We start from the raw sequence: 57,671 nt of genomic DNA on the forward strand, positions 1-57,671 counted from the left end.
ACCTTTATTTAACCTGCAAAAATCAATTTTATTGCAGGCTTGTTTGTCATGCAATAAAATATTCAAACTTATATAATTTTCAAAGAGCGAGCAATTCTATGAAAAATCAAGCTATTTTTTCATATCAACTTAACAGATTCTTTTTTTCTATATAAGGTAAATAGTCATTAAAAAAAGAAATTGAGAAAATAATTTTAAAAAACCTATATCCAAAATAATACAATTATTTTTGTATATTTATTAATGAGTATGGATATAAATAAAATATAATAAAAAAATAGTAATATATTGGGATGATTAGAATAAAATTCTACAATGCTATATGAAATGAATTAAATATTGCATATTTATATTAATTTTTTGTATATTCTTGTAAAACAAAAGTTGTGGTAAAAATATGGAAAAAAAACTATAATCTTAAGTGGGGATAGGACTAAAGTCATATTTTGTATTATTATGTAGTTATAGAGGGGGTATTTAGTTATGATAGCAAATTTAATATTAAAGGATTTAGTTATGAAAAATAATTTTAACATAGCTAGTTTATTAGAAAAGATTGAAGATGCAGAAAAATGTAATATCAGAAGATTAGTTATAGCTCCAGCCTACTATGATGAGGAGAGTGGAACTAATATAAATGAAGTAGAAGATATCGTAGAAGAACTAAATGCCTATTTAAGTGAAAAAAAATCTTATATTGAGCTATATTCAGCAAATCTTATAAGAGATAATTATGCTTCAGTTAAAGATTTTTTAGATAAAAGAATCGGAAGTATAAATAAAGGGAAGTATGTTCTTTTAAATTCCGAAGAAAGTAATACAGTAGATGAAATTATGGAATTAGTTTTTGAACTAAATTTAGTCCAAGTTACTCCTATAATAGTTGCTCCAGAGAAAATAGAAGAAATTAATAAAGATTATAAGAAAATAGATAAATTAAAAAAAGAAGGTTGTTTATTTCAACTAGATGTAGAAAGTTTAACAGGAGCTTATGGTAAAAGTGTGGAGAAAGCTGCTAAGAAATTAATTAAGAAGAATGTATATGACTTTATTGGTTTTGAAGAAGAGATAAAAAAGAATTTAATAGATAAAGAAATTGAGAAAATTGGAAAAAGAGGTCTTGGTATTTTCAAAACTGATGGAATTATGAGAAAAAATAGGCGTGAGAAGAATAAAAAAAGAAATTATTTTTGGGTAAAATAAGAATTTAAATATTTTCTATTAAGGGTGAAATAATGAATTGTTATATATTTTTTATAATTTTCAACAATTTGAAACAGAGAAATATTTGTAATATAGAGTTTTTTATTAAAAAAATATTATAAGGGATATTTTACATTTTAATATAAATATATTATCATTAAAATTGAATTTATAAATAAAAATAACCTAGAGAGAACTTATTGGGAAAATACCGAAAAAACGTTGAATTAGATTAAAATGTAAGAAGGGGTAGATATTTTCTTATTCAAAAATATTCACATTGTGTTATAATTTAAAATGCTTAGAAAACAGGCAAATAAAAAATGAAAAAGTTATAGAAATATAAAATATTTTAATGGAAATTAACTTTAATTTAAAAGGTTAATAGAAAATTAATTTATATGACAACTAGGTTATTTATAGTTAGGAGGAAGTTAATTGGAAGAGCAAGTGATAAGGTTAGATGAGTTATTTGAAGCCTTAAAGAAAAGATGGCTAATGATAGTTGTAATTACTTTACTAGCAACAGTAGCTTCAGCTACTTTAAGCTTTTTTGTTATTAAGCCGCAATATGAAGCAAGTACAAAAGTTTTTATAGGTAAGGATGATGGAGAAAATCAAAGTTATAGTCAAAATGATGTAACGATGTACCAAAAACTTATGAAGACATATTCCGAAGCAATTAAAACTAAGGATTTAGTTTCTAGAAGTTTAAAAGGTACTAGCCTTACATTAGAACCAGAAGAAGTATTGAACAATTTAACAGTAGTTTCTGTTGCGGATACTCAAATATTACAAATAAAATATAAGAGTAAAAATCCAAGAGAAGCTGAAGTAGTAATAGAGGAAATATCAGAGGAGTTTATTAAAACTTCTAAGGAACTAGTGCCAAATGGAAATATTAAGATAATTGAAGCTGTAGAATTGCCAGAAAAGCCAGTTAGTCCAAATAAGAAGATGAATATAGCAATTGCTTTTTTACTTGGGTTAATGGTTGGAGTTGGACTAGCGTTTTTACTAGAATTCTTAGATAATACTTTCAAGAATAAAGATCAATTAGAAAGGGAGTTAGACCTTCCTGTACTTGGATCTATACCTAATATGAAAGATAAATAGGAGGAAGAAATGTTTATAGTTGAAAAAGAACCTAAATCTATAGCAGCAGAAAGTTATAGAACTTTAAGAACAAATATTCAATATTCGTCCTTTGATAAGGAATATAGAGCTATAGTAATTACAAGCTCTGATCCAGGAGAGGGTAAATCAACAACTGCAGGTAACTTAGCTTTATGTTTAGCACAAGGTGATAAAAAAGTAATATTAGTAGATTGCGACTTAAGAAAGCCATCTATACATAAAAAGTTTAAGATATCTAATATAGTAGGATTGTCAGATGTAATAATAGGTAAAGAAGATTTAGAAACAGCCGTTCATAGATATAATAAGAATATGTCAGTTTTAACTTCAGGTAAGATACCACCTAATCCATCAGAAATGTTATCTTCTAAGGCTATGAGTAAGCTTATAGAATATTTAAAGGAAGAATATGATTATGTTATATTAGATACGCCACCTGTACTGGCAGTTACAGACTCACAGATTCTTTCAACTAAGGTAGATGGGACAATATTAGTAGTAAGAGCAGAAAGAACTAAAAGAGAAGGAGTGCAAAATGCAATAAATCTTCTAAAGAAAGTTAATGCCCATATAATTGGAACAGTATTAAATGGGGTGGATACTAATAGAAATAAATACTACTACTATTATGGGGAAAAATAATAGATAGTAAAAATAAATATTAATAAGCAAAATGAGAGTTTAATTAAATATAAAGTATTAGATCAATAAGACGTTTTTTATAATGTGACAATCTAGGTATTTCCTTAGATTGCCACATTATAAATAATATATATTTTTTAAATTTAGATGGAGGTGCGAAATGGTAGATTTACATTCTCATTTAATTTGGAGCATAGATGATGGTTCAAAATCTAAAGAAATGACTGCAAATATGTTAAGACAAGCTGAGGAGGGAGGAACTACTAAATTAGTGTTAACACCTCATTACTTGCAAGGACATTATGAAGCCCAGATAACTGAAGTAAAGGAAAGAGCTAAGGAAGTTAGATCCCTTGCTAAAGAACTTGGACTAAATTTAGAAATTTACTGCGGACAAGAAGTTTATTATTCAGAGCGTATATTAGAAAGTTATTTAAATAAAGAAATAGGAACTATAAATGATTCTAGATATATGTTAATTGAGTTTAATATGAGAAATTTTTCTATCAAAGAAGTTGTGGAAATACTATATGAACTACAACTAAGAGGAATAGTACCAGTAATTGCCCATCCTGAAAGATATTATAGGTTTATTAACAAGCCTTCTTTGATAAATGAGTTTATAAAGGAAGGTTATTTATTTCAGCTAAATCTAGGAAGTATTACTGGAGACTTTGGTAAGGATGTACGAAAAACTGCAGAAATATTTCTTGAAAATAAAATATATAGCTTTATAGGCTCTGATGCTCATAGAGATTTAAAGAGAAATCCTGATATGAGCAGGGGGGCAGATGCTTTAAAAGCTATGGATAGAAACTATTTTAGCTATTTAAAAGATTCAGGAGAAAGACTTCTTAAAAATGAAGAAATATTGTTTATAGGAAGTTCATTAAAAGAAAAAAAGGGACTATTAGGATTGTTTAAATAATAATACTACTTAGATTGAATTAATAAATAAGGGGGTAAACAATATGGAGAGATTACAGTCAGATGAAGAAAACAGTCTAGAAGTTCAAGTTATAACTGAAGGAAATAGACTGTTTTATAATGTAACTAAGAGACTTCTAGACATTGTTTTATCTTTAATAGGGTTAATAATAGCAAGCCCAGTTATGTTAATTGTGGCTATTTTAATAAAGCTAGAATCAAAGGGGCCGATTATCTTTTCACAGAAAAGAGTAGGCTTAAATGGCAGAGAATTTAATATGCTTAAGTTTAGGTCAATGGTTCAAAATGCAGAAGAACTTAAAGAAAAACTTCAAAAGCAAAATGAAATGTCAGGACCTATGTTTAAGATGAAAGAAGATCCTAGAGTTACTAAAGTAGGAAGGTTTATTAGAAAAACAAGTATAGATGAACTTCCACAATTAATAAATATACTTAAAGGTGAAATGAGCTTAGTTGGACCTAGACCTAGTCTTCCAAAAGAAGTAGCTAAGTTTGAACCTTGGATGCTAGAGAGATTAAATGTTAAACCAGGACTTACATGTTATTGGCAAGTTTCCGGAAGAAATAATATAGACTTTGAGGATTGGATGAATCTTGATATTAAATATGTTAGAGATAGAAATTTAGCATTAGATATAAAACTTATATTTAAGACAATTTTTGTGTTGTTTGGAGATAAGAATGCTTGTTAAAAGGGGGGAACAAGAATGTTATGCGCTTTAATTATGGCTGGTGGAAAGGGAACTAGATTCTGGCCATTATCAACAGAAGAAAAGCCTAAACAGTTTTTAAACTTAATTGGTGATAAAACTATGATACAAATGACGGTAGATAGAATAAAGCCGATTATTCCAATAGAAAGAATTTTTATTTGTACTGGAGAAATGTATGTAGATTTAGTTAAGGAACAGCTTCCTGAGCTTCCAGAAAGAAATATAATAGTTGAACCAGAGGGAAGAAACACTGCTCCGTGTATTGCTTTATCAGCCCTTGTAATTAATAGGTATTATAAAGATTCAACTATGGTAGTATTACCATCAGATCATTTAATTAATAATGAAGATGAATTTAGAAAAGTTGTATTAGAGTCAGAAAAATTTATTGTGAAAAATAGAGATGCAATTTTAACTTTAGGTATGGAGCCAAATAGGGCAGAAACTGGGTATGGATATATTAAGTGCAGTAAAATAAAAGATAAAAATAATGACTGTGAAGTTGTTAAGGTAGAAAGGTTTGTAGAAAAACCAAATAAAGAGTTAGCAGAGGAGTATGTAGCTAATGGGAGTTACTTGTGGAATGGGGGAATGTTCATTTGGAAATCTGATAATATACTAAATGAAATAAGTAAATATTCACCTGATACTTTCGAAGCACTTCATAAGATTCAATATGTAAAAGAAGATGATTTGCAAGAATTAATTAATGATAGCTATAAGAATACTGAAGCTATATCAATAGATTATGCAGTATTAGAAAAATCTAAGGAGATATATGTTATACCAAGTGATTTTGGATGGGATGATATTGGAAGTTGGGAAGCAGTAGAAAGATATACAGAAAGAGATGAGCTTGGAAACATAGTAATAGGTGAGGCTAGAGCTATAGAAGGAGAGAATAATTTATTAGTTTCTTCTAATCATAAGGTGATAGTTGAAGGGCTTAGTGATATATATGTTATAGAAAATGATGGGAAAATAATTATTGGACAAAAGTCTAATGTAGTAAATGTTAAAAAATTAAAAAATATAGTTTAATATACGAGCTGGAGGAATTATAATGAGAAAAAATGCATTAATTACTGGAATAACAGGACAAGATGGTTCATACTTAGCTGAGCTATTATTAGAAAAGGGATATAAAGTTTATGGAATAATGAGAAGAAAAAGCAAGGTTGATTATGGAAATATAGAACATTTAAAAAATGATGTTACTCTTATAGATGCAGATATGACTGATTTAGTTTCTTTAGTAAATGCCATGATAATCTCTCAAGCTGACGAGGTATATAATTTAGCAGCACAATCTTTTGTTGGTACATCATGGGATCAACCACATGCTACAGCAGATATTGATGGAATAGGAGTTTTAAACATATTAGAAGCAATAAGGATTGTTAAACCAGAAGCAAGATTTTATCAAGCGTCAACTAGTGAAATGTTTGGGAAAGTACAAGCGATTCCTCAAACTGAAGAAACGCCATTTTATCCAAGGAGTCCATACGGAGTTGCAAAGCTTTATGGACATTGGATAACAAAAAATTATAGAGAAAGCTATAATATGTATGCATGTTCAGGAATACTTTTTAATCATGAATCTGAAAGAAGAGGAAAAGAATTTGTAACTAGAAAAATTACTGATGCAGTAGCAAGAATTAAACTTGGTTTACAAGACTGTTTAGAGTTAGGAAATTTAGATGCTAAAAGAGATTGGGGTCATGCTAAAGATTATGTAAAAGCTATGTGGTTAATGCTTCAACAAGATAATGCAGATGATTATGTAATAGCAACAGGAGAAACACATAAAGTTAGAGAATTTGTTGAATTAGCCTTCAAATATGTTGGAATTCAAATAGAATGGCAAGGAAAAGCTGAAAATGAAATAGGAAAAGACAAAGAAAATGGAAAAGTTGTTGTAAGAATAAATCCTAAGTTCTATAGACCTGCAGAAGTAGAATTACTATTAGGAAGTCCAGAAAAAGCAAAAAATAAATTAGATTGGAATTTAGAAGTTAGTTTTAAAGAATTAGTTGAAAGAATGATGAAGTCTGATTTAGAAAAAGTAAGTAATGAAATTGCGTTTATGGAAGTAAGTAAAGAAGTTGCTTCTACTTTAGATAAGTAAGAGGTTATATGAAAAAGGTATTAATAATAGGAATAAATGGGTTTGTAGGAACCCATTTATCTAATGAATTTAAAAATAATGGCTATAGATGTTATGGAGCAGATTTAAATCCAATCAATATTTGTGAAAATATTGATATGTTTAGTTTAGATATTTTAGATAAAAAAAATGTTTTAGATGTATTTAAAGTGATAAGACCTGATTATATAGTTAATTTAGCAGCAATAAGCTCTGTGAAGTTATCTTGGGAAATTCCACAAAAAACATTTGATGTAAATGTAAATGGGACAATTAATATTTTAGAGACAATAAAAGAATTAGATTTAAAGACTAAACTTTTACTAATAGGTTCAAGTGAGCAATATGGAGATATTGATTATACGAAAGCAGTATCAGAAGAAGATGAGTTAAATGCTCTAAACCCTTATGGGATTTCAAAAGCAACTCAAGAAAAAGTAGCTAAGTTATATTCTAGAGTTTATGGAATTGATGTAATGATGGTAAGAGCTTTTAATCATATAGGGCCAGGACAAGGAAAAGGATTCGTAGTACCTGATTTTGTTTCGCAGATAGTAGAAATAGAAAAAGGGATTTTAGAACCAATTATTAAAGTAGGTAATTTATCAGCTGAAAGAGATTTTACTGATGTAAGAGATATAGTAAGTGCATACAGATTGATTTTAGAAAATGGTAATAATGGAGAGGTTTACAATGTTGGGTCTGGTAAGGCTATAAGTATAAGAGAAATTTTAGATATAATAGTTGATAAGTCTAGAACTAAAGTAAAGATAGAAATAGATAAAAATAAATTTAGACCAATAGATACACCTAAGATTGAGTGTAATAATAGAAAATTAAAAAGTGAAACGGGATGGAATATAAAATATTCAATAGATGAATCTATTGAAGATATTATTGAATACTGGAGGAAATATTCAGTGAATGGAGGAAGAAATGAGTAAATTAGCAATAGTCCATGATTGGCTACCATTTATGGGGGGGGCTGAGAGAATATTAACTAATTTTTGTGAGATGTATCCAGATTCACCAATTTACACAACAATATGTAATAGAAGTGAATTAGAAGGGATATTAAAAGAAGCTAATATTATTACTTCATATTTGCAAAGAAATAATAAAGAAATAAAAAATCATAGAAAGTTATTTCCATTTATGATGACAGCTATTGAAAGTTTTAATTTAAATGAATATGATATTGTATTAAGTCAGAGCACAAGTATAGCCAAAGGTGTGATTACGCCACCTAGTACTTTACACATATGTTACTGTAATTCACCAATGAGATATGCATGGGAATTTTCACATGAATATGCAGGTAAGATGGCTGGAAAGGGAGGCTTAAAATCAAAGTTATTAAGTTACTTTTTAACAGGTGTTAGATTATGGGATAATGCTTCAGCTGATAGAGTAGATTATTTTATAGCTAATTCAGAAAATGTTGCGAAAAGAATATGGAAACATTATAGAAGAGAATCAGTAGTTATACATCCGCCTGTTAGATGTAGTCTATTTAATATTTCAGATATAGATGAAGATTATTTTTTAGTTGTATCGAGATTGCAGGAGTATAAAAGAATAGATTTAGCAATAGAAGCATTTAATGAATTAGGGTTACCACTAGTTGTGATAGGTGATGGGCCTGAAAGAAAAAAATTAGAATCAATGGCGAAAAGCAACATTAAATTCTTAGGGAGACAATCAGATGAAATAATTAAAGAACATTACTCTAAATGTAGAGCATTTATTTTCCCTGGAGAAGAGGATTTTGGAATAACACCATTAGAAGCTCAAGCAAGTGGAAGACCTGTGATTGCTTATAGAAAAGGTGGAGCTTTAGAAACTGTAGTAGAGGTTAAGACTGGTGTGTTCTTTGAAAAACAGAATAAGAATTCATTAATTGATGCTATTAAAAGATTTGAAACTTTAGAGTTTGATAAGTATAAAATAAGAGAACACTCTTTACAGTTTGATGAAATAGTATTTAAACAAAAGATACAAAACTTTATAGATAGTAAATATAAGGATTTTAAAGAAGAGAAGCACTGGAATATTATATAATATTAAAGCTAAGCAAATATAAGGAGAAGTAAAATGAAAATACTAGCTGTTTCCCCAACAGATTTAAACAATTTAAATGCAGGGAATAAGATTGCAATTTATAGAACTTTAAGAGAGTTTCAAACAGCAGGACATGAAATAAATTATTTGTGTTATACAGACGAAGAAATATTAAATAATAATAATTTTAATAATCCAAAAGGTTTGAATAAGCCTAAAAAGGTTAACTTGCTAAGTATATATAAAATGATTACTGGAGAATCATATTTATTTACTAGGTTCTATAGTACAAAAATGGTTAATGAAATTATTAATAAATTAGAAAATGATAATATAGAAATATTATTATTTGAGCATACTTATATGGCTATTCATTTAATAAATAAAAAAATAAAAAATTTAGTTAAAGAAAAGAATATTAAAGTAATTGTTGACAGTCATGTCTTAGAATATGAAGCATATGAAAAACTTTTTGAAAAGAATAATAAAAAATCAATATTGCATAGAAAATTTTTAAGGTCTATTGAGAAAAGTGAAAAAAAATATATATCTAAAGCTGATATGGCAATAACATATGGTAAAGAAGATTATCAAGAAATAATAAAATACACCAATAAAGATAAAGTTCTGTTAAAACCAGTAAGTATGGATATTGATCCAGTAAAAAATGTTAATAAAGAAAAGGCTGTAATATTTTATGGTACTTTTTCGTGGTTTCCAAATGAAGATGGACTTAGATATTTTATTAACGAGATAATTGAGCATGTAGATAAAGATATAAAAGTATATATAGCAGGGAGAAATATTCCCAAATGGGCATATAAGGTTAAAAAAGATAACTTAATAATACTTGGAGAAGTTGAAAGTATGAAAGATACTGTAGCTAATAAGGCATTAACTATAGTTCCTTTAAGGATAGGTGGAGGAACTAGGATAAAGATATTAGAAGCAATGTCCTGGGGAAAAGCTGTATTATCTACGAGAATTGGTGCAGAGGGGATTTGCAAAGAAGGTGAAGATGGATTTATTATAATAGAAGATAATCCTATAAAATTTGCAGAAAAAATAAATTATTACTTAAATAATGATGAAAAATTAAGCGAATTTGAAAGCAAGTCATTAGAGTTTATTGAGAAAAATTATTCTGAATCTATAATTTCTAAACAAATAAATATTAAAATATACGATATATTTAAATTAAAATAAATTGTGTATTTAGGTTATGAGGTGAAAAGATGGAAATTACAATGACTGCATATTTATTAATACCATACTTTGTAATTATTTTGTTTAAAAAGATAGACTTCATATTTTATAATTTGGTGTTTTTTTCTGCTTTTACTAGTGTCTCTATATTTAATTTAGGAAGAGCTAGTAGTATAACTGCATACCAGATTATATCATTAATACTTTTTTTAAAATTCTCATTTCTAGTATTAACTAAAAGGATTAATTTTAAGGTAAAAATAAGAAAATCGTTATTAGTATTTGTTATTATTTGTGGATTATCTATCTTATTAATACCATATAAAAGTAAATTTATTGTATTATCACCTAATGATATTTATGAAAATGTTAGATTTTCTATTCAAAATATTACGCAATATTGTTATTTAATTATATCATATATTGTTTATTTTATTACTTATATATTATTTAGTAATAACATCATTAATATAAAAAAAACTTTTAAAATTTTAGGAATATCATTTGTTTGTGTATTAACTTTAGGGATATTTCAATTAATAATTCCTACAAACGAATTTAATTTAATTTTTAGAAATGCAGTATATGTAAATGATCAATATTTTCTTGGAAGACCTAGATTAGCATCAGTTAATGCAGAGGCATCTATCTTAGCATTGTTTATTACACCAATAATTGCAATGTATTTAACAATTTTCAGAGCTAATATTAAAATAAAATATTTAATATTAGCTTTGCTTGGAATTATAATAGGGATAGTATCTAATTCATCAGGATTTTACTTAGGGATTTTTATTTATCTTTTAGCAGATATAGTACTATTAAAAAGAAAAAAGAACGGGAAAATAGCAATCAAAAAGATAATAGTATACTATATTACAGTGGTAATATTTATAATTGGTGTGTTTTTATTTAGAGATTTAATAACAGAGGGAATAGTAAGTTTATTTGATAAAATAACTGGGAAACATGTATCAGGAGTAGGAAGAGGTAATGCATTTATTAATCAGATGCAAGTATTCTCTCAAAATTTAATTTTTGGAATAGGTTTTGGTACAACTAAAAGTTATGATTTATTTAGTACATGGTTAGTTCAAGTTGGGATATTAGGATTTAGTATGTATTTTGCATATATACTAAAAAGTATAATAATATTAAAGAAAAAAAATCCATCATTAATGATGTTAATATTAATAACAAATGTTGTTTTATTAGTTTCGGTAAGTAATTTTACATATAATTATATATGGATTTATTATGGATTAGCTGATTACATTATTTTTAGTAAAGATATTATTAAACAACAAAATTAAAATATAGATTAATTATAAATTGTGTTAGTGAGGATAAAAATGAAGAGTAATAATGAAGTTTTAAAAGGAGATAAATTTAATTGGTTAACTTCTTTACGAGGATTAGCAGCAATTATGGTAGTTATTTTGCATTTATGGGAATTAATTAAATCAAATTATGGATATAGTGAAAATTTTATAGAAAGTATATTAGATTTTATTACAATAGGAGTTATAGATATAGGGAAAGTAGGGGTAGTAGTATTCTTTCTAATTAGTGGATTTTTGGTACCATATACACTAAAGCGAAGAACAAAAAAAAGTTTTATTATAAACAGAATATTGAGACTATATCCTGTTTATTGGTTATCTATAATTCTAATGGTGATAATATTTGGCGTAAATTCAAAGTATCAGTTGATTTCTAATATTACTATGCTACAACAATTTTTAGGCGCAGAGAATATTATATCAGTCTATTGGACTTTACCAATAGAGCTAATTTTCTATTTTTTATGTATTCTATTGTTATATAGAAAGTTTTTATTTAATAATAAAGTTATAGTTAATATTGTTTATGTTATGTTAGGATTATCTTTGTTTTTCGGAGCAATTAGATATATTACCGATAAAAGACTTCCTATTGCTGTTTTTTTAGGAATCATAGTAATGTTTATAGGATACATATTTAGGTTATCTATAGATGGGGAAATTGGGAAAGGCATTTTATATAAGGTTGTTATTATATTTTTTATTATGCTACTTCCAATAACGATACTATCTTATAGCAGTGATATGGGTTTCTCGGAAACATGGTATAGATATTATATTACTTATTCTATGGGAATGATATTATTTTATATTTTTTATAAATTTAATGTAGGAAATAAAATATTAATATTTTTAGGTAATATAAGTTACTCGATATATTTAATGCATGCTATTGTAATGAAAGCGGCCTTTAAATATATCAACTTTAGTAATATTAATAGTTTGATTTTTGCAATTATAATATTTTTTATGATATTATTAACTTCAACTATTGTGTATTATTTAGTAGAAGTACCATTTATTAATATTTCTAAAAAAATAGATTTTAAAAATAAAAAGATAAAAGGAAATAATTAAAATGAATAAATCAAGATGTAAGCAAATAGATATAATTAAAGCAATCTTATGTATACTAGTTGTATTAGGTCATGCAATAACTCAGGATATAAGACAGAATGTTATAGCTAATGATTTGTTTAATTTTATTTATACTTTCCATATGCCAGTATTTTTCATTTTATCAGGAATAATTTATTCAAATTATGAGATAAAATATAATTTTAAAGATATTATAAGGAAGAAAACACCAAGACTGATACTTCCATATATAACAATGTCGTTACTAGCATATTTAATAGTAAATACAGCTATTGTTGCTCGTAATTTTATAATTAATGAAACATATCTAATAAAGGGTATTTATAATTTATCAGATATGTTTAAAGGAATAGTATTCTCTAATACTAATATTGATAAGCATTTATGGTTTATATATGTATTGTTTATTATTATAATTGCTAATTCTATTATAAGAAAGTATATAGAAAAGGAAAAAATAGAATTATTGGTAATTTCATTAATTTTGGCAGTATTATCTTATAGATATATATATACAGAGTATATGTTATTAGCAAGAATACTTTATTATAATTTTTATTTCCAATTGGGAGCTATTATATTTAAGAATTATTTTAATAGTAAAACAAAAGTAATACCATTTAAATCAACTTCTGTGTTATTTAATATCATAATATTTATTATTTGTAATTTTATTCTATTAATTATAAGAAAAAAAGGTGTATATTTAGCTATAAATCCTATCCTATCGATGGGATCATCAATTTCTGCTTTTTATTTATTATATTATATTAGTAATATAATTAAGAGTCAATTAATAATCAAGATATTAGATGTGATTTCTAAGTATAATTATGAAATATATTTGATACACAATCCATTTATTACCATAGGAATAATTACAGTATTACTTAAATTAGAATTTATTAATATAGTTTTTGTTATATTGATTGGTGTTATTACAAGTATATCAATATCTATACTGATTGCTAAATTTATAATAAATAAAAGTAAAGTACTTAGATATATAATATGTGGGAAGAATAAATAAAATAGAAGGTGAAAAATGAAAATTAGCATAATATTATTGAATTATAATAATGAAGAAGATACCTTAGAATGTGTAAATAGTATTAAAAAAAACTCTAAATTAATAAATGAAATAATAGTTGTTGATAATAATTCTTCAGAGGAATCAAAAAAGGTGTTAAAAGAAAATAAAAATAATTACAAACTTATATTAAATAAAGAAAACAATGGTTTTGCAGCGGGAAATAATATAGGAATTAAGTATGCAATTGATAGATTAGATGAATATATATTATTACTTAATAATGATACAATTATTGAAGATGATTGCATAGAAAAATTAGTAGATTGCATGGAGTCAGATTCTAGTATAGGAATAGTTAGCTCTAGAATTATGTATTATGATAATCCAGATAAAATTTGGTATTGTGGTGGAACTATTGATTGGAAAAAGTATATAGCTATACATAGCAATATGGGGAAAAAGTATAAACAGGAAGGGTCTATTATAGATACAGAGTTTATTTCAGGTTGTTGTATGTTAGTAAGACGAGAAGTATTTGAAAAAGTAGGATTACTGCCAGAAGAGTATTTTATGTATTATGAAGACGTAGATTTCTGTAAAATGGTTTTAGATGCTAACTATAAGCTTAAAGTTTGTACTGATTCGGTTATTTATCATAAAGTAAGCTCTTCATCAGGGGGAGAAGATTCACCATTTTCAATAAAATGGTGCACTAGAAATAGATTAATATTTATGAATAAATATAAATGTGATAATTACCAATTTAAAAGTAAAACATTCTTTTATAGTACAAGAATTATTAGAGCAATACAATATTTATTAAAAGGTGAAATAAATAAATATAAATCATTACTGGAAGGCATTAAATTAGGAAGAGAATTTAATAAACAAATCCATAAAAAATAATGTTATTAATCAATATAATAATATAGGAGAGTAATATAATATGAAGAAAATAATTTTAGCAGGTGCATCGCTAAATTCAGGAAATAAAGGAGTAAACGCATTAACAAGGGGGCAAGTTATGCTTATTCTTGACAAATTTGGTATAAATACAGAGATTATTATTTTATCATATACCGTAAGTGAAATTGTCACTAATACTGTTAAATATAATGATGCAAGTGTATTAGTAAAAGAAATTCCTTGTGGTAAAAAGAATTTAATAGAAGCTTATATAAAAAGTAAAACTTTTGGAGAAAATTATATAATAAAAGAAATAAAAGAGTGTGATGAAATTTGGGATATTAGTGAAGGGGATAGTTTTAGTGATATTTACGGAATTAAAAGATTTATTCAACATTCATTAATAAAATTAATGGCAATTAAGCTAAATAAGAAATTAATAATAATGCCACAGACGTTAGGACCTTTTAATAGTAGTATAGTTAAAAATACAGCAAAAAAAATACTTAATAAGGCAGAATATGTTTTTGTTAGAGATGAAATAAGTAAGAAAGTTGCAGTAGAAGAATTAGGAATAAAAAGAGAAGTGAAGTTTATTCCTGACATGGCATTTTACATGCAGCCAGATAATGAGTTAAATATAGAAAAGTTTATTGATAATCCCAATAATATAAAAGTAGGTATAAATGTAAGTGCTTTATTATACAATGGTGGATATAATGGTAAAAACATGTTTAACTTAAAAGCTGATTATAAGAAATTAATAGATTTATTAATTCAAAGATTCAGTAAAATGTCTAATACAGAAATAATATTAATACCTCATGTTATGACAAAAGAATTTGAAGTTGAAGATGATTTTAGAATATGCAAAAAAATTGCCTCTGATTTAAACTCTAAATTGAAAATTAATATAAAAACAATAGATAAATATTATAGAGAAGATGAGATAAAAGCTATTATAAGTGGATGTGATTATTTTATAGGGAGTAGAATGCACGCATGTATAGGTGCTATTTCTACATGTGTTCCAACAAGCCCTATTGCATATAGTAGGAAGTTTATTGGAATATGGGATAAGATTGGATTAGGTTATTGTGTAACAGATCCTAGAGAGCAAAGTGAAGATGAAATAATAAATTCTATAATAGATAATTTCAATGATAGAATGAAAATAAAAGATAAGCTAAGCAAAGAAATTCCATTATTAAAAGAAAAAATAGAAACAATAATTGACATAATAGAAGAAAAGTAATTTATGGGGGAAGAAATGTGTTAAAAGATTCATTAATCCTTACATTTAGTAAAGGCATAAGAGGAGTTCTTATGCTTATATTTAATATGATTATAGCTAGATTATTTACAGAAAGTTTATATGGTACATATAAACAAGTAAATTTAATTATAAATTTAGCCACTTCTATATGCGTTGTAGGTATTCCGACAACTATTAGTTACTTTTATGTATCTTCGAGTAGAAAAGATAAAGAAAGATTAATAGGAAACACAATAGTTGTATTATCGGCAATAGCTGTTATAAGTAGTTTATCTATAGTAATATTTAAAGAAAAATTAGCAGTATTATTAAATAATCCAGATATTTTAAACTATATAAGTTTATTAGCTATACAAATATTTATAATGATAATATCAAGTTTCTTAGAGAATTTATATATATCAAGTAATAATACAGTAATGCTGGGGAGAGTATATATTGTTTATACTATAGTAAATTTTCTGACATTAGCATTTGTTACTATAAAGATAAGAAATTTATACTATATACTTTTTTGTATGATAGTTATAGAATTTTTAAGAACGATAATTATGTATTTTTCAATTAAGAAAAAGGAAGCTTTAAAGTTTAAAATAGAATATAAACTATTATATAAACAAATTAGATTTGCTATACCTTTAGGGGTAGTTGCGTTAGTACAAAATTTAAATATATATATAGATAATTTGTTTATATCTAATAGATATACACCAGAGCAATATGCAGCATATGCAAATGCTGCAACTGATATACCTTTAGTTGGAATAATAACTATCTCAATTGCATCAGTTGTTTTGCCAAGAATGTCCAAGAGTTATTCTGAAAATAAAAACTCAAATGAAGTACTATCAATTTGGGGAGAGTCTAGTGAAAAGACTGCTTTAATAATGTTTCCAATATTTTGGATAGCACTTTTATTTTCTAGAGAATATATAGAATTAATATTTTCATATAAATATGTAGAAAGTAGCACTCCTATTTTTATTATTTATCTTATGAAATTTCCTTTATACTTTACTGTGTTTGGAAATATATTAATAGTTATAAAACAGCAAAAATATGTAATGTATAATTCAATGATAGGAATACTATTAAATATTGTTTTGAATATAGTCTTTTTAAGAATTTTTGGAATAATAGGTCCTGCTATATCTACAGCTATTGTTCATTATTCTATGGTATATCTGCAATTACTTAAAATAAGCAAAGGACTTAATGTAAAAATTCAAAGAGTATTACCTTATAAAAAACTAATTAAAATATTTTTACTTCCATCTATTATAGCTATCCCTATATATTTTATAAGTAGTATAATTAAAATTTCACCAATATTAAAATTTATAATATTTGGAGGAATTATATATTTAATTTCAATATTAGTTTTTATAAAAGTGGGATATATAAAGAAGGAAGATTTAAATTTTATTAAGAAAAGTTAAATTTGATGGAGGAAAAATGAAGTTAGTAAAGATTAATGAAGTTGTAAATAAAAATTTATGTATAGGTTGTGGAATTTGTACTAATTTCTCAAAAGATTCAAAGATTGATTATAACAATGAAGGGTTTTTAACTATAAATGATTATAAACATGTAAGTGATGAAATTAGTGAGGAAACTTTAGTAAATGATGTATGTCCTGGAATTAAAACTTATGCTAATGAAAATAGAAATGATTATATATGGGGAGATTATAATGATATATATCTAGGGTACTCCTCTAATGAAGAAATTAGATTTAAAGGCTCTTCTGGAGGAACTATAACTCAAACTTTAGTTTATCTAATAGAAAATAATCTTGTTGATTATGTAATACATATACAGGAAGATAAGGAAAATGTATTAGGAAATAAAGTGGTAGTAACGAATGATATAAATAAAATAATTAATAATACAGGTTCTAAATATTGTCCAGCATCACCATTAAATGAAGTTTTAATGAATCTTGATAAAAATTTAAAATATGCTTTTGTTGGGCGTCCATGTGATATAGTTGCATTAAGAAATTATGAAAAAATAAATCCAGATATAAAGGATATAATAGTTTATAAAATTTCATTTTTCTGTGCAGGTACACCGAGTATTGAGGGTACAATGAAAATATTAGAAAAGTTTTCTTTGAAAATGGATGATGTTGTAGAATTTGGATATAGAGGAAATGGATGGCCTGGATTTACTACAGCTGTAAATAAAGAAGGAAAAGAATTTAAAATGCCATATGATGATAGTTGGGGAAAAGTATTAAATAGATATCTTCATCCAAGGTGCAAAGTTTGTCCAGATGGAGTTGGTATGGCGGCAGATTTAGTTTTTGGTGACGGATGGGACTGTGATGAAAAAGGGTATCCTATATTTACTGAAGGTAGTGGGAAAAGTTTAGTAGTAGTAAGAAACAACTTAGGACAAAGCCTAATCAATAGATTAATAAGTGATAAAAAAATAAAGGTAGAAATTTTTAATAAGGAAAATTTAAAGTTTGTTCAACCTTATCAGTATGAGCGAAGAACTACATTAACTTCTAGAGTAAATGCTATGAAGCTTTTTAATAAAGCTGTACCTAAGTATGAAAATGGTATAAAAAAATCTTCTCAATATCAAAGTAATAAAAAAAAGATAAGAACATTTTTAGGGACTATAAAAAGAATAATAAATAAAAGAATATAAGTTTTATAATTTGTAGGAGGACATATGTTTCGATCAATGTTATATAAAATTAGGTCAAATAGAATGAGAAGATTTATTATATATATTTATAGTAAATTAGAAAAAGGAGAAATGTGGTCAAAAACTATAAGAGATTTATACAATAATTGGTATGATATTGAGATAGGAATAGGTAGTTATGGTGGGTGCTTTAACTGTGAAAAAATTGCAAGTGGTACAAAGATTGGGAAGTACTGTTCATTTGCAAAAGATGTTTACATTTTTAATGCAAATCATCCACTAGATTTTATTACAACACATCCACTTGCTTATAATCCTGCTATTAAATATGTTTCAGATGAAAAGATTGAACGAAGTAAATTAGTAATTGGTAATGATGTTTGGATAGGACAAAATGCTATAGTATTATCAAAATGCACGAGTATAGGGGATGGTGCAGTGATAGGTGCTGGGACTGTTGTAACTAAAAATGTACCAGATTATGCTATAGTTGTTGGAATACCTGGAAAAGTGGTCGGATATAGGTTTAGTGAAGATGAAATTAAAAGTATTAAGAAGTCTAGATGGTGGGATAATGACATAGGTAAAATTAAAAAAGAAGTAGAGTTATTTACTAATAAAGATTTATTCTTAGAAAGCAAAAAGGAATAAGGAGAGAAGTATATTGAAGGGGATAGTATTAGCAGGAGGATCAGGAACAAGACTGTATCCAGTAACCAAGTCAATGTCAAAACAAATGGTGCCAATATATGATAAGCCTATGATTTATTATCCAATGTCAGTATTAATGCTTGCAGGAATTAGGGAGATATTAATAATATCTACATCAAGAGATATAGTTAATTTTAAAGAACTTTTTCAAGATGGTTCTGAGCTTGGATTAAAGATTGAATATGCAATACAAGAACAACCTAATGGATTAGCTGAGGCCTTTATTATAGGTGAAGATTTTATAGGCGATGATAATGTTGCTATGATTTTAGGGGATAATATATTCTATGGTCAAAGTTTTTCTAACCATTTAGTAGAGGCGGCAAAGCTAGAAAAAGGAGCAATGGTATTTGGATACTATGTTCAAGATCCAAGAGCTTTTGGTGTAGTTGAGTTTGATGATAATAATAAGGTTATATCATTAGAAGAAAAACCAGAACAGCCAAAATCAAAATATGCAGTTCCAGGTCTTTACTTCTATGATAATTCTGTAGTTAAAAAATCTAAGGCTTTATCTCCTTCAGCTAGAGGGGAGTTAGAAATAACAGATTTAAATAGAGTTTATATGGAAGAAGGAACTCTAAAAGTAAACCTGCTAGGTAGAGGAATGGCTTGGCTTGATACGGGAACTCATGGGTCAATGCTTCAAGCATCTAACTTCGTAGAAGCAGTGCAAAATACTCAAGGAACATACATAGCATGTCTTGAAGAAATATCTTATAGAAAAGGCTGGATAACAGCTGAAGAGGTAAAAGAACTCGCTAAACCTTTAATGAAGACAGGATATGGAAAATACTTGGTGGATATAGTGGACGAGCTAGAAGCTAAAAAGAGATAAGGGAGAGAATTAAATGAAAACTTACTTAGTAACTGGTGGAGCAGGATTTATAGGCTCAAACTTTGTATTATATATGCTTAAAAAATATGAAGATATAAGAATTATAAATTTAGATAAATTAACTTATGCAGGAAATTTAGAAAACTTAAAAAGCATAGAAAATGATTCAAGACATATATTTGTTCAAGGAGATATATGTGATGCAGAATTAGTATCTTCATTATTTGAAAAATATGAAATAGATTATGTTGCTCACTTTGCAGCTGAATCTCACGTTGATAGAAGTATAAGAGAACCAGAAGTATTTGCTAAAACAAATGTTTTAGGAACAGTTAACTTATTAAACTGTGCAAAAAATGCTTGGGAAACAGAAGATGGATGGAAAGAAGGAGTTAAGTTCTTACATGTTTCAACAGATGAAGTATATGGATCATTAGGTGAAACAGGATACTTTATGGAAACTACTCCATTAGATCCTCATAGCCCATATTCTGCAAGTAAAGCTGGATCAGATATGATGGTTAAGGCATATGGAGATACTTATAAGATGCCAGTTAATATAACAAGATGTTCAAATAACTATGGACCATTCCAATTCCCAGAGAAGTTAATACCACTTCTTATAAATAATTGTCTTCAATTAAAGGATCTACCTATATATGGAGATGGATTAAATATAAGAGACTGGTTATATGTTGAAGACCATGCTAAAGCTATAGATATGGTTATTAATGGTGGAAGACTTGGAGAAGTTTACAACGTTGGTGGACATAATGAAAGAACTAACATTCAAATAGTTGATACAGTTATTAAATATATTAATGAAAATGTAGACAGTAAAGTAACTGAAAACTTAAAGAAGTTTGTTGAAGATAGAAAAGGTCATGATAGAAGATATGGAATAGATCCAACTAAGATCAAAGATGAGCTTGGATGGTATCCAGAAACTACTTTTGAGGTAGGAATAGTAAAGACAATAAAATGGTACTTAGATAATAAAGAATGGATGGAAAATGTTACATCAGGTGATTATAAGAAGTACTACGAGAATATGTATAAATAATTAAAATTATAAAATATGTCTATCTATAAATTATAGATAGACATATTTTATATATGGTAGAGAGGTATCCTATGGCTTTATTTAATAAACTAGACAAACCAATTTTTCTTAAAGAAGAAAGTGAACTAAAAGTCTATATTTCAAAACTACAAGAGCTATATAATAAAGCTCAAGGTAGTTTTAAATATAAGATAGAAAAAAACTAAAGATAGCCACTATGGGAGAACTTGGAGAGAAAAATATAGCTTATGAACTTAAGAATAGTAATATGCCTATGTATGTATTACATGATGTTACTTTAGAGATAGATGATTTATCAGCTCAAATTGATTATATTGTAGTTACTAGAAAAAGAACCTTTATAATAGAGTGTAAAAACTTAATTGGGAACATAGAAATTGATTCTCAAGGAAATTTTGTACGTAGATATAACTTTAAAGGAAGATATATCAAAGAAGGCATTTATTCTCCTATAACTCAAAATCAAAGGCATTTAGATGTTATAAAGAGAATTAAAAAAGATAGCAAGAGTAACATAATAACGAAGATGTTAGTGGAAAAATTCTTTGATGAAAATTATAAGTCTATAGTTGTACTAGCTAATCCTAAAACATATTTAAATTATAAATTTGCTAAGAAAGAAGTGAAGAATAAGGTACTTAGGGCAGATCAATTAATAGACTTCATTAAGAAGTCCAATGCAGATTCAGATCTTCAAGCTTCAAATGATGAAGATTTAAAAAGAAGAGCAGAAAGCTTTCTTAATCTTCATAGAGGAAATAAACCAAGTTTTTTAAAGAAGTATAGGGAACTATTAGAAGAATTTAATTCTTGCAAAAGTGAAAGTATGGATTTAAATAATTCTATGGATGTTAATAATGCTAGTATTGACATCAAGAATGTTGATAATGAAGATAATACTAATATTAATATTAATATTCAAAAAAGTAACAAGTCTAATATTAATGAAGGTACTAATAGGGCTTATAAAGATGCAAGTATCAATGTATCTAAAAATAAAGAAATAAATTTTGAGACTAATAATGTAGATAATGAAGAGCTTATAAAAAAGCTAAAATTATTTAGATTGCAAATTAGTAGAGCTGAAAATGCAAAACCATATTTTATATTTAGTGATAAGCAAATGATGGGACTGATTAATAGGATGCCTAAAAATAAAGTTGAGCTAAAAGAAGTTTCAGGATTCGGTGATATAAAGATTGAAAAATATGGAGATGCTTTATTAAAGATAATAAATGAATAAATAATATTAAATACCTTAGGATATTAAAAGTCAGAGATACTAATTTTAATTTCCTAGGGTATTTTTATTACATAAGAATTTATATATAAATATGATAATAAGATGAATAAAATATCTATCTGAGTGACTTACCTGGATATAGAATTGGTAGAGATGTTTTCTTTATCTTATTTATTTTTTTCTCAATTTCCATAAAAACTGGATACTTAATTAATGACAATGTATTTTAAATAATGTTTAGGAGGATGTAATATGCAATTTTCATTTTTAGGTTTTTCAGTTAAAAAGGTTATGGAGCTTCAGTTAGATGTTAAGGATTTAGCTATACTTAGGTATTTTCAAGATTTTATGAAAAGTGGGAAGATGAATTATGAAGAGGTAGGTGGAGTTAAATACTATTGGGTAAGTTATAAAAATATTTCTGACGAAATGCCTTTCTTAGGTCTAGGTAAAAGAACTATTATGATGAGGATGCTAAGATTAAGAGATTTAGGACTTCTTGCTCATTATACAAAAAAGGAAGGGGGAACTTTTTCTTATTATACCTTAGGTGATAAGTTTAATGATCTTTTATATACTTCAGAAAATAGATCATTAAGTAAAATAGAAGATGAAAATAAGAATAGTAGAAAGAAATTAAACGGACAATTTATTGATAAGATAAATTTAAATAGTAGAGGGGAAATAAGAGGACAAGGTACTAGTTATATGAGTTCAATAGACGGACAAACTGATAGTGGTAGAAATTCAAATGTTAGAGGAGAGAGGATTGAACAAGTAACTAGTAACATAGATTCAATGAGCGGGCAAGCGGTTGGTAATATAAATTTAAATAATAAAGAAAACAGTATTTTAAACAACTCAAATAGTAAAGATAATATTATTTCAGGTAATCCAAACAGCAAAAAAACTATAAGAGAAGAAACTTTAGATTATGGACAGAACTCCGATGAGCAATCCGAAAAAAGTATTCAAGTGAATTTCGAGTACTTAATTAAAAATAGAGAAGATAATACTGATAGAAATGAAAGTAAGACTAGAGAGGAAATGAATTATGGAGAAGCTACCTTCAATAAAGAAGCTAAAGGAGAAATGCTAATAGTAGAAAATGATAATTCAATAATTGGAGGATCATCAGGCAAAGAAGATAGCGATTCAAGCATAGGACAATCAGCATTAAGTGAAAAGAACATTTCTAAAATAGGACAAGCTATATTGGATAAAAGTATAAAGCAAACTCCAGGACAAGCAATATCAGATAAAAGTATTGAGAAAACTCAAACTTTAGCACAAGATAAGTTAACTGAAATTAATAAGAATAGTATTAATAATAAAGAAGAGGATAGAAGTATTTCAGAATACCCTAATCAAAATAATAAAGACCTTTTATCTAAAGAGATGAATAGGGGCTGTTCATCAAATGATACAACAAAGACTAATCTACTAAATAACTTAACTACTCTAAATACTAATGATTTAAAAAGTATAAAAGATAAGTTAGAGTTTATATTAAATTATTTAAATATTAGAGCTAATGTAAATTATAGAATTACTAATAGAAAAACAGTTGGATTAATTACAGCAAGGCTTAGGGAAGGCTTTACTGCTGAGGATTTTAAAATTGTTATTGATAAAAAGGTTAGTGAATGGAGTGGTACTAACTTTGAACAATACCTAAATCCTTTTACTTTATTTGGGGAGAAGTTTGAACTTTATTTAAATCAAAAGGTTATTTCTAAAAATAATAATGGCAATGGGGGAGTAGGCAATTCTAAAGAGGAAAAGTTTTATAAATCAGATACTAGAAAGTTAAGATTTCATAACTTTACAGGCAGAGAAGTTGACTACGAATCTATAGAAAAACAGCTGCTAGGATGGGAGTAGTAATTGGTATGAACTAAGTAGATATTAAGATTTAGATTTAAATAGATTTAACTATTTCTAATTGGTAAATATTTATAAATAAGATTATCTGAACCCAAGCTGAAACAGCGCTTTTATAGATATTAAATTCATTACCTATTTCAGATAAACTTTTTACAACACTTAAATACTATTTTCCTTTATATTTTAAAAATGCTTATCTTATATGTCTTTGAAGATTTTTTCTGATTCAATTATAATTTAATTAATTTAGATCAGTAAGTTAACTTGAGATAGTTTAATTATTCTTCAAGTTAGTTAAATAATATATAAATAGGGAGCAAAAACTGCACCCCACTACCTTCTTGAAAATGTTATCATAAGATTAAAGATGGTAGTAAAAATACTTTATAAGGATGAGGTAATTTTTATGAATATTAATAGGTTAAGTTTATTGAATTCATTGTTTTCAATAATAAATGAGAATCATCAAGAAAGTTCAAATTATGTGATTGCTCATTATTTTTTGAAGCACTATCATCAACTATCAGAACTAAATATATATGATGTTGCTGCAGAATGTTTTGTTTCAAGATCTAGTATAAGAAGGTTTTGTAAATCTATAGGGTTTGATAATTTTTTAGATTTGAAAACTGCTTTTAAAGAATATGATGATAAATATTCTTATTATATTAAGCACTCTAATAGGGAGAATTATAGAGAGACTTTAACTAGGGAAATAAATGAAATGATAGTTGAGCTTGATAAAAGAATGAATGTAGATGAAGTTGATAAAATTGCAGATAGGATATATAAAAGTAAAACTGTAGTTTTTCTTACCGCGGGAGCAGCTATGTCTATAATTCAAGAATTTCAACAATCTATGATTTTTCATGGCAAAATCATTAATATAGTTTCTGATTTGTATACTGACAAGCCTTTAATAAGTACTTTAGATAAAGGAGATATGATAGTAACTATATCTGCTATGGGAACTTTTGCAATGGCATCTCGTGAATATGTTTCACAAAGTAATGCATTTAAAATTTTAGTAACTGTAAATAGAAATGAAGAGTTTAAAAAATGGTATGATAAAGTCTATCATTTAAGTGCTATTGATAGATCAAATGATGGCAGAAGTGTTTATGAAAAGTATGGTATAAGTTATATGTTCGATATTATCTATAGTGCATATGTAAGAAAGTATGGAAATATAAAGAATTAATATTGAAAGGAATGAAGAATTTATGTACTACAAAACTAATCCTATTTTTCCGAAAGATTTTATGTGGGGGGCATCTAGTGCAGCATGGCAAGTTGAAGGAGCTGTAGCAGAAGGTGGAAGGACACCAGCAATTATAGATTTAAATAGTAAGAAAAAGAAGCCTTTTGCAGATAATTCAATTGCAGCAGATCACTATCATCATTATAAAGAAGATGTACAATTAATGGCTGAATGTGGATTTTCATCTTATAGATTTTCTATTTCATGGTCAAGAATTATTCCTCATGAAGATGGAGAAGTTAATCCAGAAGGAATTAAGTTTTATAATGATTTAATAAATGAGCTATTAAAAAATAATATAACTCCAATTGTGACTCTATACCATTATGATATGCCAGTTTGGGTAGATGAAATGTGCGGAGGATGGAGAAATAGAACTGTTATTGATGCTTTTGATCATTATGTTAGAGTTTGTTTCAAAGCTTTTGGAGATAGAGTTAAGTATTGGCTATCAATCAATGAACAAAACATGCAAATATGCTATGGTAATTGGCTAGGAATAGATAAAGGCTGTGATGATTGGGAAAAGGAGAAGTGGAAGATTAATCATATTATGAATCTTTGTCATGCTAAAGCTGTAATAGCCTGCCATGAATTAGTTGATGGAGGAAAGATTGGACCAGTTCCAGGATATGTTCCAATTTATCCTGAAAGTTGTAAACCAGAAGATCAAATAGCAGCAATGAATGCTGAAGAGCTTACTGAAAAAGTTTGGAATGACTTATATGTTCATAGGGAATATAACGGATTTATAAAAAAATATTGGGAGGACAATAATATAGATCCAGATATTAGACCAGGGGATATGGAGCTAATCAAAGAAGCTAAAATTGACTTTTTTGCTTTAAATTGCTACAGAAGTAATGTGGCAAAGGATTGTAAGCCAGAAGAAGAGTATTTAGAACTGCAACTTAATAAAAATGGAGTAAAGGGACAGTTTATCTATCCTAAATACCCAGGTGTATATCAATTAGCGGCTAATCCAAATGTTGAAACTACAGATTGGGATTGGGAAATTGATCCTATTGCTATGAGATATATGTTACGTTATATGTGGGATCACTATCAACTGCCAATGATGATTACTGAAAATGGCTATGGAGCTCATGAATCTCTTGGTGAAGATGGATGTGTACATGATGAAGAGCGTATTAACTTCTTAAGAGATCAAATATATCAAGTTGGACTAGCTATAATGGATGGTTGTGAAGTTATTTCATATAATCTATGGTCCTTTACAGATTTATTAAGTACTGGTAATGGTATGGCAAAGAGATATGGATTAGTTTATGTAAATACAACTGATGAAGATGTTCTTGATTTAAGAAGAATCAAAAAGGATTCATTCTATTGGTATTCAAAGTTAATTAAGTCTAATGGTAAAGAGTGGTAGATCGATAAGGGGGAAATTTTATGAATTACAAAAATATGGCAACGAATATTCTTAAGGAATGTGGTGGAATTGATAATGTTGCTGTGGTAAATCATTGTGCAACTCGATTAAGACTGACTTTAAATGATGAAACAAAAATTAGTGAAGAAAATATTAAAAGCATATCAGGTGTAATGGGGATAGTTTCCAGAGGGAAAGAGATTCAGATAGTTATTGGAACTGATGTTGGAAATGTTTATAATGAGTTTATTAAACTAGGTAACTTTAAAAAGGGTGGAAAAGTTAATGAAGATGGAAAAAAGAATATTTTAGGTACTATTGTTGACTTTATAAGTGGAACTTTTGTTCCAGTACTCCCAATATTAGTTGCAGCTGGGCTAGTATCAGCAGTATTGAATATATGTGTAACTTTCTTTGGACTTGCTACAGACACAGGAACATATGTTGTTTTAAATACAATAAATAATGCTGGATTTTTCTTTTTACCAATTTATGTTGGATATAGTGCAGCTAGAAAATTAGGCGTAAACCCTATGATGGGAGCTTTTTTAGCAGCTATACTTGTTCATACTAATATAGATGGTGTTGCAGGGTTAGATTTTTTAGGAATTCCTATAACTCAAGCGACTTATAATACATCAGTTATCCCAATAATTCTTGGTGTATTATTTATGAGTTTAGTTGATAGAATTGTAGATAAATTTACTCCAAAAGAAATAAAATTCTTTGCAAAGCCTTTAATAACAATATTAATAGTAACTCCTGTTACTTTAATTGCTCTTGGGCCTTTAGGAGTAATAATAGGTAATTATGTAGCAGAAGGATTAACATTTATTAATACTAAGCTTGGATGGTTATCAGTAGGATTAATTGGAGCTTTAACTCCAATTCTTGTAATGACAGGAATGAACCAAGCATTATTTCCATTAGTATTTGCAGCTATGGCTGAGCATGGATATGATGCATTTGTTATGCCTGGAATGCTAGCTTCCAATGTAGCAATTGGAGCAGCAGCTTTAGCAGTTTATTTTAAATCAAAAAATCAAGATGTTAGGGGTCTAGCATTATCTTCAGGATTAACTGGGGTATTAGGAATAACAGAACCTTCAATATTTGGAGTATTACTAAGATTTAAGAAACCATTTATTGGAGCGATGATAGGTGGTGGAATTGGAGGATTATTTGCAGGTATAATGCAAGTTAAACAATATGCTGTAGTTTCTCCAGGTATAGCAGCATTACCTACATTTATTCCTACAGATGGCTCAGGAGTAATGACTAATTTTTATTTAGCAGCAGTTACAATAGTAATATCTGTTGTATGTGCATTTATAGCTACATGGATATTAGGGTTTGAAGATGAATCTAAATAAGTGTTTTATAAGGAATGGAAATTTTATTTCCATTCCTTATTTTTTTAGACATTTGAAAAAGTATTAGAATTAAAAAAATAATGCCCTAGGGATCAGAAAGCTTGGAAATTGCAAAAATATAGAGAACATTGTAATTTTAATTAATGTTAATCTTCGTTAATTATCTTTAAATTAGTTTTAATAATATAGGCTATCTTTCTAAATTGATTTCAATAATTTACGATAATAATAACTTACAAGGAGGAAATAAATAAGTTTATATAATACTTACTGATAACGTTATACATTAATTATTGACAACGTTATATATGTATGATAATATTTAATCAAGTTAATAATGTTAATAATTAGGATTGTTACTGGTAAGCAGGCAAGACCTAATAGGTATATAAATGTAAATTTATTTTGAATAAGTTATATTTATATGCCTATTAGGTCTTTTTAAAATTCATATATGCTAGGAGTGTTATATATGAGAATTACACGCATAATAAATAATAATGTAATATGTGCAGTTAATGAAAGAAATCAAGAGAGAATTCTTTTGGGGGCAGGAATTGGATTTCAAAAGAAAAAAGGTGAAAAAGTAGATAAAAGTAAAGTAGAAAAGGAATTTTTCTTAAAATCTAAATCTGTATCAGGAAAGCTTTTCTCAATATTAACTCAAATTCCTATGGAGTATATGAGGGTTACAGAGAGTATTATAAAATATGCTAAAGAGACACTTAATGAGGAACTAAGTGAAAATATTTATTTAACTTTAACAGATCATATAAGTTTTTCTATAGCAAGACAAGAAAAAGGATTACCCTTTAGTAATGCTTTATTGTGGGAAATAAAAAGGTTCTATCCAAAAGAATTTAGTATAGGTTTAAAGGCTATAGAGCTTTTAAATCAAGAATTTAATATAACTTTACCAGAGGATGAAGCAGCTTCAATTGCAATGCATATTGTAAATGCTGAACTTGGTGGTGAAGCTATAAGGGATACTATACAAGTTACTGAATTTATTCAAAATGTATTAAATGTAATAAGATATCATTTTAAAATTGATATAGATGAAGATTCATTGTACTATAGTAGATTCTTAACTCATTTAAAGTTTTTTGCTTATAGAATACTAAATAGTACTTTAAGTGAAGAGGGAGATGAAGATTTCGAGGAAGTCGTTAAGTTAAGATATCCAGAAGCATATGAATGTACATTAAAAATTGCTAAGTTGATTATGGATAAGTACAATAAGGAATTAAATTCAGATGAATTAGTATATTTAACTGTTCATATTAAGAGAATTATTACAAGTTAGTAAAAATTGAATGAGACCTATTTAATAGGATTGTTACTGGTAGTGCAGGCAAGACCTAGAGTATTAAGAGTAGTTTATTTATAAATTAAATTTTTTATAGATTTAGTTTGTATTATAAATTTTATTTCTAATACTCTAGGTTTTTTTATAAAATTTTATAAGTTTTTTGTAAGGAGAGATAAATTATGGATTTTAAGAAGATGGCCAATGAAATATTAAAATTAGTTGGCGGAGAAAAAAATGTGGCTAGTGTTACAAATTGTATGACTAGATTAAGATTTAATTTAAATGATGTTAGCAAGGCTAATACAGAGGCTATAAAGAAACTTGAAGGAGTTCAAGGAGTAGTAAATAAAAATGGACAATTCCAAATAATTATTGGAACAAATGTAAGTAAGGTTTGCGATGAAATACATAAGCTTGGTAACTTTGGAGAAAATTCAGCTTCAGATTCTGCAGATGAAGAAACAGGAGTTATAAATAAAGTTTTAGGTACTATTACAGCAATATTTACTCCAGTTATTCCAGCCCTTGCAGGATCAGGTATGATAAAGGCTTTATTAGCAGTATTAAAGCTTTTTGGATTAGTAGATGCAGGTACTCAAACATATGCTTATTTAAGCTTTTTAAGTGATACAGTATTCTATTTTTTACCAGTTATATTAGCTTATTCAGCTGCTAAGAGATTTAAGTGTAGTCCTTATTTAGCTGCTGTACTTGGAGCTGCACTTCTGCACCCAAGTTTTACAGCTTTAAATACTGGTGATCCAGTTGCTTTCTTTGGAATACCTGTAAGAATGATTTCTTATGGTTCAAGTGTTGTTCCTATACTTTTAATAGTATTTGCGCAATCATATGTTGAAAAATTTGCAAAGAAGATATCACCTGCTTCAGTAAAAGTATTCTTAGTACCACTTATTACTTTAATAATAACTTCTTTAATAGGATTTACTGCTTTAGGACCTTTAGGTAATTATGTTGGTGAAATTCTTGCTATTGGAATGAACTTTATAAATGATAGAGCTGGATGGCTTATCCCTGTAATTATGGGTGCATTTACTCCATTATTTATCATGACTGGTATGCATTATTGTTTTGCACCTATCCAACAAATTCAATATGCGACTTTAGGATATGGTACAATTTTAGGACCTGGTATGTTATCATCTAATATTGCTCAAGCAACATCAGCTTTAGTAGTTGGATTAAAAACTAAGAATAAATCATTAAAGCAATTAAGTATATCAAGTAGTACAACTGCATTTATGGGTATTACAGAACCAGCTTTATATGGTGTAAACTTTAAACTTAAAAAACCTTTATATGCATCTATGATAGGTGGAGGTATAGCTGGTCTTTATGCTGGTATTACTGGAATTAGAACATATGCATCAGCTACAGCAGGACTTGCTGCAATTCCAGTTTATATTAGTGATGATATGTCAAATGTTATAAATGCATGTATTACAATAGTTATTTCAATAGTTGCTACAACAATAGTTACTTTAATAATGGGATTTGATGATATTGAAGAAGAAAATAAAGAAGTTTCTGAAGAAAAAAGTGATACTAAAGCTAAATCAATAGTAGGAGAAATAGCTTTATCTACTCCAGTTGAAGGTGAAGTTATTCCGCTATCAGAAATGAATGATGATGTATTCGCAGAAGAGCTTATGGGTAAAGGGATGGCTGTTATACCAACAGTAGGAAAAGTTTTTGCACCATTTGATTGTACAGTTGAATCTTTATTTAAAACTAATCATGCTATTGGATTAAAGGATGAAAATGGTGTAGAATTATTAATTCATATAGGAATAGATACTGTAAAATTAGAAGGTAAATATTTTAAAGCTCACATTAAACAAGGTGATGTAGTTAAAGCAGGAGATTTATTAATAGAATTTGATAAAGAAGCTATTAAAAATGCTGGATATGATATAACTACAGCAGTTATTGTTACTAATACTGCAAATTATATGGATGTATTAGGAACTGAAAAAACTTATATTAAGAATGAAGATACATTAATAAGAGTTCTTAATTAAGAAAGGAGAGTTTTGATGGCGACAAGATTTAATGAAGGTTTCTTATGGGGAGGTGCTATAGCAGCTAACCAATGTGAAGGAGCTTATAATGAAGATGGAAAAGGATTATCTATTCAAGATATAATGCCAAATGGAATAGTAGGTCCAATTTCAGATGGACCAGTAGAAGAAAATTTGAAGCTTGTAGGAATAGATTTTTATCATAGATATAAGGAAGATATTAGATTATTTGCAGAAATGGGCTTTAAGACATTAAGATTTTCAATTGCTTGGTCTAGAATATTTCCTAAGGGAGATGAAGAAACTCCAAATGAATTAGGATTGAAGTTTTATGATAATGTTATAGATGAATGTTTAAAATATGGTATTGAACCATTAGTGACATTATCTCATTATGAAACACCACTTCATTTGGCTAAAACTTATGATGGGTGGAGAAATAGAAAGTTAATAAAGTTCTTTGAGAATTATTGTAGAGTAGTTTTTGAACGTTATAAGGGTAAGGTAAAATATTGGCTTACATTTAATGAGATAAATTCTGTAATACACTTTCCATTAATGGGAGCTGGGATATTAACTCCAAAAGAAGAGTTAACTAAGCAAGATGTCTATCAAGCAGCTCATCATGAATTAGTTGCAAGTGCATTAGCAGTTAAACTAGCTCATGAAATTATGCCAGATGCAAAGGTTGGATGTATGGTACTTGGAATAGTAAATTATCCTATGACTCCACATCCAGATGATATGATAGCTTCAATGGAACGTGATCAGGATCTTATGTTCTTTACAGATATTCATGTAAGAGGCAAGTATCCAAGATATACAAAGAAGTTATTTAAGGAATTAGGTGTCAATATTCAAATGGAACCAGAAGATGAAGAAATACTAAAAAATACAGTAGACTTTATATCTTTTAGTTACTATATGAGTAAATGTACGGCTAAAGACTTATCAAAGTATGAAAAAGGAAGAGGAAATTTAACTTCAGGAGTTAAAAATCCATATTTAGAAGAATCTGAATGGGGATGGCAAATAGATCCTCAAGGCTTAAGATATATATGTAACTATTTTTATAATCGTTATGAAAAACCATTATTTATTGTTGAAAATGGCTTAGGTGCAGTAGATGAATTAGTAGAAGTAAATGGTGAAAAAACAGTAATAGATGATTACCGTATTAAATATTTAAATGACCATTTAGTTGAATTAGGAAAAGCCATAGAAGATGGTGTTGAAATAATGGGATACACAAGCTGGGGATGTATTGATTTAGTTAGTGCATCTACAGCAGAATTAAAGAAAAGATACGGATTTATATACGTTGATCGTCAAAATGATGGTTCAGGAACTCTAGAACGTTATAAGAAAAAGAGCTTTAATTGGTATAAAGAAGTTATAAGAACTAATGGTGGAAGCTTAGTTGATTAGTAATTAATAAAACAGAATATACACAAGTTATGTAGAAGGATACTATTATAATTTTGATATAGTATCCTTTTTGTATCAATGAAAAAGGGAAAAAGTATAATTTTATAGCAAATTGAAATGCAATATCTAGATGAAGTAAAGTGTACTAGGATAATAAAAAATTATGTTAAAAACGTTATAAATAAACAAATTAGTGAAGATGAAATTTTATATTTATCTATGCATATAATAAGAGTTTCAAGTGATTAAATTTGTTATTGCAATTTATAAAATTAATTTCTTTTTTATCTGATGTTTTTCTACATTGACAATGAATAAGTTTTCATTTATAATTTAATTAAATTAAGTTTGCTATGATAAAAGAAATGGTTTTTAAAAGAATTTAATATGGATCGTTACTGACGTATTTATTGATCAGGCGTGACCGAAAATAATGGTATGGGATTATAATACACATATCACTATTTTGGGTCATTTTTTATTATTTCGGAGGTATATATGCGTGTTAAGAAAGTATTTAATAATAATGTTGTACTTGTTGTAAATGATCTTAAAGAAGAATTAATAGTTATGGGTAAAGGAGTTGGGTATCAAAAGTTTCCTAGGGATTTAATAGATACTAATAAAATAGAAAAAAGATTTATATTTAATAATGAAGAGTCATTAAATGAGCTTAATACACTATTATCTAGAATACCTTTGAAAGATGTAGAGCTTGCAAGTGAAATTATTAAAATGGGAGAAGACTCTTTAGGATATAAAGTAAGTGACACTATTTTAATTACTTTATCAGATCATATAAGTTATATGCTTAAAAGAATAGATGATGGTTTAGTATTTAAAAATCCACTTCAATGGGAAATTAAGCAGATATATCCTGAAGAATATAAATTCTCTAAAAGAGCTGTTGAATATTTAAGAGAAAAAACAAATAAGAATATTCCAGATTCAGAGGCAGCATTTATTACACTCCATTTTGCAAATGCTCATCTTGAGATAGATAATATGGAAGAAACAGTATTATTAACAAAAATCATAGATAGTGTATTAGATATTGTTAAATACAATTATGGAATAGATATGAATGAATATTCCTTTGATTATACAAGGTTTATCTCACATTTACGTTGCTTTATTCAAAGACAATTAAAAAATGAAAGTGTAAATGTTGATACATCCTTATTAGAGATAGTAAAGCTTAAGTATCCTGAGGATTACAAATGTGCTAAGAAAATTAAAGTGTTCCTTGAAGTAACTTATAAATGGAACGTAAGTGAAAATGAACTACTTTACTTAACATTACATCTAAATAGATTATCAAGTATTAATAAAAAATAAATATTGTAGGATCGTTACTGTTTGGCAGGCGTGACCTAAGTTTAAGAGATTAGTCATTTAACTATGAAATATAAGGCTGTGGAACTATATAAAATTATAATTCTATAGATGATTATATTTGTATGCAGAGATTATATTTTCATGTAGAGATTATATTTGCGTACATAGTTTATACTCGGACTATCTTAATAAGCTTAGGTCTTTTTGTTTTTAATTTTTTGCTTTTAATAAAGTATGAAAAATAGTTCTAAAATTTTAAATCTTGGCCGAGTTTTTAGAGTTATTACATTCATAACTTTTTATATAAATATTTATCTTTCAATTACTGATTTACAGCTATAGTTTTATGGAATTATAAAAAAATATTCTTAAATAAAATATCATAATTGAAAGTATTTATTATTTAATTTTTATATAAGTATTTAAGATAACTTTATATCTTAAATATTTCTAATAGGAAATAGAACTTAACAATATTTAAAGCTTTTAAAGGCTTATATATCTAAGTATTTTGGGAGGAGTTTTATAATGAAGTTTGAAAGAGAATCTGAAGAAATTATAAAATTAGTTGGTGGAAAAGAAAATGTAGTTAGTTTAGTACATTGTGCTACAAGATTACGTTTTAAATTAAAGAAAACTTCAGTTGCAAATAAAGCTGAATTAGAAAAAATGAAGGATGTATTATCCGTTGTTAATAGCGGTGGACAATACCAAGTAGTAATTGGTAACAAGGTTAGTGATTATTATGATACTATTACTAATAAGTTAGGATTGAAAGAATCTTCATCTGAAGAAAAAGGTGAGAAGGTTTCTATAATATCTATGCTTTTTGAAGTTATATCAGGTGCTTTTTCACCATTAATACCAGCTTTAGCAGGTGCAGGAATGGTAAAGGCTTTATTAACTGTACTAACATCATTTGGATGGATGTCTGATTCAACTACTACTTATGCTATATTATCAGCTGCAGGAAATGGAGTGTTTTATTTATTACCTGTATTCTTAGGTATAACTTTATCTAAGAAATTAGGTGGAAATATGTTTGTTGGTGGTGCTATTGGTGCTGCACTTTTAGATCCAAGTTATACTGCTTTAATAGGATCAGAAGGAGTTGTAGACTTCTTAGGTATGACAGTAACACCTATTGATTATGCATCTACTGTATTCCCTATATTTGTTGCAATGTTTATTTACTACTGGGTTGATAAATTATTAAAGAAGATAATTTTAAAAGACTTACAATTATTCTTAGTACCAATGTTTTCATTATTAATTATGGTTCCTTTAACAGTTATACTATTTGGACCATTTGGAACTACTGTTGGTGATGTTATTTCTAATTCTGTAATGTGGTTAATTGATAAGAGTCATGTATTAGCTGGTATAGTTTTAGGTGCAGGAATGCCTTTCTTAGCTGTATTTGGATTACATTGGGGCTTTACACCTATTACACTGCAAAATCTTGCAACAACTGGAGGAGATCCAATTGAAGGAGCAGCAGTTGCAGCAGTATTTGCACAAGTTGGTATAGCTATTGGTTTATTCTTAAGATCAAAGAAACATTCTCAGCTTAAAGCTTTATCAGGATCAACAGCTATAACTGGTATATTAGCAGGTGTAACTGAACCAATTATATATGGAATTATTTTAAGATATAAGAGAACTATTCCAATACTAGCTATAGCTGGTGGTGTTGGTGGTGCAATAGCTGGTATTTTTGGAGTGACTTGTAATGCATATGTATTCCATAATATTTTCTCAGCACCAGTTTACACTCCATTCTTTGGATATGTACTTTCAGTTGGAACTGCATTAGTTCTTGGAGCAGCTTTATCATACTTCTTTGGTTTAAAGGAAGAAGAAATTAAAGAAATGGAATCTGAAACAGTTAAAATAGAAAGTGAAGATGACAATAAGCTTGAAGAATTAGTGGCACCAATTAAAGGAAAACAAGTTGATTTATCTGAAGTTCCAGATGAAGTTTTCTCATCAGGAGCTGTAGGAGTTGGAATTGCAATAGTGCCAGAAAAAGGAGAAGTTACTTCACCAGTTAATGGAGTTGTATCAACTATATTTCCAACAAAACATGCTATAGGAATCGTGTCTGAAAATGGAACAGAAATTTTAATTCATATAGGAATAGATACTGTTGCTTTAGATGGTAAATACTATGATGTACATATAAATGCTGGTGATAAAGTTCAGGTAGGACAAAAATTAGTATCTTTTGATATTGAAGGAATTAAAAATGAAGGATATAGCATAGTTACTCCAGTTTTAATTACTAATGCAAGTGATTTAACTGATGTAATTGTTGTTGAAAATAAAGAAGTTAAAGAAAATGATGTAATTATAAAAGTTATTCACTAAACTATGGAGGTATTTAATATGGGATTATCAAAAGACTTTTTATGGGGCGGAGCAGTAGCAGCTCATCAAGTAGAAGGTGGTTATAATAAAGGTGGAAAGGGTATAAGTATTGCAGATGTAATGACAGCAGGGACTCATACTATTCCTAGAAAAATAACTGATGGAATTATTGAAGGTAATTATTATCCAAACCATGAAGGTATTAATTTTTATGAGAAATATAAAGAGGATGTAAAGCTATTTGCTGAAATGGGCTTTAAATGTCTTAGAACTAGCATAGCTTGGGCTAGAATATTTCCTAATGGTGATGATTTAGAACCAAATGAAGAAGGACTTAAGTTTTATGATGATTTATTCGATGAGTTATTAAAGTATAATATTAAGCCTGTAATAACATTAAGTCATTTTGAAATGCCATATAATTTAGTGAAAAACTATGGTGGATGGCGTAATCGTAAGCTAATTGATTTCTTTGTAAGATTCTGTGAAGTAGTTATGAAGAGATATAAGGATAAAGTTAAGTATTGGATGACTTTTAATGAAATAAATAATCAAACAATAACTACTAATCCAATTTATGCTTTTACTAACTCAGGTATTATTTATAAAGAGGATGAAAATAAGGAAGAAGTAATGTTCCAAGCAGCTCACTACGAATTTGTAGCTAGTGCAAAGGTTGTAAAGATAGGACATGAAATTAATCCTGACTTTATGATAGGATGTATGGTTGCAGCAATGCCAAGTTATCCTTATTCATGTAATCCAGAAGATATCATAAGAGCAGAAGAGGCTAATAGGGAACAACTTATGTTTACAGATGTTCATGTTAGAGGAAGATATCCAAAGCATACTTTAAAGTTATGGGAAAGAAATAATTATAAATTAGATATAACTAAAGAGGATGAGGAAATCTTAAAAGAAGGAACTGTAGACTATATTGGATGTAGCTATTATTTAACTACGGTAGTTACAGCTAATAAAGATATAAAGAGAACTGGAAATGATTCAGCTGGTAAGGCAGATGTTGTAGAAAACCCATACTTAAAAACATCTGATTGGGGCTGGACAATTGATCCAGTAGGACTTAGATTTTATTTAAATCAATTATATGATAAATATGAAATTCCAATATTCATAGTAGAAAATGGATTTGGAGCTGTAGATGTTCTTAAAGAAGATTTAACTATTGAAGATGATAATAGAATTGAATACTTAGCTAATCATATAGCTGAAATGAAAAAAGCTATAGAAATAGATGGTGTAGAAGTTATAGGATATACAACTTGGGGATGTATTGACCCAATATCCTTCACTACTGGAGAAATGAAAAAACGTTATGGATTTATTTATGTAGATAGAGAAAATGACGGAAGTGGTTCTCTTAAGAGATATAAAAAGAAATCTTTCGACTGGTATAAGAAGGTTATAGAATCAAATGGAGAAATATTATAATAAATAATGTAATTTGTTCAAAATTACTGAAATTTAATAGAAGGATACTAAACTCAGCACATGCTGAGTTTTTCCTTTTGCACTAACTAAATCAAAGGTTTTAACAATATATTTTAAGTAAGATTAGAGCTAGTATCTGCTTCGGTGAATCGGAACGAAGTGACTTGAACAAGAAGTAGATACTAGCTCTAATCTTTTTTACATAAAATATTTTAAAACCTCCACATCTGCATATTTATATGGATGAGGGAGGTGATAGATATGGCAGCAAGTTCAGTGTTAGTTGAAAATTCTCTAGCAGTTAGCTATAAGGTTGGAGTTAATTCTTATGGAAAGGATGTTTTTAAAGGACAAAACTTTAAGAACATTTCTGCTACTGCAACAGATGAAGATTTAGTTACTTTATCTGATGAAATCAATGAGCTTTTAGATTATAGTGTTACAACTATAAAAAAGGAGCAAAGTTATGTAATTACTAGAGGCTAATAACTTTAATAAAGCCTTCAGTAAAGATTAGTAAAAATGAAAGGAGGATATGCCATGATTCAAAGAACTGCAACTTTAGCTTTTAAGGATGTTTCAGGTAAGAAGCATAGTATCAATATTAAAGATGTTAAGGAAGATGTTGAAGATTCAAAAATAGTATCTTTAATGGATTCAATTATTAACAAGAGTCTAATAAAGACTGAAGCTGGTGATTTAGTAGAAAAGCAATCAGCTCAAGTAGTTACTAAAGAAACTACTAAGATCACAATATAACTAAATTAACAAAATAAAGAATTTAAATAAAATCCTTTTATCTTCTAGTATTATAAAATATATTAGAATTAATATAGATGGTGCTGTCGCACAATGAAAAATTAAGAATGAATAATTTTTCATTTTTAATTCTTAATTTGGGCTGTTTGTGCGACAGCCCCATTTTTTTTAGTAATAAAAAATGATATTAATGTTAATTTTAATTAATATTATTGAGTTTTTATTTATGTTGGAGTATTATTTATATTATGTATAAAAATGGTAGAGTTAATTTACAATAAATTATCAAAAATCAGTATTAATTGTATACATTTGTCAGTTGTAGAGGTAATATGGAATTGATGAATTTTAGCTATTATTAAATAAATATGGAGATTAAACTAAAAGAAGTTTTAATAAAGAAGATAATAAATTATTTATATTGCCAACTTTATAAGTATTACAGTCTGAGGTATTTTAATCATTAGACGATATTTATAATAGTGGATGTTTTAAAATATAAGGACTTAAAAAATGTGGCTTAAAATATTTATACTTATAATAAATGAAGGAGATGAGTAAATTTGTGAAAAGTCACTAAGGTACATTGAAAATTATAAAAGGGATAAACTATAATTAGCACAAAATGTTGAGAGATAGTTTAACATACTTTTATATATGAAATTTAATTATAATCTTAGCTGTTTTAATAAATGGTAAATAATATAGAATTTTACAGTTTAGAGGTTTAAAAGTTTATTTACATTATAGGAGAAAAGAATATGAATAAAAGAAATTTACAAGGTTTTGAAAAAGCTTACTTAGCTTTAATTACATTTATTATTATTCAGATATTTTTAGTTTTTCTAAATATATATACTACTCAGCAGTTTTCAATTGAAGATTTTACGGTAGTTATTATTGAATTAATTTCAATTTTATTATCCTACTTCTTAGGAATTGTTCCTGCGATAATATTTTCATTAGTATATATAGTTGGATATGCTGTTTATATTATTAGTGGTGGAGGTAATATTAATCTACTTACTTATATTCTTATGTTCTTTGTTCCAGTATCAACAATTTATGCAGGAAGCATGAATAAAACAAGAAAAGAATTAGTAAATGAATTAGTTAAGTTAAATGAATTAGAGGAAAGGCAATTAAAAGTAGATCCTATGACTAGCCTTGAAAATGAATTTGCTTTTAAAGAGGTTTTATTAAAAAACGTTAATTTAGCAAGTAGATATGAATCTTATAATTTTTCATTGGTTATGTTTAGGCTTGAATTTATTAATACTCTTAGAAGCTTATTAGAGGTAAAAGAATTTAATAATTTAATTGGTAAGATAGCTGGAATTGTTCAAAAGTGTATCAGAGAAGAGGATTATAAGTTTATTGTTAATAATGATAGGATTGTAATAATTACCCCATTAACTTCAAGTAAGGCAATTACTCCAGCTATAAGAAGAATACTAGAGGAGGTAGGGCATTTAGTTATAAAGAGTAAAGATGGAGAGAATGTAAATATAGTTTTAAAGTATGGAAGCTTAGATTATTCAGAAGATAAGAATGAAATGTTTAAGGACTATAAAAATGTATTACTAGAGCTTCAAAAGTCTACAGAGGTTAATATTTATGGCGAATATGCTAATTAAAATTGGAACTGCAATAATACTTTTTATGAATTTATTTACTCAAGTAGCTAGAGCTGATAGTGGTAACTTAAAGCAATGCTTTTATATAGTTACAGAAGATAAAAATAGTAAAGATCTATATGAAGATTTAAATCTTATAAATAGTAAGGATATTCCTGTTTTAGTAGTAATAGATCCAGATGATAATATAAACAAAAAAAATATAGATGTACTTAAAACACTTCAAGATGAAATAAATTTAGATGTTATTCTTGAAAATGATAAGAATTTGGAAAAAAGCTATTTTGTGATAAAAGGATATGATAAGGAATTAAGATTATCAGGACTGTGTGAGATTCAAAATGATAAATTACTTTATATGGGAGAAAGTGATACTTCATTTGATTTTATAGATATAGATAAAGATCCAGTAAAAGCAGTTTCAGAAGTTAATATACATAAAGGAAAAGATGTAAATTATGCTTTAGTTGTTAATGGAGATGATTTTAATATTAGTACTTTACTTTTAGCTAATAGCGAGCTTGAGGGATTGCCTTTAGATATATCAAATTACAGTTTTATTATAGAAGATCCAACTTTAATGGATAATATTATAATATACATTGGCTACATAAATATTGTTTTCTTTTCAATTAGTGTAATTATATATCTTGTAGCAATTATAATATTTAAAAAATGGTCTATAAAAAAGTTTTTAGATTAGGATGATGACAATGCTTAATATATATTATTTTATTTTTATTTTATCAACATTATCTATATGGCTATCGGTGATTATTGGCATTATTTTTGTCTTTGGTGCAATTGGTTATGTCTCAAATGAAAGAAAAAACAAAGTTGATTTAAATAAATATAATGATAGATTACCTACAGTTACTATAATGATACCAGCTCATGATGAGGAAAGAGTTATAGCTTCAACCTTAGAAAAAATTTTAGATTTAAATTATCCAAAGCATTTGATTCAAATTATTGTAATAAATGATAATTCTTCTGACTCTACGGGAGAGGAAATTAAGAAAGTTCAAGATAATAATCCAGAAAGAATAATTAATGTAATTACTACTAACAAAGAAACTGGAGGAAAGGGTAAGGCATACGCCTTGAATTTAGCATTAAAAGAAGCAAAGGGAGAATGGATTTGTGTTTTTGATGCAGATGCAGCGCCAGAACGTAATACACTTAAGTTTCTTGTTATTAAAAGCTTTGAAAATAGAAAGTATGCAGCAGTTTTTGGAAGAAATAAAGCGAGAAATAGAAATAGAAATTTTCTTACAAAGTGTATAAATATTGAACTTGTTGTTTCTCAAAGAATTGTAAACCCTGGAAAGTGGCATTTATTTAAAATAGGACAAATTCCAGGAACTAACTTTATTATTAACAGGGGGATTTTACAAAAAGTTGGTGGATGGGATACTAAGGCTATTACAGAAGACACCGATTTAGGATTTTCTATAATGAAAAAGAATTATTTAATTGCCTATGAAAGTAGGGCAGAAGCCTATCAGCAGGAACCAGAAAAACTTTCCGTATATATAAAACAAAGAACTAGGTGGGCTAAGGGGAATATATACGTTGTATTTAAAAATTTACCTGACTTATTTTCTAAAGTTAATTGGAGAATTAAACTTGAAATTACATTTTACTGCTTAATTTATATATGGTTTTTAACATTTATTTTAATATCTGATGGGATTTTTATACTTAATATAGTAGCCATAATTGTTAATTTCCTAAATCCGTCATTGGATATTTTAAGTAAGCTTTCTTTAAATATAAACTTTAATTTTAACTTGTCTTTTATATTAATGTATTCATTATTTGTATTACAGATGAATGTTGCATTGGCAAGTGATAAGGGACAAAGTACATTAGAAAACTTCTTGATTTCTTGTGTATCATACTTTACTTATTCACAGCTTTTTATATTAATATCAATAAAGGCAGCTTATGGTTATATAACAGATGTTATTTTCAAAAGAGAAGCAAAATGGTATAAAACAGAAAGGTTTTAAAATTATGAAAGTGTATAAAAAAATTATATTATTACCAATATTATTTATATTTATTTTCACAATGGCTTCCACAAAAACTGTAGCAGCGGAAAAAATAGAGTCTAATGTCTATAGTTATAATTGGAATGAGGATACTTTATTAAGTGGAAGTGATCAAATTGGGAAAACATTTTATATTCCTCAAAATATGAATCCTTCTAATTTTGTTGTTACTTTAAAGATAAAACAGAGTCCAACATTAATTAAGGATTTATCTTCTATTTCAGTTTTAGTTAATAATACAAAGGTTTATTCTATTATGGTGGATAAAATAAATGCTAAGGGTGAATTAACTATTAAAGTTCCAGAAAATTTAATTGCTAAAGGTGAAAATTCAATTGTTATTAAAGGCTTTTTAAAGTCTACAAGAGAAAAGTGTGAAATTAATACTGATGTAAATTGGGTTGTTATAGAGAAGGGATCTTCTTTTAGTTTTAAATATACTAGAGTAGATAGTAAGGATATAAGCGATATTTTTGATAATACATATTACTCAGATGGTAAAAATGCAGAAGTTAATGTGGTATTACCAAATGAATTAATAGATTATAATTATTCTCAGATTTCATCAATTTCTTCTTTAATGGGATTTATTCATAAAAATAAAGAAGTAGATGTACATATTAATTCTTTAAAATATTCGGAGTTAAATACTATTGATAAAGAAACCATAGTACTTGGAACTGCAGAGCAAATCAAAGCTTTTAATAAAGGTTTGCTCACTAATGAAGAGTGGAAATCTGCAGAGGAAAATGGCTATATTGCTATAAGAAAAATAGGGAAAAAGAATCATTTTATAATTATAACATCAACAGAAGCACAGCTAGAGACCATGTGCAGAATGTTATCAAATAAGTCTTCTTTATCTCAAATAAAAGGCAATAACTATATTTTAGATGTAAATAAAATAGTTAACGAAAAAGAATTTAATATAAATCCATCATTAAATGACTTGGGTTATGAAAGTTCATCTCAAGTAGGAAATGGAATAAAGGCTTTTAATTATTATTTTACTATTCCAGCAAAAAAAATGTTAACTGAAAATAATAAGATAACATTTTATTATAGTTATTCTAATTTAGTAGATCATGATAATGGTTATGTTAATGTAGAGATAAATGGTGAAAATATTTTAAGCAAGAATCTATCAGTAGATAATAGTCAGGATAAATTGGAGTTTACTATTCCTGAAAAGTATTTTGACTATACTTCTTTTAATATTTCTTTGAAATTTAATTTAAAGCCTAACGTAGAAAATTGTACAGCTCAAAGTCATGATAATCTTTGGATAAAGGTTGATAGCATTAATAGCAATTTAAACCTGGATTTAAAGGATAGGGAAAAGTATTCTTTACTTAACTCTCAAGGTATTCTTCAAAATTCAAATGGAAGAGTTGAAGGAAGTATATTAGTTGATAGCTATGATAACTTATCACTAGATAGTATATGTCAAATATCATATTATTTAGGAAAGACTTCACAAGGTGTAAACAATCTTTATATAAATGAAGGAACTGATAAGGAAAGTGAAGGTGGAGCAGTATTTGCTTTAACTACAAGTCCTATTGTAAAAGATATGAAGGATAATCTTAGGATTCCAGTTTCAGATAATGGTGAGTTTATAAATAAGGATTTATTTATTCAAAATACTTCATCTTTAGGAGCTATTGAAATAACTTCAGATAATAAGCTTTTAATTATAGCTAGTGATAAAGATCAGCTTAATAATACTATAAAAAAGTATCCAGAGGCATTAAGCTCTAAAGATACAGTGATAATTAAAGATGGGGAAATAATTGATTATTTTGGAGATACAAAGGAGTCAGAAAACGAAATTTCAGGGTTAGTAAAAGTAAACTATGATGTTATATTAGCTCTAGGAGTAGTGTTAGGTGGGGCAATTCTTATATATATTATTTATTTAAAAAAGGTAAAATAATATATAATGAAACTTTAAATGGGCTCAATATAGCTTAATCCATATTAGAAGATTATATAATGAATGGTAAAATTAATGTTATGATTTAAGATATCAGAGAACAGAATAATTCTGGACTATGCTCCAGGGAACTAGAAAATTAGAAATTTTATAGTTCCCTGGAGTTTTTTTATGTAATAAATGAATTTTTGAGACATAAAATATACAAATGAAATTAACTTTAGTTAATTAAAAGCTATTAAATAGATAGTTAATTTTTATTATTAAGTGGTAGGGGAAATGAAATGAAGGGGGAAATAATTAAGGCATCAAAATATGTATTAAGTCATAAAGCATATATATTACTTACTGGGTACGTAAAAACTAAAAAAATTCCGAACCTTAAGGAACCAACAACATTTTATGATAAGATGCAATACCTAAAGATAAATAAAACCTTTAAAGAGTATAAATGTTATGTAGATAAATACTTAGTAAGAGATTTTATTGAGAGAGAGATAGGAGAGGAATATTTAGTTCCTTTAATAGGGAAATATTATAGTTGGGATGAGGTAGATTTTGATATTTTACCTGAGAAGTTTGTGTTAAAAGCTAACCATAGTTGTGGACAGAATATAATTTGCAAGGATAAATCTAGTATTGATAAGAAGAAAATTAAAAGGAAAATTAAAAGTTGGCTCCATGAAGATTTTTATTATAGGTTTAGAGAAATACAATACAAGAATATTAAACCAATAATTTTATGTGAAAAGTATCTTGAAGATAAGTCAGGAAATCTTATGGATTATAAATTTATTTGCTCAAAAGGAGAAGCTAAATATATTCAAGTAGATGTAGATAGGTATTGTGGTCATAAACAGAAGTATTATGATACTAAATGGAATGAATTAGATTGGAGCTATGGCTTTTCTAAATGTACAGATATTATAGAAAAACCATCAAAGCTTGATGAAATGCTTGAAATAACGATGAAATTAAGTAAAAGATTTGATTTTGTAAGGGTAGATTTATATTTTGTTGATGATAGGATATATTTTGGAGAATTGTCTTTTACTCCATCAGCAGGATTATTGATATTTAAACCTAAAGAGGTAAATCAAATAATAGGAGATTATATTGAAATAGATTAAGAGCTAATTTGGTAGCTCTTTTTTGATAGGTATATTTATATTAACCATTAATCTATTAATATAATTCAAGTCGATTTAAAAATTAATATTATGAGTGGAATAAGTGGTAATAAAGCAAAGCTTTATTCATAGTATAAACAAACAATTTATTAATATTAAAAAGGAAATTTAGAAAGTAAGAATGAGGGGAGTGTATAAATTTTAAATTTATATTTATATTTATATATTTGGCAGTTTATAAGGGGGTGAATTAGGATGTTATACTCAATTATTAAGAGGTTAATGGATAGAGTTGGAGCTTTTATTGGGATTATTATATTAAGTCCATTATTAATAATTGTAGCTATACTAATAAAGATAGATTCTAAGGGAAGTACCATTTTTTCACAAGTTCGAGTGGGGTATAAAGGAAGAGAATTTAAGATATATAAGTTTAGAACTATGGTAGAAGATGCAGAGGAACTGAAAAAAGATCCAAGAATAACTAAGATAGGTAAGTTTATAAGAAAGACAAGCATTGATGAATTACCACAATTATTAAATATACTAAGAGGTGATATGAGTATAGTAGGACCTAGACCAAGTCTTCCAGGTGAAGTTAAGAATTTCGATACTTGGATGCTAAAGAGACTTGAAGTGAAACCTGGTTTAACTTGTTATTGGCAAGTTAGTGGGAGAAATAATATTGAGTTTGATGATTGGATGAAACTGGATATTAAGTATGTAGAAGAGAGAAATTTATTTATAGATACAAAATTAATTTTAAAAACTACATTATTACTATTAGGTGATAAAAATGCTTTTTAATTATATGAACTATCTAAGGGATTAGAAATATTAAGGTTAAATTTCTAATCCCTTTAGTTTTTCGGTAATAATTCTCATTTAATAATAATATAATTTACAGAAAATCTACAGCAGGACCATAATCCTTTTAGAGATTAATAAAGGAAAAGGGGGGGGAAGTTATGGTAGATAACTATATTACTATAGAGGAGTTTCTAAAAATATTAAGAAAGAGGCTAAGGCTTATATTAATAATGATAATACTCTTTACAGCTGCATCTGTAATATTAAGCTTTTATGTAATAAAACCTAAGTATGAAGCATCAACAAAATTTTTTATAGGTAAAGAATCAATAGGAGAAAATCAATATTATAGTCAAAATGATGTAATTATGTATCAAAATCTTATGAAGACTTACTCTGAAATTATAAAAACTCCAGATATTCTAGCAAGTAGTATAAAAACATCAAATTTAAATATAGATGTTGATGATGTTACTGGAAAGTTAAAAGTAGTAGCTATTGCTGACACTCAAATTTTAGAAGTTAGTTATAGAAGCGTAGATACAGAAGAAGCTAAAAAAATTATTAATAGTCTTACGAATGAGTTTATTAAAATATCAAAAGAATTGGTTCCAAATGGCAATGTGAAGGTATTACAAAAAGTAAGGCTATCAGAAAATCCAGTTACACCTAACAAGAAAATTAATGTAGCAATTGGATTGTTCTCTGGAATGATGATTGGAGTTATATGTGCCTTTGTTCTAGAAATTTTAGATAAGACAGTTAGAGATAAAGAAGAGTTAGAAAATGATATTGATTTACCTATTATAGGAGAGCTACCTTTAACAGGTAAGTAAGAAGGAGGAAAAAATATGCTTGAAGTAGAAAAGTCATATACTTCTATGCTTGCTGAAAGCTTTAGAACACTTAAAACTAATATACAATATTCATCCTTAGATAAAAAATATAAGGTCATAGTAATTACTAGTTCTAAGCCTGGAGAGGGAAAAACCTTCGTTGCTTCTAATTTAGCAATAACCTTAGCACAAGGAGGTAAGAAGGTAATACTTATGGATTGTGATTTCAGAAGTCCAAGTATCCATAAAAAATTTAAGTATTCTAATATAACGGGTTTATCAGAGCTACTATTAGATAAGGAAAATTTTAATATATCTGAAAGAAAATATAATGATGATTTAGTTGTTATTACTTCAGGTAGAATGCCGCCGAATCCATCAGAAACATTAGCTTCAGAAAGAATGTCAGAGCTATTAGAAGAACTTAAAGAAGAATATGACTACATTATTTTAGATACACCTCCATTGCTTTTTGTTAGTGATCCTCAAGTAATTGCAACAAAAGCAGATGGAACTATTTTAGTAGTGAGGGCTGATAAAACTAAGAAATATGAAATTAAGGAATCATATAGAATTTTAAAGAATATAAATGCAAACATAATTGGAATGGTTTTAAATGGTTCAAAAATTAAGTCGAAAAAATATTATGGCAAATACGGTGGAAAGTAGTAGGAATGGGTTTTATGAGGATATCAATAGTAGGAACTGGATATGTAGGACTAGTTACTGGACTAGCCTTGGCTGAAGTAGGTCATTTTGTAACTTGTATAGATGTAAATAAAGAAAAGATTAGAAAGTTAAATATAGGAAAAGCTCCAATTTATGAAATAGGTTTAGAAGAATTATTAAGCAGAAATATTAAAGAAAAAAGAATTACTTTCACTGTTGATTATAAAAAAGCTTACAAAGAGCCAGATGTTATTTTTATTGCAGTAGGTACTCCAGAAAGAGAAGATGGTTCAGCTAATTTGGATTTTATATTTAATGCTTCTAGGGAAATTGCAAGAAATGTAGAGAAAGATACATTAGTAGTTATTAAATCTACTGTACCTATTGGAACTAATGATAGAGTACAAGATTTTATTAATGAAAATTTATCTAGTGGAGTGAAGGTTACTGTTGTTTCTAATCCTGAATTCTTATCTCAAGGAAGTGCCATAAAAGATACTTTAAATGGAAGCAGAATAGTAATTGGATCTAACTCAAAAGAAGCGGAGAATATATTAAAGGAAGTTTATAAAGACTTTAATCAGCCTATTATCACTGTAAATAGGAGAAGTGCAGAAATGATAAAATATGCTTCAAATGATTTTTTAGCTTTAAAAATTAGCTTTATAAATGAAATAGCAAATATTTGTGAAATTGTAGAAGCCGATATTGAAGAAGTAGCACTTGGAATGAGCTATGACAGTAGAATAGGAAATAGATTTTTAAATGCAGGTATAGGGTATGGAGGATCATGTTTTCCAAAGGATACTAAGGCCCTTCATTGGCTAGCTAATGATAATGGATACGAAATAAAAACTATAAAAGCAGCTATTGAAGTAAATGAAAATCAGAAGTTAAAGCTATTTAGGATGGCTAAAAAAAGGTTTGGTTCCTTAAAAGGAAAGAAAGTAGCAGTTTTAGGATTAACATTTAAACCTGAAACTGATGATTTAAGAGAGGCTCCATCAATTATTAATATTAGAAGGTTATTAGATGAAGGTGCTAATATAGTAGTCTTTGATCCAATTGGTAGTAAGAATTTGAAAAGATATATAAATGAAGAAATTATTATATGTAATAAGGTAGAGGAAGCTTTAATAGAGTCAGAAATAGTATTTATCTTTACTGAGTGGAAGGAAATTAAAAGTTTAGATATAGATTTATTTATTGAAGTAATGAAGACTCCTATTATATTTGATGGGAGAAATTGCTATAGCTTAGAAGAAGTAAGAAGGCATAAGGTGGATTATTATTCAATAGGACGAAAAGAAATTTTGAATTATAGCTTAGAGGATGAAGTTGGTGATTAAATGAAAAAGATTTGTTTTATAGCCTCAACTGGGGGGCACTTAGATCAATTAATGATGCTTAAGCCGATTATGGAAAAGTATAGTAGCTTTATAGTTACTGAAAAAACTAAGTACAAATCTCTTAAAGATATAAAAAAGGTTTATTATTTATTTCAAGTTAATAGAAGCGAAATTATATGGATTTTTAAATTATTATTAAATATTTTTATTAGCATGTGTATATTCATCGTAGAATGGCCAGATGTAGTAATATCTACAGGGGCTTTAGCTACTATTCCAATGTGCATATTAGCTAAGATTTTTATGAAGAAGGTTATTTATATTGAGTCTTTTGCTAAGATTAGTAGTCCAACTTTAACAGGGAAATTAATATATAAATTTGCAGATGAATTTTATGTTCAATGGGAAGAAATGCTTAATATTTATCCAAATGCAATATATAAGGGGGGAATATATTGAAGAGAACCATACGAAAGATTTTCACATATATGCCTGACAGGCTTGTTATGCAAATAGATAACTTAAGGACTTATGGTAGATTTCTAAATTTAAATAATCCTAAGTTTTATGGAGAAAAGATACAATGGATTAAGGCTTATGGAAATCTTGATAGGTTTACTAATTTAGTAGATAAATACTTAGTTAGAGATTTTATTAAGAAAAAAATAGGGGAAGAGTATCTCCCAAAGATAATTAGTGTATATGATGATGTTAATGAAATTAATTATGAAATTTTACCTAATAAGTTTGTATTAAAAATGAATGATGGATCAGATAAAAATATAGTTTGCAGGGATAAATCATTACTGGATATTGATGATACAAACAATAATCTTAGAAAACTATTTAATGAAGATTATTATAAATATACTAAGGAACCACAATATAAAAACATAAAAAAGAAGATTATTTGCGAGGAATTCTTAGAAGATAAAAATGGTGGATTAGTTGAGTATGGATTGCATTGCTTCTCTGGTAAGGCCCAGTTAATTGAAGTTCATACAGGAAGATATAAGGATTATAGAGAGGATTTTTATGAACCTAATTGGACAAGACTTCTTGTAGGTGGAAAAGCTAAGAGCTCTTTTAAAAAATTTAAAAAGCCTGTGTTTTTAGATAAGATGATTAGACTTAGTGAAGAATTAGCTAAGGACTTTGTATATGTAAGAGTTGATTTTAATGCTGTAGATGAAAAGTTGTATTTTAGTGAATTAACTTTTACTCCATCTAATGGAACAGATAAGTTTAAGCCTTTAGAAGAAGATCTAAGATTAGCTAAGCTTATTGATTTAAAGAAATATAATAAGTAGGTTTTAAAATAAAAGCAAAATAGTAATAGGGAAATTATTTAGATTTAGTAATTTAGATAATATTTCTTTGTATAAGGATTTCTTTGAATAAGTTTAAAGAGATTTTAGTGGAGGTTGAAATGAATAGTATTCCTAAGATAATACATTATTGTTGGTATGGTGGAGGTAAAAAACCTCAATTAATTGCAGATTGTATTTCAACTTGGAAAAAATATTTACCAGAATACAAGATAGTAGAATGGAATGAAAATAACTTTAAAGTAGAGGAGTTTGATTTTGTATATAAGGCTTATAAAGACGGAAAGTGGGCATTTGTATCTGATTATAGCAGGCTTTGGGCTTTATATAAATATGGTGGAATCTATTTAGATACTGATATGGAAGTATTAAAGCCACTTGATGATTTGCTTAAACATTCTTCCTTTGGTGGATTAGAAGATACTCAGATTAATTGCGCAATCTGGGGCTGCAGAATAGGGGACAGATTTATAGGAGAGGTCTTAAAGTATTATAATAATTTAAATTATGATGACTATAAAGATAGCCTTAAGGATTTAGCAATACCTATTCATTTAACTAAAGTGGCAAGAGAAAATGGATATAAAGAAGTAGAAAATAAATTAATTTATGCAAAAGAAGTAGATGATGAAGTTAATTGTAACAATGGAGATGTTAAATACTTTTTAGATAATGTAGCTATTTATCCTAAAGAATATTTCTATCCTAAGAGACATGCTTGGCAAGAACCAGTAATTACAGAAAATACTTATACTATTCATCATTATGAAGGTGCTTGGAGAAAACCCCATCAAATACTTAGATCCAAGGTCAAAGAAAAAATATTAAAAGTTTTTAGGACTTTTAAAGATAAATAGCATAAGTATAATATAATCTAAATTTTTATATATTCATTAGAGAGGTACGGAAGTTATATTTAGTTAGTATAAGTAATATTATTAAAGATTAAATCTTTAAACTTAGAGTATTAGAAAGATAAAAATATATTAAAGAGGAAAATGATGATAACTATAATTTTACCTATATATAATGTGGAAAAGTATTTAGAGAAATCACTGAAAAGTATATTAGACCAAAGTTACAAGGATTACGAATTAATAGTTGTAGATGATGGTTCTACTGATAAGAGTTTAAAGATTCTAAATAAGTATAAGAGTAAGTTTCAAAAAATAAGAATATTTACTCAAGATAACATAGGTGTTTCTGAAGCTAGAAATTTAGCTTTAAGCCATGCAAAAGGTGATTATATCTTATTTGTAGATTCTGACGATTTTCTAAAGGAAGATATGGTTGAAAAAATGGCTTGCAAGGCTAAAGAAAGTCAGTCAGATATAGTGATTTCTAATTACTATCTTTATTATGAAGAAAATAAATTTCACAAAGCTATAAGTGATATGCCGAATATTATTACTTATCAGAGTGGCCAAGTTGTTGATATGATGCTTAGATATAAGTTTCAAGGGCAGCTTTGGAATAAATTATTTAAGCATAGTCTTTTAAAAGAAAATGATTTTAGTTTTGAAAAGGGAAGGTATATTCAAGATATATTTCCAGTTTTCAAAGTTATTAATAAGGCTAAGAAAATAACTTATATAGATGATGAGTTATACTTTTATAGGCAAAGGGAAGGCTCCACTGTTAATAAGCGTAATAAGAAGCTAACTGAAGATTTCTATCATGCTATGACTAGCATTATAAATTATATTGAGGAAAATGAGATAGATGTTAATAAGAAAAGTCTTAAAATTTTTAAGAGTAATGTATTTTCTTATTTTATTTATCACTACACTAATGAAGATTTAAAAAATAATTATAGGAAATTTAAGAAATCACAGTATAAGAACTTAAATATGAATTTTAGTGAGTTTTTATTCTTAAAAGGATTATCTTATAAGGATAAGCTTAGGGTGGGTTTATGGAAGATGGGCTTATTCAATATTATAAAGAAAGTAAAGAGAAAGTATGAGTAATAAAAGAATTATTAAGAATTACATGTATAACATTATTTATGAAACACTAATTTTAATATTACCTTTTTTAACTGCTTCATATATTTCCAGAGTTTTAGGGGCAGATGGGATAGGGGGAAGTGATTATTCAGCTTCTTTTGCAGTAGTATTTTCTATATTTGGAAAGCTTGGAATAGATAGATATGGTAGTAAGCATATAGCTTATAAAAGGGATGATAAAGAGAAGAGGACAGAAACTTTCTTTAATATATGGTTTCTCCAAGTAATTGCAACATCAGTATCTACAGTGATGTATATTATATTTTTCTTAAGCCTAGGTAAGTCACTATTTCTATTATTGTTATTACAGCTTCCAATAGTTTTATCTGCATTTTTAGATATTAGTTGGTTTTATATAGGTCTTGAAAATTTCAAGAAGATAGTAGTGAGGAATACAATAATTAGGGTGATAAGTGTAATTTTAATATTTACCCTAGTTAAGAGTTATGATGATTTAAATATTTATATTTTAATTAATTCTTTAGCTAGCTTTTTTGGGTGTTTTACTTATTGGGTTTCCCTTTCTAATCATATAGGCAAGCTTAATTTTTCTAAGGTTAATATTAAACCATATTTAAAGGAGTCTTTAGTTTATTTCCTTCCACAAATATGTATTCAGCTTTATACTGTTGCAGATCAAATTATAGTAGGGTCATTAACTACATTAACTGATGTTGGATACTATTCTCAAAGTTTAAAGGTGCCTAAGATGTCTTTAGCTTTTATAACATCCTTAAGTACTGTTCTTATGCCTACTATAGCTAATCTTTATGAGAAAAATAATATTGAAAGTATAGGAAAGTATTTAAAAAAATCTTTAGAAATAACTATATGTATAGGGGTGTTTGGAGCAAGCTCCATGGCAGCAGTTGCAAATAAGTTTGTACCAGTGTTCTTTGGAGAAAAATTTAATTTAATTACTCCATACATGATGACTATTAGTTTAATAGCGATAATTATACCTGTTGGACTAGTGTTTACAAATCAATTTATTATCCCAACGAGCAAGAATAAGGAGTATATGATTCCTATTTTTTCAGCAGCAATAGTAAGTCTTACTTTGAATTTTATTCTTATTCCTTTTGTAGGGATAGTAGGTGCAGTAGTTACAGTGGTGTTATCAGAAGTTACTGCTACTCTATTAAAAATTATTTTAGTAAGGAAATACTTAGATATAAAAATGCTATTTAAGGGTACTTATATTTACTTCTTATTTGGAGTAATAAATTTTGTTCTAGTAAATGTTTCTACTCATTTCTTGGAAACTAATTTTATTTCATTAATAATAAGTTGTTTCTTATGTTGTGCATGCTTTGGCACATTAATGGTAATTTTCAATAATCCTATTAAGGAGGCGTTATATGATATTTATAACCGTTGGCACTCAAAGATTTCAATTTAATAGATTACTTAAAGCAGTAGATAAATTAATAGAAGAAAAAAAGATAGAAGAAGAGGTTTTTGCCCAAATTGGATATAGCACCTATAAGCCTAAGCACTTTGAATTTAAGGAGTTTATAAATGGAGAAGAATATAATGAGATTTTAGAAAAAGCTGAAATAGTTATAACTCATGGAGGGACAGGAACTATAATTAAGGCTGTTAAGCTTTCTAAGAAGGTAATTGCAGTTCCGAGACTTAAAGCTTTTTTAGAACATGTAGATGATCATCAAATTCAAATAATTAATGAGTTTAGTGAAGTTGGATTTTTAGAGAAAGTTGAAGATTTAAATTCTTTAGGTGAAGCCATTTTTAACATAAGAAAGCGTAAGTTTAAGGAATATGTATCTAATACAAGTAATATAATTCTTCAAATAGAAAAAAGTATAGAGGGTGATATCTAGTTTGAATATTTTATATATAAATAACTCTGTACATTTAGGTGGAGATACTAAATGTATATTTAAACTTTGTAAGGAAATGAAAAATAGAAATAAGGTTATAGTAGCAAGTTCAGGAGGTACTCTTCTTAAGGATTTTTTGAAACTAGGAATTAAACATTATGAAATTAAGAATTCAAGTATATTTAATATCTTCTATATATTACTTAATATATTTAAGATTAAAAAAATAGTTAGGGAAGAAAATATTCAACTAATTCATAGTCACCATAGGCTAACAACCTTTATATCAAAAGTAGTTTCATTTTCTACAGGTGTGAAGGTAGTTCATACACAACATGTATGTATTAATGATAAGTTCTTTTTCACTAGATTAGCCTTAAGGAATATTGATATTATTTCTGTAAGTGATGGAGCTAAAAATATTTTAGTTAAAGATGCTAAGTTAGATAGAAATAGAATTACTACAATATATAATAGCGTTGAATTAGAAAATGAAAATAAAATTGTTGATAGCCTTTTAATAGATAATAAAAAGATGTATTTTACTATAGCTCAAATAGGAAGGCTTGTTGACTATAAAGGAATATATGATTTTGTTGATATTGCAAAGGAAGTAATTTCAACTAATGAAGATATTAGGTTTTTCTTAATTGGAGATGGTGCTGAATTTGGAAAGCTAAAAAGTTATATAAAGAAAAATAACCTAGATGAGTATGTATATATGCTTGGCAGTAAAGATAATGTAATTGAGCATCTTAAGTATGTGGATTTAGTTTTACTTTGTTCATATATAGAGGGGCTACCTTTAGCTCCGATAGAAGCCTTTTCGCAAAGAATTCCTGTAATAGCATCAAGTATTCCAGGAACTTCAGAAGAAATTGTAAATGGAATCAATGGATTTCTAGCGCCAGCAAAGGATATAAGTACCTTTGCAAAAAGAATAAATGAAGTTTACTCAGATAAGGAATTATATAAATCATTAAAAAGAGGAGCTTATAGAAGCTTTATAATGAATTTTACATCGGAAAAATATATAAATTCACATTTGAAATTTTACAAAAAAGTTTATAAGAGGGATTAAATGTACAGGCTGCTGTCATATATTATTCTTAATCTCCGTCGCAAGCTCCAAGTCGATTTTCAAATAATATATGACAGCAGCCAAGAACAATTTAATATTGGAGATTATGGGATACTGAAGGAAGAAATTCGGGCGGAGCTGAATTTCAAAAATTATTGTGACTTATTAACTTATAATTGTTAATAGAGCACAGCTCCAAGTCGGCTTACGCATAATATGTTACAGAGTCCAAGTACAATTTAATATTGAAGATTATTAAATACTAAAGGAAGAAATTCAGGCTTAGCTGAATTTCAAAAATTATTGTGAATGGTTAACTTATAATTGTTAATGGAGTATGCTCCAAGTCGACTTACGCATAATATGTTACAGAGTCCAAGTACAATTTAATATTGAAGATTATGGGATACTGAAGGAAGAAATTCAGGCGTAGCTGAATTTCAAAAATTATTGTGACTAGTTAACTTATAATTGTTAATGGAGCTGTGCTCCAAGTCGGCTTACGCACAATATGTTAAAGACTCCCAGAGTAATTTAATCTTGAGATTAGGGATACTGAAGGAGGAAATTCAGGCGAGCTGAATTTCAATGATTAAAGTGAGGAGTTAACTGATGATTGTTAATAGTATTATGGCTCCAAGTCGACCTACGCATAATATGTTACAGAGTCCAAGTACAATTTAATATTGGAGATTATGGGATACTGAAGGAGGAAATTCAGCGAGATGACTTTCAATGATTAAAGTGAGGAGTTAACTGATGATTGCTAATAGTATTATGGCTCCAAGTGAATCTACGCATAATATATATTTAAAGTTAAGTAAGAGAATAATTTATAATTATTAATTATAAAAACAGGTGGGATGGTATGAATAACGATGTTTTTAATTCTGGAGTTATGACTAAGAGGGGCTTGTTTAATAGGACTAGTGATTTAGAAATTGGAATGGATGAAGTAACTAAGAATTATAGTAAAGAGAAGTTAATAATTATATTATTCTTTGCAATTTTTATTATGAGTCAGGGAATAAGGGGATATTTAAATAATATTACAGGTAGTAGTATTTTTAATTACCATGGGGTGCCTGTAGCTATAATTTTCTTTATGTTCCTTCAGAAGAGGAATAAGTTTAGTAAAGCTAATATAGTAATTTTTCTTTCAATATTATCATTATGCCTTATTGGATTTTTGAAGAATAGATATGGGTTTTCAGATTTATTTAGGACTATTATTGGATTTGTAGCTCCTATGATGATTTTGCTTATTGATTATAGAGATATTGATATGAAGTATGTTTTTCCTAAGATCTATAAGTATTTTAATATTTTTATTTACTGTACCTTTTTTATTCAAGTTATTATGTCTATTAAATTAGGTAGGACAGGTGGAGTTGTAGGACATCCTTTAACCTCAGGATGGTATTATGGTATATTTATAAGCTTTAATATGATTTATTATAAGTATTTCAAAGGAAAAGGAGATCATTTAATTATAATAGATATAATAGTTGCCTTAACTGGAACAGTGCTTGCAGCAGGAAGGATGTCTCTATTTGCAGTAATATTTTTAGGGGTTATTTATACTTTTTCTTGTTGTAGAAGAAGGAGTATTCCTTATCTGATTCTTCCGGTTATTTTAGGAGTGTTTTTGTCTACAGAGATAGTTGATAAATTTATATGGGACAAGTTCGAAGAAACAGCTGCTTGGGGAGATGTTACTAATGGTAGAATGCTTGGAATTAGGGACATGATGTTTTTTAGTATATTTCCAAAATTTTTACTAGGTCGAGGGTTAGGTTATTCAAATTATGTTAGCCAATATCTTTTTGGGGTAGTTAATTTTGAAAATCCAATTATAATGTTTGCCTTTGATTATGGAATCTTAACAACTATATTTGTTATTGTATTGTTACTTATAATTCCTATAGGCAGTTTTATCAATAGAAAAAATTATCTTTTAGCTATTAATTTTATCTGTCTTTTTATTATTCCCTTTACTTATAATGGACTAGCTGAGACAGTAGGAATATTTATAGTTTTAACATTTTTGATTTATATATTTTTAACTTTAAATTTTAGTATAATGAAATCTTCAGATACCTCAGGTGAATAAAAAAATGGATT

The 57,671-nt window shown here is 27.4% G+C and carries 51 protein-coding genes; all 51 read left to right on the top strand.

Annotation, left to right across the window (positions count from 1 at the left end):
• Positions 1–483 precede the first annotated feature (483 nt).
• Positions 484–1,203, top strand: coding sequence for a hypothetical protein (locus GPX08_RS02205; RefSeq protein ID WP_156625018.1), 720 nt, complete (start codon positions 484–486; stop codon positions 1,201–1,203).
• Between the two features lie 438 nt (positions 1,204–1,641).
• Positions 1,642–2,319: a capsular biosynthesis protein gene (locus GPX08_RS02210; RefSeq protein WP_156625021.1), complete on the top strand. Its 678-nt coding sequence runs from the start codon at positions 1,642–1,644 to the stop codon at positions 2,317–2,319.
• Positions 2,320–2,328: 9 nt separating this feature from the next.
• The gene (locus GPX08_RS02215; RefSeq protein WP_156625024.1) at positions 2,329–2,982 is read left to right on the top strand and encodes a polysaccharide biosynthesis tyrosine autokinase; all 654 of its coding nucleotides are present in this window, start codon (positions 2,329–2,331) and stop codon (positions 2,980–2,982) included.
• Between the two features lie 160 nt (positions 2,983–3,142).
• Complete coding sequence (locus GPX08_RS02220; protein ID WP_156625026.1) at positions 3,143–3,910, top strand: capsular biosynthesis protein; 768 nt, start codon at positions 3,143–3,145, stop codon at positions 3,908–3,910.
• Between the two features lie 43 nt (positions 3,911–3,953).
• Positions 3,954–4,622 (top strand): exopolysaccharide biosynthesis polyprenyl glycosylphosphotransferase, encoded by a 669-nt coding sequence (locus GPX08_RS02225; protein ID WP_156625029.1) that lies wholly within the window; start codon positions 3,954–3,956, stop codon positions 4,620–4,622.
• A gap of 15 nt (positions 4,623–4,637) precedes the next feature.
• The gene (locus GPX08_RS02230; RefSeq protein ID WP_156625032.1) at positions 4,638–5,684 is read left to right on the top strand and encodes an NTP transferase domain-containing protein; all 1,047 of its coding nucleotides are present in this window, start codon (positions 4,638–4,640) and stop codon (positions 5,682–5,684) included.
• A 22-nt stretch (positions 5,685–5,706) separates the two neighbouring features.
• A complete protein-coding gene (gene gmd, locus GPX08_RS02235; protein WP_156625034.1) occupies positions 5,707–6,771 on the top strand; it encodes a GDP-mannose 4,6-dehydratase in 1,065 nt (354 codons plus the stop codon).
• A gap of 8 nt (positions 6,772–6,779) precedes the next feature.
• Complete coding sequence (locus tag GPX08_RS02240) at positions 6,780–7,733, top strand: NAD-dependent epimerase/dehydratase family protein (protein ID WP_156625037.1); 954 nt, start codon at positions 6,780–6,782, stop codon at positions 7,731–7,733.
• Entirely contained in the window at positions 7,726–8,850 is a 1,125-nt protein-coding gene (locus tag GPX08_RS02245) for a glycosyltransferase (RefSeq protein WP_156625039.1), read from the top strand. Before GPX08_RS02240 ends, GPX08_RS02245 begins: the two co-directional genes overlap by 8 nt.
• A 33-nt stretch (positions 8,851–8,883) precedes the next feature.
• Positions 8,884–10,056, top strand: coding sequence for a glycosyltransferase (locus GPX08_RS02250; protein ID WP_156625041.1), 1,173 nt, complete (start codon positions 8,884–8,886; stop codon positions 10,054–10,056).
• 29 nt (positions 10,057–10,085) lie between these two features.
• Positions 10,086–11,369, top strand: a complete 1,284-nt coding sequence (locus GPX08_RS02255; RefSeq protein ID WP_156625043.1) for a hypothetical protein — start codon at positions 10,086–10,088, stop codon at positions 11,367–11,369.
• A 39-nt stretch (positions 11,370–11,408) separates the two neighbouring features.
• Entirely contained in the window at positions 11,409–12,476 is a 1,068-nt protein-coding gene (locus GPX08_RS02260; protein WP_156625044.1) for an acyltransferase family protein, read from the top strand.
• Between the two features lies 1 nt (position 12,477).
• The gene (locus GPX08_RS02265; protein ID WP_156625045.1) at positions 12,478–13,527 is read left to right on the top strand and encodes an acyltransferase family protein; all 1,050 of its coding nucleotides are present in this window, start codon (positions 12,478–12,480) and stop codon (positions 13,525–13,527) included.
• A gap of 15 nt (positions 13,528–13,542) precedes the next feature.
• Complete coding sequence (locus GPX08_RS02270; RefSeq protein WP_156625046.1) at positions 13,543–14,436, top strand: glycosyltransferase; 894 nt, start codon at positions 13,543–13,545, stop codon at positions 14,434–14,436.
• A 40-nt stretch (positions 14,437–14,476) separates the two neighbouring features.
• Positions 14,477–15,691 (top strand): hypothetical protein, encoded by a 1,215-nt coding sequence (locus GPX08_RS02275; protein ID WP_156625047.1) that lies wholly within the window; start codon positions 14,477–14,479, stop codon positions 15,689–15,691.
• Entirely contained in the window at positions 15,691–17,151 is a 1,461-nt protein-coding gene (locus GPX08_RS02280; protein ID WP_156625049.1) for an oligosaccharide flippase family protein, read from the top strand. The genes GPX08_RS02275 and GPX08_RS02280 overlap by 1 nt, the downstream gene beginning before the upstream one ends.
• 16 nt (positions 17,152–17,167) lie before the next feature.
• On the top strand, positions 17,168–18,373 hold the full coding sequence (locus GPX08_RS02285; protein ID WP_156625050.1) for a coenzyme F420 hydrogenase: 1,206 nt from the start codon (positions 17,168–17,170) through the stop codon (positions 18,371–18,373).
• A 24-nt stretch (positions 18,374–18,397) separates the two neighbouring features.
• Positions 18,398–19,024 carry an antibiotic acetyltransferase gene (locus tag GPX08_RS02290; protein ID WP_156625051.1) on the top strand — a complete coding sequence of 209 codons (627 nt, stop codon included), beginning with the start codon at positions 18,398–18,400 and terminating at the stop codon, positions 19,022–19,024.
• Between the two features lie 13 nt (positions 19,025–19,037).
• The gene (gene rfbA / locus GPX08_RS02295; RefSeq protein ID WP_156625053.1) at positions 19,038–19,922 is read left to right on the top strand and encodes a glucose-1-phosphate thymidylyltransferase RfbA; all 885 of its coding nucleotides are present in this window, start codon (positions 19,038–19,040) and stop codon (positions 19,920–19,922) included.
• A gap of 13 nt (positions 19,923–19,935) precedes the next feature.
• Positions 19,936–20,985, top strand: a complete 1,050-nt coding sequence (gene rfbB, locus GPX08_RS02300) for a dTDP-glucose 4,6-dehydratase (protein ID WP_156625054.1) — start codon at positions 19,936–19,938, stop codon at positions 20,983–20,985.
• Between the two features lie 217 nt (positions 20,986–21,202).
• Entirely contained in the window at positions 21,203–22,249 is a 1,047-nt protein-coding gene (locus GPX08_RS02305) for a hypothetical protein (protein WP_156625055.1), read from the top strand.
• 1,047 nt (positions 22,250–23,296) lie between these two features.
• Positions 23,297–24,133, top strand: a complete 837-nt coding sequence (locus GPX08_RS02310; protein ID WP_156625119.1) for a hypothetical protein — start codon at positions 23,297–23,299, stop codon at positions 24,131–24,133.
• A gap of 409 nt (positions 24,134–24,542) precedes the next feature.
• The gene (locus tag GPX08_RS02315; protein WP_156625057.1) at positions 24,543–25,337 is read left to right on the top strand and encodes a MurR/RpiR family transcriptional regulator; all 795 of its coding nucleotides are present in this window, start codon (positions 24,543–24,545) and stop codon (positions 25,335–25,337) included.
• A 22-nt stretch (positions 25,338–25,359) separates the two neighbouring features.
• Positions 25,360–26,790, top strand: a complete 1,431-nt coding sequence (locus GPX08_RS02320; protein ID WP_156625058.1) for a family 1 glycosylhydrolase — start codon at positions 25,360–25,362, stop codon at positions 26,788–26,790.
• 20 nt (positions 26,791–26,810) lie between these two features.
• Complete coding sequence (locus tag GPX08_RS02325; RefSeq protein WP_156625060.1) at positions 26,811–28,163, top strand: PTS beta-glucoside transporter subunit EIIBCA; 1,353 nt, start codon at positions 26,811–26,813, stop codon at positions 28,161–28,163.
• 472 nt (positions 28,164–28,635) lie between these two features.
• The gene (locus GPX08_RS02330) at positions 28,636–29,469 is read left to right on the top strand and encodes a PRD domain-containing protein (RefSeq protein ID WP_156625061.1); all 834 of its coding nucleotides are present in this window, start codon (positions 28,636–28,638) and stop codon (positions 29,467–29,469) included.
• Positions 29,470–29,654: 185 nt separating this feature from the next.
• Positions 29,655–31,514: a biotin/lipoyl-binding protein gene (locus GPX08_RS02335; protein WP_156625062.1), complete on the top strand. Its 1,860-nt coding sequence runs from the start codon at positions 29,655–29,657 to the stop codon at positions 31,512–31,514.
• A gap of 15 nt (positions 31,515–31,529) precedes the next feature.
• A complete protein-coding gene (gene ascB, locus GPX08_RS02340) occupies positions 31,530–32,942 on the top strand; it encodes a 6-phospho-beta-glucosidase (protein WP_156625064.1) in 1,413 nt (470 codons plus the stop codon).
• A gap of 117 nt (positions 32,943–33,059) precedes the next feature.
• A complete protein-coding gene (locus GPX08_RS02345; protein WP_156625065.1) occupies positions 33,060–33,191 on the top strand; it encodes a PRD domain-containing protein in 132 nt (43 codons plus the stop codon).
• Positions 33,192–33,440: 249 nt separating this feature from the next.
• Entirely contained in the window at positions 33,441–34,280 is an 840-nt protein-coding gene (locus tag GPX08_RS02350; RefSeq protein ID WP_156625067.1) for a PRD domain-containing protein, read from the top strand.
• Positions 34,281–34,808: 528 nt separating this feature from the next.
• Complete coding sequence (locus tag GPX08_RS02355; RefSeq protein WP_156625068.1) at positions 34,809–36,650, top strand: PTS beta-glucoside transporter subunit EIIBCA; 1,842 nt, start codon at positions 34,809–34,811, stop codon at positions 36,648–36,650.
• Between the two features lie 18 nt (positions 36,651–36,668).
• The gene (locus GPX08_RS02360) at positions 36,669–38,102 is read left to right on the top strand and encodes a 6-phospho-beta-glucosidase (RefSeq protein ID WP_156625069.1); all 1,434 of its coding nucleotides are present in this window, start codon (positions 36,669–36,671) and stop codon (positions 38,100–38,102) included.
• Between the two features lie 261 nt (positions 38,103–38,363).
• Positions 38,364–38,588: a DUF1659 domain-containing protein gene (locus GPX08_RS02365; protein WP_156625071.1), complete on the top strand. Its 225-nt coding sequence runs from the start codon at positions 38,364–38,366 to the stop codon at positions 38,586–38,588.
• Positions 38,589–38,642: 54 nt separating this feature from the next.
• On the top strand, positions 38,643–38,861 hold the full coding sequence (locus GPX08_RS02370) for a DUF2922 family protein (RefSeq protein ID WP_156625072.1): 219 nt from the start codon (positions 38,643–38,645) through the stop codon (positions 38,859–38,861).
• Positions 38,862–39,622: 761 nt separating this feature from the next.
• Positions 39,623–40,498 carry a diguanylate cyclase gene (locus tag GPX08_RS02375; protein ID WP_156625073.1) on the top strand — a complete coding sequence of 292 codons (876 nt, stop codon included), beginning with the start codon at positions 39,623–39,625 and terminating at the stop codon, positions 40,496–40,498.
• Positions 40,479–41,201, top strand: a complete 723-nt coding sequence (locus GPX08_RS02380; protein WP_156625074.1) for a hypothetical protein — start codon at positions 40,479–40,481, stop codon at positions 41,199–41,201. The genes GPX08_RS02375 and GPX08_RS02380 overlap by 20 nt, the downstream gene beginning before the upstream one ends.
• A gap of 10 nt (positions 41,202–41,211) precedes the next feature.
• Entirely contained in the window at positions 41,212–42,513 is a 1,302-nt protein-coding gene (locus tag GPX08_RS02385) for a glycosyltransferase (RefSeq protein WP_156625075.1), read from the top strand.
• Positions 42,464–44,491, top strand: coding sequence for a hypothetical protein (locus tag GPX08_RS02390; RefSeq protein ID WP_156625076.1), 2,028 nt, complete (start codon positions 42,464–42,466; stop codon positions 44,489–44,491). The genes GPX08_RS02385 and GPX08_RS02390 overlap by 50 nt, the downstream gene beginning before the upstream one ends.
• A gap of 284 nt (positions 44,492–44,775) precedes the next feature.
• Positions 44,776–45,621, top strand: coding sequence for a glycosyl transferase (locus tag GPX08_RS02395; RefSeq protein ID WP_156625078.1), 846 nt, complete (start codon positions 44,776–44,778; stop codon positions 45,619–45,621).
• A gap of 255 nt (positions 45,622–45,876) precedes the next feature.
• Positions 45,877–46,428: a sugar transferase gene (locus GPX08_RS02400; protein WP_156625079.1), complete on the top strand. Its 552-nt coding sequence runs from the start codon at positions 45,877–45,879 to the stop codon at positions 46,426–46,428.
• A gap of 161 nt (positions 46,429–46,589) precedes the next feature.
• Positions 46,590–47,267 (top strand): capsular biosynthesis protein, encoded by a 678-nt coding sequence (locus GPX08_RS02405; RefSeq protein ID WP_156625080.1) that lies wholly within the window; start codon positions 46,590–46,592, stop codon positions 47,265–47,267.
• A 15-nt stretch (positions 47,268–47,282) separates the two neighbouring features.
• Positions 47,283–47,936, top strand: coding sequence for a polysaccharide biosynthesis tyrosine autokinase (locus GPX08_RS02410; protein ID WP_156625081.1), 654 nt, complete (start codon positions 47,283–47,285; stop codon positions 47,934–47,936).
• 14 nt (positions 47,937–47,950) lie between these two features.
• On the top strand, positions 47,951–49,285 hold the full coding sequence (locus tag GPX08_RS02415) for a nucleotide sugar dehydrogenase (protein WP_156625082.1): 1,335 nt from the start codon (positions 47,951–47,953) through the stop codon (positions 49,283–49,285).
• Positions 49,286–49,744 carry a polysaccharide biosynthesis protein gene (locus GPX08_RS02420; protein ID WP_156625083.1) on the top strand — a complete coding sequence of 153 codons (459 nt, stop codon included), beginning with the start codon at positions 49,286–49,288 and terminating at the stop codon, positions 49,742–49,744. It begins immediately after the preceding gene.
• Positions 49,741–50,595, top strand: coding sequence for a glycosyl transferase (locus tag GPX08_RS02425; protein ID WP_156625084.1), 855 nt, complete (start codon positions 49,741–49,743; stop codon positions 50,593–50,595). Before GPX08_RS02420 ends, GPX08_RS02425 begins: the two co-directional genes overlap by 4 nt.
• Positions 50,596–50,714: 119 nt before the next feature.
• Positions 50,715–51,470: a mannosyltransferase gene (locus tag GPX08_RS02430; protein WP_156625086.1), complete on the top strand. Its 756-nt coding sequence runs from the start codon at positions 50,715–50,717 to the stop codon at positions 51,468–51,470.
• A gap of 144 nt (positions 51,471–51,614) precedes the next feature.
• The gene (locus GPX08_RS02435) at positions 51,615–52,583 is read left to right on the top strand and encodes a glycosyltransferase (RefSeq protein WP_156625087.1); all 969 of its coding nucleotides are present in this window, start codon (positions 51,615–51,617) and stop codon (positions 52,581–52,583) included.
• Positions 52,576–54,024, top strand: coding sequence for an oligosaccharide flippase family protein (locus GPX08_RS02440; RefSeq protein ID WP_156625089.1), 1,449 nt, complete (start codon positions 52,576–52,578; stop codon positions 54,022–54,024). The genes GPX08_RS02435 and GPX08_RS02440 overlap by 8 nt, the downstream gene beginning before the upstream one ends.
• Positions 53,984–54,466, top strand: coding sequence for a beta(1,3)galactosyltransferase EpsH (locus tag GPX08_RS02445; RefSeq protein ID WP_156625091.1), 483 nt, complete (start codon positions 53,984–53,986; stop codon positions 54,464–54,466). The genes GPX08_RS02440 and GPX08_RS02445 overlap by 41 nt, the downstream gene beginning before the upstream one ends.
• A 1-nt stretch (position 54,467) precedes the next feature.
• On the top strand, positions 54,468–55,547 hold the full coding sequence (locus tag GPX08_RS02450) for a glycosyltransferase (RefSeq protein ID WP_156625093.1): 1,080 nt from the start codon (positions 54,468–54,470) through the stop codon (positions 55,545–55,547).
• A gap of 868 nt (positions 55,548–56,415) precedes the next feature.
• Complete coding sequence (locus GPX08_RS02455; protein WP_156625095.1) at positions 56,416–57,660, top strand: hypothetical protein; 1,245 nt, start codon at positions 56,416–56,418, stop codon at positions 57,658–57,660.
• Positions 57,661–57,671 lie beyond the last annotated feature (11 nt).

The organism is Clostridium tertium (assembly GCF_902652255.1).
In the GTDB taxonomy this organism is placed as follows: domain Bacteria; phylum Bacillota; class Clostridia; order Clostridiales; family Clostridiaceae; genus Clostridium; species Clostridium tertium_A.

Excerpts from the sequence above, each read along its gene's own strand:
- GPX08_RS02265 (WP_156625045.1), top strand. The coding sequence starts at position 12,478 with ATGAATAAATCAAGATGTAAGCAAATAGATATAATTAAAGCAATCTTA.
- GPX08_RS02400 (WP_156625079.1), top strand. The coding sequence starts at position 45,877 with ATGTTATACTCAATTATTAAGAGGTTAATGGATAGAGTTGGAGCTTTT.
- GPX08_RS02335 (WP_156625062.1), top strand. The coding sequence starts at position 29,655 with ATGGATTTTAAGAAGATGGCCAATGAAATATTAAAATTAGTTGGCGGA.
- GPX08_RS02355 (WP_156625068.1), top strand. The coding sequence starts at position 34,809 with ATGAAGTTTGAAAGAGAATCTGAAGAAATTATAAAATTAGTTGGTGGA.
- rfbB (WP_156625054.1), top strand. The coding sequence starts at position 19,936 with ATGAAAACTTACTTAGTAACTGGTGGAGCAGGATTTATAGGCTCAAAC.
- GPX08_RS02430 (WP_156625086.1), top strand. The coding sequence starts at position 50,715 with ATGAATAGTATTCCTAAGATAATACATTATTGTTGGTATGGTGGAGGT.
- GPX08_RS02405 (WP_156625080.1), top strand. The coding sequence starts at position 46,590 with ATGGTAGATAACTATATTACTATAGAGGAGTTTCTAAAAATATTAAGA.
- GPX08_RS02225 (WP_156625029.1), top strand. The coding sequence starts at position 3,954 with ATGGAGAGATTACAGTCAGATGAAGAAAACAGTCTAGAAGTTCAAGTT.
- GPX08_RS02330 (WP_156625061.1), top strand. The coding sequence starts at position 28,636 with ATGAGAATTACACGCATAATAAATAATAATGTAATATGTGCAGTTAAT.
- GPX08_RS02350 (WP_156625067.1), top strand. The coding sequence starts at position 33,441 with ATGCGTGTTAAGAAAGTATTTAATAATAATGTTGTACTTGTTGTAAAT.
- GPX08_RS02370 (WP_156625072.1), top strand. The coding sequence starts at position 38,643 with ATGATTCAAAGAACTGCAACTTTAGCTTTTAAGGATGTTTCAGGTAAG.
- GPX08_RS02285 (WP_156625050.1), top strand. The coding sequence starts at position 17,168 with ATGAAGTTAGTAAAGATTAATGAAGTTGTAAATAAAAATTTATGTATA.
- GPX08_RS02250 (WP_156625041.1), top strand. The coding sequence starts at position 8,884 with ATGAAAATACTAGCTGTTTCCCCAACAGATTTAAACAATTTAAATGCA.
- GPX08_RS02230 (WP_156625032.1), top strand. The coding sequence starts at position 4,638 with ATGTTATGCGCTTTAATTATGGCTGGTGGAAAGGGAACTAGATTCTGG.
- GPX08_RS02245 (WP_156625039.1), top strand. The coding sequence starts at position 7,726 with ATGAGTAAATTAGCAATAGTCCATGATTGGCTACCATTTATGGGGGGG.
- GPX08_RS02315 (WP_156625057.1), top strand. The coding sequence starts at position 24,543 with ATGAATATTAATAGGTTAAGTTTATTGAATTCATTGTTTTCAATAATA.
- GPX08_RS02270 (WP_156625046.1), top strand. The coding sequence starts at position 13,543 with ATGAAAATTAGCATAATATTATTGAATTATAATAATGAAGAAGATACC.
- GPX08_RS02310 (WP_156625119.1), top strand. The coding sequence starts at position 23,297 with ATGAATTATGGAGAAGCTACCTTCAATAAAGAAGCTAAAGGAGAAATG.
- GPX08_RS02420 (WP_156625083.1), top strand. The coding sequence starts at position 49,286 with ATGAAAAAGATTTGTTTTATAGCCTCAACTGGGGGGCACTTAGATCAA.
- GPX08_RS02375 (WP_156625073.1), top strand. The coding sequence starts at position 39,623 with ATGAATAAAAGAAATTTACAAGGTTTTGAAAAAGCTTACTTAGCTTTA.
- GPX08_RS02410 (WP_156625081.1), top strand. The coding sequence starts at position 47,283 with ATGCTTGAAGTAGAAAAGTCATATACTTCTATGCTTGCTGAAAGCTTT.
- GPX08_RS02215 (WP_156625024.1), top strand. The coding sequence starts at position 2,329 with ATGTTTATAGTTGAAAAAGAACCTAAATCTATAGCAGCAGAAAGTTAT.
- GPX08_RS02390 (WP_156625076.1), top strand. The coding sequence starts at position 42,464 with ATGTTATTTTCAAAAGAGAAGCAAAATGGTATAAAACAGAAAGGTTTT.
- GPX08_RS02205 (WP_156625018.1), top strand. The coding sequence starts at position 484 with ATGATAGCAAATTTAATATTAAAGGATTTAGTTATGAAAAATAATTTT.
- GPX08_RS02435 (WP_156625087.1), top strand. The coding sequence starts at position 51,615 with ATGATAACTATAATTTTACCTATATATAATGTGGAAAAGTATTTAGAG.
- GPX08_RS02440 (WP_156625089.1), top strand. The coding sequence starts at position 52,576 with ATGAGTAATAAAAGAATTATTAAGAATTACATGTATAACATTATTTAT.
- gmd (WP_156625034.1), top strand. The coding sequence starts at position 5,707 with ATGAGAAAAAATGCATTAATTACTGGAATAACAGGACAAGATGGTTCA.
- GPX08_RS02360 (WP_156625069.1), top strand. The coding sequence starts at position 36,669 with ATGGGATTATCAAAAGACTTTTTATGGGGCGGAGCAGTAGCAGCTCAT.
- GPX08_RS02220 (WP_156625026.1), top strand. The coding sequence starts at position 3,143 with ATGGTAGATTTACATTCTCATTTAATTTGGAGCATAGATGATGGTTCA.
- GPX08_RS02305 (WP_156625055.1), top strand. The coding sequence starts at position 21,203 with ATGGGAGAACTTGGAGAGAAAAATATAGCTTATGAACTTAAGAATAGT.
- GPX08_RS02380 (WP_156625074.1), top strand. The coding sequence starts at position 40,479 with ATGGCGAATATGCTAATTAAAATTGGAACTGCAATAATACTTTTTATG.
- GPX08_RS02320 (WP_156625058.1), top strand. The coding sequence starts at position 25,360 with ATGTACTACAAAACTAATCCTATTTTTCCGAAAGATTTTATGTGGGGG.
- GPX08_RS02365 (WP_156625071.1), top strand. The coding sequence starts at position 38,364 with ATGGCAGCAAGTTCAGTGTTAGTTGAAAATTCTCTAGCAGTTAGCTAT.
- GPX08_RS02385 (WP_156625075.1), top strand. The coding sequence starts at position 41,212 with ATGCTTAATATATATTATTTTATTTTTATTTTATCAACATTATCTATA.
- GPX08_RS02240 (WP_156625037.1), top strand. The coding sequence starts at position 6,780 with ATGAAAAAGGTATTAATAATAGGAATAAATGGGTTTGTAGGAACCCAT.
- GPX08_RS02275 (WP_156625047.1), top strand. The coding sequence starts at position 14,477 with ATGAAGAAAATAATTTTAGCAGGTGCATCGCTAAATTCAGGAAATAAA.
- GPX08_RS02325 (WP_156625060.1), top strand. The coding sequence starts at position 26,811 with ATGAATTACAAAAATATGGCAACGAATATTCTTAAGGAATGTGGTGGA.
- GPX08_RS02255 (WP_156625043.1), top strand. The coding sequence starts at position 10,086 with ATGGAAATTACAATGACTGCATATTTATTAATACCATACTTTGTAATT.
- GPX08_RS02345 (WP_156625065.1), top strand. The coding sequence starts at position 33,060 with ATGCAATATCTAGATGAAGTAAAGTGTACTAGGATAATAAAAAATTAT.
- GPX08_RS02415 (WP_156625082.1), top strand. The coding sequence starts at position 47,951 with ATGAGGATATCAATAGTAGGAACTGGATATGTAGGACTAGTTACTGGA.
- ascB (WP_156625064.1), top strand. The coding sequence starts at position 31,530 with ATGGCGACAAGATTTAATGAAGGTTTCTTATGGGGAGGTGCTATAGCA.
- GPX08_RS02445 (WP_156625091.1), top strand. The coding sequence starts at position 53,984 with ATGATATTTATAACCGTTGGCACTCAAAGATTTCAATTTAATAGATTA.
- GPX08_RS02290 (WP_156625051.1), top strand. The coding sequence starts at position 18,398 with ATGTTTCGATCAATGTTATATAAAATTAGGTCAAATAGAATGAGAAGA.
- GPX08_RS02260 (WP_156625044.1), top strand. The coding sequence starts at position 11,409 with ATGAAGAGTAATAATGAAGTTTTAAAAGGAGATAAATTTAATTGGTTA.
- GPX08_RS02455 (WP_156625095.1), top strand. The coding sequence starts at position 56,416 with ATGAATAACGATGTTTTTAATTCTGGAGTTATGACTAAGAGGGGCTTG.
- GPX08_RS02395 (WP_156625078.1), top strand. The coding sequence starts at position 44,776 with ATGAAGGGGGAAATAATTAAGGCATCAAAATATGTATTAAGTCATAAA.